The sequence below is a fragment of the Rouxiella sp. T17 genome (assembly GCF_036663475.1).
Classification (GTDB): domain Bacteria; phylum Pseudomonadota; class Gammaproteobacteria; order Enterobacterales; family Enterobacteriaceae; genus Rouxiella.
Window position 1 is genome coordinate 57,298 of the sequence record NZ_JAWUEA010000013.1, and the last position, 57,671, is coordinate 114,968.

Below are 57,671 nucleotides of genomic sequence, written 5' to 3' on the forward strand. Positions count from 1 at the left end.
TGCGGATGTGCATGATTAGCAGAGGCAAACAGATCAACCTTTTCGCCCGCTTCGATACGTTGACGCAGCAAACCGGCCGGGCCAAAATCGCTCTGCACTCTGATTCCGCTTTGTTGCTGAAAACTTTCCATCAGCGTTTGCCAAACGGGCCGCAGACTGCCTGCGGCCAGCACCTTAAGTTCGGTCATCAGGCTTTTGGCTCCGCGACGGCGGTTTTAGGCACCGGCGACGCGACATAGTGGGTGCGATAAAAACGCTGATAATAGGCGTCGGCCTGTTTCTGCATATCCACGTCGGCGAACTTCTGCGGATAGAGCTTTTTCGCCATCCACAGCTCGCCAATCGCGAGTGCTTCAGGCATTGGATAGCCCCACGCCTTGGCGTATTCTGGCATCAGATAGACGCGATGATTTTTTACCGCGTCGATAACCTGCCATTTCGGATCGTTTTCGATCTCATTCACTACGCTCGGGTAACGATCCTGAACGAAAATCACCTGCGGATCCCACGCGATCACCTGTTCAAGGCTCACCTGTTTAAAACCTTTAACTGTCGATTCGGCAACGTTCAGCGCGCCCGCGTGATTCATCATCAGGCCGGTATATTTTCCGGAACCGTAAGTGCTCAGGCCCGGATTGGCCATATAAACACGCACGCGCTGCTGCGCAGGCACGGATTGCAGGCGATCGCTGACCATTTTGCGTTGCGTAAAGGTGTAATCAATCAATTCGGCAGCCTGTTTCTGGCGATTCACCACTTCGCCAATCAGCTGAATGCCTGTCTTAAGCCCCTGATTATAAGCTTGTTCCTCGTCGGGCAGCTGCGGATTCATCTTGTCTTCCTGACCCGGTGGATCTTGACGCAGTGAAATCGCCACCACCGCAATGCCCGCCTGAGAAATCTGTTCAATCATCTCTTTCGGCGCGTAATTAGTGACAAACACCACCTGCGGATGCAGGGCAACAAGGCTTTCCAAATCGACATGGGTCAAATCGCCCAGCGCCGGCGTTTTCTGCAACTGAGGGGCTAAGCGGACGTAACCGTCGCCAAGCTGCTGTTTCCAATTCGCCAATATGCCAACAATTTTGCTGGTGGCATTGAGTTGAACCAATAGGTTAAGCGTCTGGTGTTGCAGCACGACAACGCGGTCAACCTGATCGGGAATGGTGACCTGACGGCCCAGCTGGTCAGTAATCTGGCGCGCGGCTAAAGAGGAGAAGGTAGGTAAACTCAGCGCAGCGCCCAGCACCAACCATTGAAAAAGCTTACCCTTGGCAAAAGATTTTTTCAGAAATGCGTTCACAGGAAAACCTCGTTATACGTTGTATTTTTCAGTATATAGCGATGTGCGCTTTCTGAACATCACAACGAAATTCCGTCTCGCACCTGTCTTTATTGTCCCCCCGTCATTATTGTCATATAGCCGTGTCATGTTAGCTTTTTTGAAAATAGAGGATAACGACGATGAAAACTGAAATTTCCGAACGTCTGCGCATTGCCAGCCAAATTACCTCTCAGGCGGCCGAATTGGCGTTGAGCTATTTTTCCCGCCGAAGCGAGATCGACGTCAGCAGCAAAAGAACGCAGGACTTTGTTTCCGAAGCCGACGTGGCGGTCGAAAACTTTATTCGCGAACAGCTTGGCCACTATTTTCCACATGATCCGATAATTGGTGAAGAGATGGGCGGCCAACTGAGTGACAGCGCCTGCTGGGTTATCGACCCTATCGACGGCACCTCAAACTTTCTACGCGGATCGCCGCTGTGGGGCGTATCGCTCGGATTGGTTGAAAGCCATCGTCCGGTGATTGGCGTGGTCGCGCTGCCGGTGCTCAACGAACTCTTTGCTGCAGAAAGTGGAAAGGGGATTTTCTTAAACGGCAAACCGTTTACCCGCGACGATTGCTTTGCCGACGTGCAGGTGCTCTCTCTGGGCGACAGCGCCGACGATCAGCTCGGTGAAGCCTCGGCATTTTATCGCGGCCTGCGCGAGGCCGAATGGTCGGTGCAATGCTATCACTGCACCACCATCGGCATGGTTTTCGCCGCCAAAGGGGTGATCGACGGCCATCTCCAGCGTCGCACCACGCTCTGGGACATTGCGGGCGGCGCGGTGCTCTGTCAGGAAGCCGGTTTGGAAACCGTTGTCAATTTCGGCACTCAGGGAATCCGCCATCTTTCCGTTGCCAGCGGCACGCCTGCATTAATGGCCGCCGTCAAACCGCTGTGGCCTGACTTATCGCCTCGTTAAATCATGTCGCCTCGTTAAATTTGGCTTGCCGCTCCGTGGTCTATAGTTAACAGCAAAGTTAACGTACGACCTTTGGAGCGCAATGCATGATAATCCTTCACCACCTTAATAATTCGCGTTCCCAACGTATTCTGTGGATGCTTGAAGAGCTACAGCTGCCTTACACTCTTGAGCGTTATCAACGAGATGAGAAAACCATGCTGGCACCCGCCGCGCTGAAAAAGATCCATCCGCTCGGGAAATCGCCGGTTTTGCAAGATGGCGATCTGATCATTGCCGAATCGGGTGCCATCATTGAATATTTGCAGGAAACCTACGACCCGCAGGGCACGCTGAAGCCGGAAGATACGCCGTCGCGTTTACAGTATCGCTATTGGTTGCACTATGCAGAAGGTTCGCTGATGCCGTTACTGGTGATGAAGCTGATTTTCGGAAAATTAGGCAAGCCGCCGGTTCCGTTACTGATTCGTCCGATTGCAGGCGCGATCGGCAAGGGCGTGCAGCAGCAGTTTCTTGATAAGCAGATAGCCACGCACGCCAGTTATTTGGAAGATTATCTCACTAAAAATGCCTGGTTCGCGGGCGATCACTTTAGCGCGGCGGATATCCAGATGAGTTTTCCTATCGAAGCGCTGGCCTCGCGTGGCCCTATCGAAAAATGTCCGCACCTCCAGCGCTGGTTGAAGACTATTCAGGCGCGACCGGCCTATCAGCAGGCGTTGAAACAGGGTGGCCCTTACCAGATCGGCCGCTAGAAACCATTAAGAAAGGGGTTCTTAAACGGGCCCCGCATCCCTCCCGAAAGTTATCTCAGCGCATCTTTTTAGTCGAAATGTCTCTAAATTGTACCGAAATCCGAAAAACATCGTTAACACAGTTGAAAGCAGAGCATTAATAGCTGGATAATCGTTTGCTTAGCCGTATCCACGACTTATAAAAACCGCCGTACGCGATGAGAGTTAAGCGTTTGCCCTGGCTTTATGCCGATGATTTTCGATATTTTGATAACGAAAATCGACTGCATTTATCCTTTAGCCGGGTAGGGAAGCGAACGAAAAGAAACGATTTCATAATGACCACGCAGGCATTTCAGTAGCATTTTCAGAGGACTCCACCATGTCTCAACCACAGTCTCAAGCGGGCGGCAGCGTGACGCCTAAAGGATCGCTTGATGCTTTCTTCTCGATAAGCGCGCGCGGCAGCAATGTGCGACAAGAGATCATTGCCGGTCTCACCACCTTTTTGGCGATGGTCTATTCGGTCATCGTTGTGCCTGCCATGTTGGGCAAAGCCGGATTTTCGCCGTCGGCAGTGTTTGTCGCCACTTGTCTGGTTGCCGGATTCGGCTCCCTGCTGATGGGCCTGTGGGCCAACCTGCCGCTGGCTATCGGCTGTGCGATTTCATTAACCGCGTTCACCGCCTTTAGTCTGGTTATCGGCCAGCATATCAGCGTGCCGGTGGCGTTGGGCGCGGTATTCCTGATGGGCGTGCTGTTTACAGTGATTTCGGTTACCGGCATTCGCTCGTGGATTTTACGCAATCTGCCAACCGGCGTGGCGCACGGCACCGGCATCGGTATCGGGCTGTTTTTGCTGCTGGTGGCGGCCAATGGCGTGGGTCTGGTCATCAAGAATCCGCTCGACGGTTTGCCAGTCACGTTAGGAGCTTTCACCTCGTTTCCGGTCGTCATGACCTTACTGGGCTTGGCGGTGATTTTCGGACTCGAAAAGCTTCGAGTGCCGGGCGGCATTTTGCTGGTGATTATCGCTATTTCGATTGTCGGCTTGATTTTCGATCCGAATGTGAAGTATCACGGCCTGTTCGCTATGCCATCGCTCACCGATGCCAACGGTCATTCAGAATTCTTTAATCTGGATATCATGGGCGCGCTAAAAGGGGCCGTTTTGCCGAGCGTCTTGGCGCTGGTAATGACGGCCGTTTTTGACGCCACCGGCACCATTCGCGCAGTCGCGGGTCAGGCTAATTTGCTGAATAAAGAGGGGCAAATTATCAATGCGGGCAAGGCGTTAACGGCGGACTCGGTCAGCAGCATTTTTGCCGGACTGGTCGGCGCGGCGCCGGCGGCAGTTTACATCGAATCGGCAGCGGGCACGGCGGCGGGCGGTAAAACTGGCTTAACGGCCACCGTGGTCGGCGTGCTGTTCCTGCTGATGCTGTTCCTGTCGCCGCTGTCGTATTTAGTGCCAGCCTACGCGACGGCACCTGCGCTGATGTACGTCGGCCTATTGATGCTCAGTAATGTGACCAAGCTGGATTTCAGCGATTTCGTCGACGCCATGTCAGGCTTGCTGTGCGCGGTGTTTATCGTGCTGACCTGCAACATTGTTACCGGCATCATGCTGGGCTTCAGCTCACTGGTCGTCGGCCGCGTGTTCGCCGGCGAATGGCGCAAACTCAACCTCGGCACGGTAATCATCGCCGTCGCACTGGTCGCCTTCTACGCGGGCGGTTGGGCACTTTAAACTTTCATCGTGCCCTCGTTTTCACCCACGAGGGCATTTCTATTTTCCAAAAGCTCACAAACCTTTCTCTCGGCGCATTCATACCCCAACAAAAATTGTTAACAACCTTTACACTGCGAATTCAGAAATCTGCAATTTTTCTCCATCGTTAAAATGAATTACTATCAAAGCGTCGTGCAGGTCCCGCCTGCGTCCTGCTTCAAGCATTAACTAAAAAACAAGAGTCTAAGGAAAGCATGGAAATATTTTTTACCATTCTGATTTTGATTCTGGTGGTGTCGCTCTCCGGTGTCGTTACCAGGATGTTGCCGTTCCAGGTCCCACTTCCTCTTATGCAAATCGCCGTAGGTGCCTTGCTCGCCTGGCCGAACTTTGGTCTTCACGTCGACTTTGATCCCGAGCTGTTCCTGGTGCTGTTTATCCCGCCGCTGCTGTTTGCCGATGGCTGGAAAACGCCGATGCGCGAGTTTCTGCATAAAGGTCGCGAGATATTAGGTCTAGCTTTGGCGCTGGTGCTGGTGACCATCGTCGGGGTGGGGTATCTGATTTATATGATGGTGCCGAATGTTCCGCTGGTGGCGGCGTTTGCGCTGGCGGCCGTGCTCTCTCCGACCGATGCCGTGGCGCTTTCGGGTATCGTGGGCAAAGGCCGTATTCCGAAATCCATCATGGGAATTCTTGAGGGCGAAGCGTTGATGAACGACGCGTCGGGCCTGGTTTCCCTGAAATTTGCTATCGCCGTTGCCATGGGAACCATGGTGTTCACCGTTTCCGGCGCGACCGTAGAGTTTCTGAAAGTAGCGATTGGCGGCCTGCTGGCGGGTGTTGCCGTCACCTGGCTGTACAGTAAATCGCTGCGCATCATGAGCCGCTGGAGTGGTGATGATCCGGCGACGCAAATCGTCCTGCTGCTGCTGCTGCCTTTCGCCTCTTATCTGATTGCCGAACACATTGGCGTATCGGGTATTTTGGCCGCCGTGGCCGCCGGTATGACGATCAGTCAGTCGGGGATTATCCGCAACGCGCCGCTGGCAATGCGCCTGCGCGCCAACAGCGTTTGGGCGATGCTTGAGTTCGTGTTCAACGGCATGGTGTTTATCATGTTGGGGCTTCAGCTGCCGGGCATTCTCGAAAGCTCGCTGGATCAGGCGACCCATGATCCGAGCATCGTGACCTGGCACCTGTTCGCCGACGTCGGCATCATCTATTTTGCCCTGCTGTTGCTGCGTTTCGCCTGGCTGTGGCTGATGAAAAACTTCAGCACTCGCCTGTTGAAAAAGCGTCCGCTGATGTTTGGCGATTTCTCGACTCGCGAACTGTGGATCGCCTCTTTCGCCGGCGTGCGCGGGGCGATTACGCTGGCCGGTGTGCTGTCGATTCCGCTGTTTCTGGCCGATGGCACGGCGTTCCCGTCGCGCTATCAGCTGGTGTTCCTCGCCGCCGGGGTGATTTTGTTCTCGCTGATTGCCGGCGTGGTGGCGTTGCCGTTCCTGCTGCGCGGGGTGAAAGTCGATAAATCCTCCTATCGCGAAGAGGAGCGCATGGCGCGTTCCGTCTCGGCGGAAGTGGCTATCGAAAGTCTGCACAAGATGGAAGAGCGTCTGGCGGCCGATGCCGAAGAGAATATCGACGAGCAAACGTTGAAAGAGATCAGCTCGCGCGTGGTGGGGACTTTGCGTCGACGCACTGTCGACAAGGATGATATCGAAAACGCATTGATGCTTGAAAATCTGGAGCGACGTTTTCGTTTGACGGCGTTACGCGCCGAGCGTGGCGAGCTTTATCACCTTCGCGCCACGCAGCGGATCAGTAACGAAACGCTGCAAAAGCTGCTGCACGATCTCGATTTGCTCGAAGCATTGCTGGTCGAAAAAGAAGTCTGATAGCTTGATTATCAAATGAAAAAGCCCGCTGCGAACACCTCAGTTCGCGAGCGGGCTTTTTTTTGCCTTGATGAAATTAGTGAATAATCTGCGCCAGGAATTCGCGGGTACGCGCGGATTTAGGATTGGCAAAGAACTCTTCCGGCGGCGCCTGTTCAACGATTTCGCCGCGATCCATAAAGATAACTCTGTCGGCCACGGTGCGGGCAAAGCCCATCTCGTGCGTCACGCACAGCATGGTCATGCCTTCATCGGCCAGACCAATCATGGTATCCAGCACTTCTTTGACCATCTCCGGGTCCAGCGCCGAGGTCGGCTCATCGAACAGCATGATTTTCGGTTTCATGCACAGGGAACGGGCGATCGCCACGCGCTGCTGCTGACCGCCGGAAAGCTGCCCCGGAAACTTGTGCGCGTGCTCGGCAATGCGCACGCGTTGCAGATATTTCATCGCCAGCTCTTCGGCCTCTTTCTTCGGCATCTTGCGCACCCAGCAAGGCGCGAGCGTGCAGTTCTGCAACACGGTCAGATGCGGGAAAAGATTAAAGTGCTGGAACACCATGCCGACTTCGGTACGAATGCGCTCAATGTTGCGCAGGTCGTCGTTAAGCTCGGTGCCATCGACCACAATGCGGCCCTGCTGGTGCTCTTCGAGATGGTTGATGCAGCGAATGGTCGTCGATTTACCGGAACCGGAAGGCCCGCACAATACAATACGTTCGCCGGACGTAACGTTCAGGTTGATGCCTTTCAACACGTGGAACTGTCCGTACCATTTGTTGACGTCTTCCAGCGTGATCATCATTTTTTTAGCTTCAATGACGTTATGGTCTGTCATGTTATACCTCAGTGTGCAGAGTGCCCGGTGTGAAAGCGTTTTTCCAAATGCTGGCTATAACGCGACATGCTAAAACAGAAAATCCAGTAAACGGCGGCGGCGAAGACATAGCCTTCGGTCGACATGCCGAGCCATTCGGGTGCGACCGTCGCCTGCTGTACGCTGCTGAAAAAGTCCATCAGGCCGATGATGATGACCAGACTGGTGTCTTTAAACAGCGCGATAATGGTGTTGACCAATCCGGGGATCACCATCTTCAGCGCCTGCGGCAGAATGACTAACATCTGCGTGCGCCAATAGCCCAGCGCCAGCGACTGCGCGGCCTCGGTTTGTCCTTTCGGCAGGGCCTGTAATCCGCCACGCACCACTTCGGCCACGTAAGCTGACTGGAACAGCACCACGCCGACCAGCGCGCGGACCAGCTTGTCGATGCTGGTGCCTTCGCTCATAAACAGCGGCAGCATTACCGAGGACATAAACAGCACGGTAATCAGCGGCACGCCGCGCCAGAACTCGATGAAAATCACTGACAGCACGCGCACAATCGGCAGCTGCGAACGCCGCGCCAGCGCCAGCAAAATGCCCAGCGGCAGCGCACCGGCGATACCGACGGCGGCAATGACCAGCGTCAGCGTCAGGCCGCCCCATTGATAGGTTTCGACGCGCACCAGCCCGAAATAGCCGCCGTAAAGCATGAACCAGGTAAACACCGGAAATGCGACGGCCCAGCAGGCGATGTACAGACCACGGCGCGGCATCGCCGACAGGAACATCGGCACCAGCGACAGCAGCCCGACGATCAGCGTGGTATTAATGCGCCAGCGCTGGTCGATAGGGTAGAGCCCATACATAAACTGGCCGAAACGCGCGTGGATAAACACCCAGCACGCGCCTTCTTTCGTACAGTCGGCACGCGTGGTTCCGACCCAGTTGGCCTGAAAAATTACCCAGTTCAGCAGCGGCGGAACCAGCTCCCACAGCAGCCAGACGAAAAACAGGGTCAGCAGGCTGTTAAACCAGCTGGAGAACAGATTTTTACGCGCCCACAGCACGGCGCGACTGATTGGCGTACCGGCCTTGGCGCCCCTGACGGATTGCGGAAGAGTGGTCATCGTCATTCGTTTCCCTTAGCGCTCGACCAACGCGATGCGTCGGTTGTAAATATTCATCAGGAACGAGATCACCAAACTGATAATCAGGTAAACCGACATGGTGATGGCGATGGTTTCGATGGCCTGTCCGGTCTGGTTCAGCACCGTACCCGCAAACAGCGACACCATATCCGGATAGCCGATCGCCGCCGCGAGGGACGAATTTTTGACGATGTTGAGATACTGGCTGGTCAGCGGCGGAATAATCACCCGCATCGCCTGCGGCAAGATAACCTGACGCAGCGTGACCGGATTCGGCAGGCCCAGCGAACGCGCGGCTTCATGCTGGCCATGCGACACCGACTGAATGCCCGAACGAATCACTTCCGCGATAAAAGTCGAGGTGTAGACCGACAATGCCAGCGTCAGCGCGCCGAGTTCCGGAATCAGCACCATGCCGCCGCCAAAGTTGAAGCCGCGCAGTTTTGGAATATCCCAGTGCAGCGCCGGTCCGAAAATCAGCTGGGCGATCGCCGGAAACAGCACCAGCATCAGCAGGCACCACGGCCAGATACGCCACACCAGCCCGGTATGAATCTGGCGGAAATGGTTGTAGCGTTTCAGGAACAGAATACCGCCGACGGCCAGCAGCAGGCCAATCACGGCCGGCCAGAAGCCCGCCGCCATCTCTGGCGAAGGCAGATACAATCCGCGATTGCTGGCAAATACCGTATCAAAGGCGTTCAGACTTTGACGCGGGCCGGGCAGGTTGCGCAGCACGGCAAAATACCAGAAGAAGATTTGCAGCAGCGGCGGAATATTACGAAAGGTTTCGACGTAAACGGTACAGAGTTTGCGAATCAGCCAGTTGTCGGAAAGGCGTCCCAACCCCACGACAAAGCCGAGAAAAGAGGCAAAAACGATACACAGCGCTGAAACCAGCAAGGTATTGAGCAGGCCAATCAGGAAGACGCGCGCGTAGGTGTCGCCTTCTTCGTAACTGATAAGGTGTTGGACGATGCCAAATCCGGCACCGCGATTAAGAAAATCAAAGCCCGAGGTGATCCCTCGCGTCGTTAAATTGGTAATGGTGTTGTGGAGCAGGTAGCCCAAAAAAGCGAACAGCAGCACGACCGCTAAAATTTGGTACAACCAGGCACGAACCGCAGGATTCCGCAGTGAAAATGCGACTTTTTGGGTTGGGCGTTGCGACATAGGACAGCCTCAGTATGCGGTAATTCGGGTGTTACAGGTCTTGTTGGAAGCAGCACGCCGCGTTTAAACGGCGTGCTGCTGTCCGGCAGTCAATAACAAGCTGGCTGGAATTAACGAACTGGCGGTGCGTACTGAATGCCGCCCTGATTCCACAGCGCATTCTGACCACGTTTGATTTTCAGCGGGCTGCCTTCACCGACGTTACGATCAAAGCTCTCACCATAGTTACCGACCTGCTTAACGATTTTCACCACGAAATCGTTCGGCAGTTTCAGGTCTTCGCCATATTTACCGGTTTTACCCAGCAGGTTTGCCATGTCTGGCGTGGTCGGATTAGCGGCCATCGCATCGACGTTCTTGGAGGTCACGCCCATCTCTTCGGCATTCAGCATGGCGAACAGTGACCAGCGCACGATTTCCAGCCAGTCTTCGTCACCACGACGTACCACAGGGCCCAGCGGCTCTTTGGAGATAACTTCCGGCAATACGATGTAGTCGTCAGGCTTGCTCAGAGACTGGCGCAGGGCGTAGAGCTGGGACTGGTCGGAAGAGAGGGTGTCGCAACGGCCCGATTCCAGCGCTTTGGCGCTGTCGCTCGAACGGTCGAAAGTCACCGGCGTGAAGGACATTTTGTTGGCCTTGAAGTAGTCGGCCACGTTCAGCTCGGTATCTGTACCGGCCTGCAGACAAACGGTTGCGCCGTCGAGCTCTTTGGCGCTTTTCAGGTCAGCTTTCTTGTGGGTCAGGAAGCCGATACCGTCGTAATAGTTTACGCCCGCGAAGATCATGCCCATGCCGCCATCGCGAGACGAGGTCCAGGTAGTGTTACGAGAGAGGATGTCGACTTCGCCGGACTGCAACGCAGTAAAGCGCTCTTTCGCTGTCAGCTGAGTGTATTTCACTTTGGTCGCGTCGCCGAACACGGCGGCGGCCACTGCACGACACACGTCAACGTCGAGACCGGTGGTGTTGCCTTTGTCATCTTTGGAGGAGAAGCCCGGCAATCCGTCGCTGATACCACATTTGATAAAGCCGTTTTTCTTGATGGTATCGAGGGTGGTGCCTGCGTGAGCCTGACCGGCCAAGGTGACAAAACTTGCAGCGGCAATCAGCGTTGAGAGCATTATTTTTTTCATAAATCGTCCTGTGAGGCGAGAGCGAAAATTATTATTTTGTGAGTGCCGGAGCACCCTGTCTGTTTATGGGGCAAAGCCCTCAGCTCTGAATCGTGCGAGCAAAACGGCTAAAGCAAAGGGAGTGCCAACATTGAAAAGTCTTAGTAATCAAGTACCGGCAGGGTATTGACCAGTAACATTGATACTAATAAGGAGATTTATTGACCTAATTTGGGGCGTTGTAAATGGCTTTGCTGCAAAATGGTGCGCAATGTTCCAATATTTCGCGATCTGGTAAGCATTTAGCGTGAAAATGATAACATCCGGTAATATTTTGAAGAGAAATGTAGTGATGATGTGTAGAAAGGCTGTTTTGTTGAAGGATCGCGAGACATTTCGAGAAATTTCTACACGTTGTGCAAAGAAAGGGCGACATTACGGAGAGAAAGAATAGGGAGGGGATAGAAACAAAAAACCCGGCAGCGAGGCCGGGTTTAGGTAAGCGGTGAGCTTTAAATGACTACATTATAGATAAAGCGAAGGCGCGCCTTCAGGGCGAGTCTTGAAGCGACGGTGCAACCAAAGATACTGCTCGGGCGCACGCATAATCTCTTTCTCGACCACGCGATTCATATAGGCGGCGGCGGCTAACTCATCGTCAATCGGATAATTTTTCAGTTCGGGCTGAATCACCAGCTCGTAGCCTGCGCCTTTGTCTTTACGCACCAGCACCACGGAAACCAGCGCCGGTTTAGCCAGACGCGCCAGCATAAAGGTGCCGCTGGTGGTCGCAGCCTGATCGACGGCAAACAGCGGGGCAAAAACGCTGCCGCGCGGGCCGTAATCCTGATCGGGCGCGAACCACACGGCTTCGCCACGTTTCAGGGCGTGAACCATGCCGCGCAGGTCTTTGCGGTCGAGCATCGCCTTGTTGGAGCGCATACGGCCCCAAGTCTGCACGAATTCCATCACTTTATTATTGTGCGGACGATACATCGCCATCATTGGCTGACACAGGCCCATCGCGCGGCCGCCCAGTTCCAGCGACATAAAGTGTACGCCGATAATCAGCACGCCCTGATTGTTCTGCTGCGCCATTTTCAAGTTGTTAAGGCCGCTGACGTCAAACCAGCGTTTAACGCGGGCATCTGACCAGAACCACGCCATTCCCGTTTCCAAAAGGCCCATGCCGAGCGATTCGAAATTACTGACTATCTTGTGCTCGAGCAGGTCGCTGTCCATATCGGGGAAGCAGAGCTGTAGATTACGGCGAGTAATGGAAACGCGGCGTTTGAGAAAACGCATTGAGGTGCGGCCAAGCCACACACCGAGGCGATACAGCACCGGATAAGGCAGCTGCACCAGCAAAAACAGCACGCCCAAGCCAAACCAGGTAAACCAGTAGCGTGGGTGCAAAAATGATTTTTTAAAACGTTGAGTTGGAGCAGTCATGTCATTTCAATCATCAATATGAGTGAATTTGCGTAACGCGCAGGTGAAAGCTTGATCGCGATACATGCTTGGTTTGCCAATATTCGGACTACCGATTTAGGTATAAGTTGTGCGAAAGCGCTATTTTCCGACAATGTTTACGAATATCTACAATAAAAGGCGGGGATCGCGGGGCTAAAAGGCTTTCCGTAGGCGATTGGCGGAGCGAATTCGACTCTTGTTAATGATTATATCACGATCGCCAACCCTTACAGAGAGAGGATTCATCCTAATAGTGCAAAGTTTACGCACCTATTATGTCCATTTGTAAAACGCTAACAGCAGGGAGAGTTAACTAATTCGCCTTTTTATGCGCTTAAATGTAAAAAAGTTGTCTGATGGGTAAGCATCGCGGATCGTAAGTGTAAATTTATCGTAAGTTAGATTTTTTTAGGATATTTCATGCTGTTAGTTCTCCATGCTATGGCTGATATTCAATAACAAGAGCCGCATAGCCGCGCATTTATAAAAGGACAACACCATGAAAAAGACTACATTAGCCGTAATTTTTGCCGTACTGGCCAGCAACGCTGCTTTAGCAACTGCACACGCCGAAGGCCCGATGGATCACCATAAGCCGCAAGAGCGCGTCGTGATTGTGAAGAAGCCGGTTCACCACGTGGTTCATCACCCTAAACCGCGTCATCACGCACCAAAGCGTGAAGTTATCATCAAGCACGAGCCTGTTCGTCACGGTTAATCGCTAACAAAGATTAACCTGCAAAATCAAAGGCAAGTCGGCAACGGCTTGCTTTTTTGCCTCAAAAGTTTTGATATTAATAATTTGTTTTTAAAGCTTCAGCGCGTACAGCCTTTTTCGGGCAATGTCCCAAGGTAGTCTTCTTCCTGCATTTTCCATTACGTTATACGCTATCTCAGCTTTAGCGCCCGTAATAACGCGGTTGATTATTAACTCTTCGACGATCCAGATTGTTCCTTTTACTGCTATGCCTTCCAACGTTGCCAATTCACGTAATGCTTTATCCCCTGTTAATAAAGAACACTTCTCTTGCTTGGCTAAAGCCAGTGCAAAACAATCATTGCGGCTGGGGCCAATCACTTTGTGCGCTAACGTCTGCGCATAGGCCATAGTGTGCGGAGAAAGCTCGCCTAATACGAACCCCTTTGTTAGCAAATCAGCGTGATATTCCTCTAGCTCTTCATAAAACAAGATATCCGGAATTTTAAAGAGATGAGGTAATGAGGGCAGTAAATGCAGGAGTCCGCCTTCCTCTAAATCGATAATGACGTTTGCATCACTAATAAGAATCAGCATTTGAGGATTCTAATTTGCGTGACCGATGAAAGTTGATGACTGACATCCCAAGCAGCTCGGCAGCTTTCGACTCGGAAAGGATTCCCTCGCCTAAACCACGATAAACAAGCTGCTTAAAAGTGGTGGTTTTTTCGATAGGATAAGGTTCCCCAGGCTCCATGTTTCGCCATTGATGGGCCGAAAAAAGCAGGAACATCTCTTTACGCTTGGCAGGAGAGATAATCCCCAAATCAGTCGCACGATAGACGCAGGCCATCATGCTTAATCCATAATCCATTTTTAACAGGTACAGTTCTTTGGGTTCTAGATGCTTGCGAGAATTCCCCAAAATTCTGCGCACGGAATTCTGTGGGAAAAGAAACGCACCAGCGAAGCGATTACAGGCTTTTTCTTCCTCTAAAGAGGCAGACAGTTTACCTTCCAATAACAGATGACCGAGCTCATGGGCCAAGGTAAAACGCTGTCGATCGCCCGGCCATTTTGAAGAAATAACGATGATAGGCGTGGTACCAATAGAGGCCTGTAAACCGTCGAATTTACTTGTGGTATCGACGTCAGTGACAATAACCAATATGCCTTTGCTTTCTAGCACATCGATAATGCTCACTATAGGCTGGCTTCCAAGCTCCCACTGACTGCGAACCTGATCGGCGACCTCTTCCAACTGCTGATAATCGTCGATAACATCAAACGATAAAGTGGGAGTAATGCATTTTTGCACCGGAAAATTTGGCCAAAGATCGGTAAGTTCCATCCAGCGCTCAGCCTGCTCAAGCACATCGGCTTTGATGCGACGCAGTAGTTTAGGTGAAGCAGTACTGTGCTTTCGATATTCAATTTTATCGAGTTCGTATTTGGCAGGCCGAAAAAAATATTCGCTTCGGACATTCAGTGCACGAGAGATTTTTATCAGCACGCCGGAACTGGGCATACTTTGGTTATGTTCGTACTTTTTAATCATGTTGGCGCTTACGCCTGCTTGAAACGCCAGCTCTTTCATCGTTAGGCCAACCGCCGAACGCGCACGTTTTAAACGTTCACCAAACATATTGATCCCATGAGGCTTATGAATATTGGTTTATAAAAACTTAATTTTAATAGAATCTGTAAACCAAATTATGCGCTTGGGGAAAGGGATTGGCAAAGCATTAACGCCTGTTTTTCAGCCAAAGAAAAAGGCGCCCTATCTTGCGATAGAGGCGCCTTTTTTCAATACATCAACTGATTAGTATCAGTTCATGCCGTATTTTTTCAATTTCTTACGCAGAGTACCGCGGTTGATACCCATCATCAGGGCTGCACGAGTCTGGTTGCCACGGGTGTACTGCATCACCATGTCCAGCAGTGGCTGTTCAACTTCTGCCAATACCAGCTCATACAGGTCATTGACGTCTTGACCGTTCAGTTGAGCAAAATAGCCCTTAAGTGCTTGTTTTACCGAGTCACGCAGGGGTTTTTGGGTTACCTGATCCTGAGAATTAACGGTAGAAACGGTCAGTACATCAGAATTCACGCGTTGTTCGAACATAGTTCTGTCAGCTCTTTTTTGTTACGCAAGATTTTCGAAATATGCTTCCAACGCCTCCAGCTGTTCGCTGGCATCCTCTATGGCGTTGAAGGAGCGCCGAAACTGGTCATTCGGGGCATGTTCCTGTAAATACCAGGAGACGTGCTTACGGGCGATACGGAATCCCTTGCCTTGACCATAAAAGTCGTGCAGTTCCCGTACGTGCCCTATCATCAAGCGCTGTACTTCCCCAAGTGGTGGCGGCGGTAACAGCTCCCCTGTGTCCAGATAATGCTGGATTTCCCGGAAGATCCAGGGTCTCCCCTGAGCGGCACGGCCTATCATCAGAGCATCAGCTCCAGTGTAGTCGAGCACCGCCCTGGCTTTATGCGGGTCAGTTATGTCGCCATTCGCGATAATCGGAATGCCGACACTCTGCTTAACTGTCCGAATACTGTTGTACTCTGCTTCTCCATTGAAGAGGCAGGCACGGGTTCGGCCATGAATCGTCAGGGCCTGAATACCACAGTCTTCAGCCAATTGGGCAATTTGTACACAATTCCGGTTTTCCGGATCCCAACCAGTACGAATTTTCAACGTGACTGGCACATCTACTGCATTAACCACAGACTTTAGAATCTGTTCAACCAGATCCGGGTACTGAAGCAACGCAGAGCCTGCCAGTTTGCGGTTCACTTTCTTGGCTGGGCAACCCATATTGATGTCAATGATCTGAGCCCCTGCCTCCACGTTAATACGGGCGGCGGCGGCCATATCGTCAGGGTCACAACCGGCAATCTGCACGGCGCGTATTCCTGATTCATCACTATGTACCATGCGCAAACGCGACTTATCCGTACGCCACACCTCTGGATTAGAGGAGAGCATTTCGGATACTGCCATTCCAGCCCCCATTGAATGACATAAGGCACGAAACGGTCGGTCTGTAATACCGGCCATTGGGGCGGCAATCAGGCAATTTGTTAGCTGGTGGTGTCCAATGCGCATACTAGGAAAGACCATACTTGAAGTCCGCAAGGGCGCGTATATTACGCATTTTTTACGGGATATGAAAGGCCAAACTTTAACCAATTGCTCAATAAAAAGCAGCTTTACGTCAGCTTAACGTCGCTAAATGATAAATTACTTATAACTAACAAAGGGTTAACCGTTAACGCTCAAATTGTGCGCTTGAATAATTTAGTGACTTAACGCTGATTAAGCGCGATATAACAGCGTAATCTAAGGTGAAAATTGCTGTTTTAAGGAGCAATAACCGCGTTTTTTCCGTGACGGAACTCGCACTTTTACCAAAAACTGACCCTTTGGCGGCATGACTTCAAGGCAAAAAGTCGGGGAAAAAGGCGATGAAAGCGTGGGGCTAACAAAAAAGGGGAACACTGTTCCCCTTGTTACGTTAGAAAGGCAGCTTAGGCTTTTTGACGCCTGTGATGCGACACCATTCTTCTTTCTCGGCGACTGGGTCGAGCGTGAAGGTGTCGGCATAGGCTTCGACCACGCTGGCAGACTGGCTCGCCAGAATGCCAGACAGGCCGAGAGAGCCGCCTGCAACCGGCAGCACGCTGATGAGCGGTGCCAGCTCGCGCAACGGGCCTGCAAGGATGTTGGCGACCACCACGTCGGCAGAGAGGTTGTCGGGCTGGTCTTTTGGCAGATAGAGCGACAGACGCTCTGACACGCCGTTACGCTCGGCGTTGTCGCGGCTGGCAAGAATCGCCTGCGGGTCGATGTCGATGCCGATAGCTTTTGCCGCGCCCAGCTTCAGCGCGGCGATGGCCAGAATGCCGGAGCCGCAGCCGAAATCGATTACGGTTTTGCCGTCGAGATCCAGTCCGTCGAGCCATTGCAGGCACATCGCCGTCGTCGGGTGCGTGCCCGTACCAAAGGCCAGGCCCGGGTCGAGCATCACGTTGACCGCCGTCGGGTCCGGCACGTCGCGCCAGCTCGGGCAAATCCACAAACGCTCGCCGAAACGCATCGGGTGGAAGTTATCCATCCATTCGCGTTCCCAGTCTTTGTCTTCGAGCTGCTCAATCTTATGGGCAAAACCTTTGCCCAGCAGCGGCTCGTTTTCCAGAATCGCGACCACTTCCTGCATGTCGGTTTCGGCGTCATAAAGGCCGATAGCGTCCGTGTCGCCCCACAGCAGCGTTTCGCCCGGCTGTGGCTCGAATACCGGATTGTCGTGGGTATCGAGGAAGGTCACGGAGACCGCGCCGCTTTCGATTAGCGCGTCGCTCAGGGTTTCTGCATCCTGCGCGTTGGTATTGATTTTCAGTTGGATCCAGGGCATCGCCATTCTCTTCTAACAATTTGTTTTGGCTGACGTTTCAAGACGAAGTCAGCGCGTTGGCACGGCGGTACTCTCCAAACCTGTTGCCGAGATAAAAGGCCAGCAGGGAGAGCAGCAGTGACGGAACAATAGGGTGTAAACCGGCAATGTGCAGGTCGATTGTGGCTAACAGGGTATAACAAACCGCGCCGACGATCATTGACGACAATGCACCCGCCGCGTTGGCCCGCTCCCAATAAAGACCCAGCACCAGCGGCCACAGGAACACGGCTTCAAGGCCGCCAAAGGCCAGCAGGTTAAGCCAGATAAGCATCTCCGGCGGTCGCCACGCGGCCAGAACCACCAGCAGGCCGAGCACCAGCGTCGCTAAACTCGAAAAGCGTTTCAGCAGGCGCTCGTTGGTGAGCTGGGCCGGTCGCACACCCAAATAAAGGTCTTTAACGATCGTAGCCGAAGACTGCAACAGCTGGGCGTTAATCGTCGACATAATCGCGGCCATCGGCGCAGCAAGGAAGATTCCGGCGGCCCACGGCGGCAGTACGGTGATCATCAGCGTCGGGATAACCTGATCCGGCACCTTGAGATCCGGCAGAATAGCCCGACCCAGCGCGCCCGAAAGATGCATGCCGAACATCAGGATTGCCACCACCAGCGTGCCGAGCACGATGCCGCGATGCACGGCCTTGCTGTCGCGATAGGAGATGCAGCGCACGGCGGTGTGCGGCAGGCCAATCACGCCGAAGCAGACCAAAATCCAGAACGAGGCCATAAACGGTAGCGACAGCACGTTATCCGCGCCCTGCACCGACACCAGTTTCGGGTCGATGTGCTGGAGTTTATCCACCGCGCTGTGCAAGCCGCCGGCGGTATGAATCACCGCGACCAGCAGCAAAACGGTGCCCAGCAGCATAACCAGACCCTGCATCGCGTCGTTGAGCACGCTGGCACGAAAACCGCCAAACGAGGTGTAGAGCGCGATACTGACGCCAAAAATCAGCAGCCCCGTATCGTACGGAATGCCGGCGGCGGTTTCGAGCAGCCGCGCGCCGCCGATAAATTGCACGGTCATCGCGCCGAGGAAGGCGACCAGCAGGCTCAGGCTCGCCAGCCAGACCAGCAGGCGGCTTTTGTAGCGCGCATACAGCATGTCGTTGAGCGTCACCGCATTGTAACGGCGCGCTAAAATGGCGAACTTTTTGCCCAGCACGCCGAGCGACAACCAGACGGCGGGCAGCTGGATCATCGCCAGCAACACCCAGCCAAGGCCGTATTTATAGGCCGCGCCCGGTCCGCCGATAAACGAGCTGGCGCTGATGTAGGTGGCGGTCAGCGTCATGGCCAGCACGAAGCCGCCCATCGAGCGATTGCCGAGGAAATATTCGGTCAGGAAGCTGCCTTGCTGACGACGGGTGTAGGCGAAAACCGACAGGCCAAACACCAGCAGCAAATAGGCGAGCAGGGGGAGCAGAACTTCAGTCTGCATGAGTATCCTCCAGCGGAATATCACGATAAATCACCCGTACCATCACCCAGCTCAGCAGCACAAAAATCAGCGGAACCAGCAGGCACGACATTTCAAACCAGTGGGGAAGGCCGGTAATGCCTTGAGCATCATTCGGCAGGTAGGCGGCGAGTGACCAGGCAACAAGGTAGGCGACAGTCAGGCCAAAAGCCCAGCGCGCCTCGCGGTTAGCCTGTAGAAAGCGTTTATCCACTTTTAACCTCAAAACGAAAAAAGGCCGGAATATCCGGCCTTTATTAAGCTCATTTTATGCGTGGACGAACTAGTCCTGCAAGCCGAGCTTCTTCTCCAGATAGTGGATGTTGGTGCCACCGTTCTGGAAGTTTTCGTCGTTCATGATGCGCAGCTGCAAATCAACGTTGGTTTTGATGCCATCGATGATCAGTTCAGCCAGGGCGTTTTTCATGCGCGAAATAGCCACGTCACGGTTTTCGCCGTAAGTGATCAGTTTGCCTATCATGGAATCGTAGTACGGAGGCACAGTGTAGCCCGCGTAAATGTGCGATTCCCAACGCACGCCAAAACCACCAGGCGCGTGGAAGCGCGTGATTTTGCCCGGGCTTGGCAGGAAGGTATTCGGGTCTTCGGCGTTGATACGACACTCAACCGCGTGGCCTTGAATACGCACTTCATCCTGCTTGATAGACAAAGGCTGGCCTGCGGCGATGCGCAGCTGCTCTTTGATCAAATCAACGCCGGTGATCATCTCGGTAACCGGATGCTCAACCTGAATACGGGTGTTCATTTCGATGAAATAGAACTCGCCGTTTTCATACAGGAACTCGAAAGTACCTGCGCCACGGTAGCCGATGTCAACACAGGCTTTTGAACAACGCTCGCCGATGTAGCGACGCATTTCGGCAGTGATGCCTGGTGCTGGCGCTTCTTCGACAACTTTCTGGTGGCGGCGCTGCATGGAGCAGTCACGTTCGGCCAGATAGATAGCGTTACCCTGACCGTCGGCCAATACCTGAATCTCGATATGGCGTGGGTTTTCCAGGTATTTTTCCATGTAAACCATGTCGTTGTTGAAAGCCGCTTTGGCTTCCGCACGGGTCATGTTGATGGACTGTTCAAGGTCTTTTTCTGCACGAACAACGCGCATACCACGACCGCCGCCGCCGCCAGACGCTTTGATGATAACCGGATAACCGATGCGCTTACCGAAAGCGCGGTTCTTATCCATGTCATCGGTCAAAGGACCGTCGGAGCCCGGTACGCAAGGTACGCCCGCTTTTTTCATCGCGTTGATAGCAGAAACTTTGTCGCCCATCAGGCGAATCGTTTCGGCGCGCGGACCGATGAAAATAAAGCCGGAACGCTCAACCTGCTCGGCAAAGTCGGCGTTTTCGGACAGGAAGCCGTATCCCGGGTGGATCGCCACGGCGCCGGTGATTTCGGCAGCAGAGATGATCGCAGGGATATTCAGGTAGCTTTTAACTGAAGGCGCAGGGCCGATACAGACGGTTTCGTCTGCCAGCAGCACGTGTTTCAGGTCGCGGTCGGCAGTAGAGTGCACGGCAACGGTTTTGATGCCTAATTCTTTACAGGCACGCAAAATGCGCAGGGCAATCTCGCCGCGGTTAGCGATTACAATTTTATCCATGGTGCGCCTCGTTATTCGATGACGACCAGCGGCTCGTCGAACTCAACCGGTTGGCCGCTTTCAATCAGAATGGCTTTCACCACGCCAGATTTGTCAGCTTCGATCTGGTTCATCATTTTCATTGCTTCAACGATGCACAGGGTGTCGCCTGCGTTAACCTTTTGACCGATCTCGATGAATGCTTTGGCATCCGGGCTTGGAGTGCGGTAGAAGGTGCCAACCATTGGTGAGCGAACGATGTGTCCACTGATGGCAGCAGGTGCAGCGGCTTCAACTGGCGCAGGCGCAACGGCGGCAGCCAGTGGCTGCTGTGGAGCTGGCATGGCGTAAGCCTGTTGCATCATCGGGAAAGCTTGTTGCGGTGCTGCGCGGCTGATGCGTACTGATTCTTCACCTTCAGAAATTTCCAGCTCGGAAATGCCTGACTCTTCAACCAGTTCGATCAGTTTTTTGATTTTACGAATATCCATGAGTTGATTCCGTACTCTTATGCGAAGTAATTAATTGGATTTTGACAAGCGGTTAACCGCTGCCTGTAAAGCAAAATGGTAGCCATCTGCGCCAAGGCCACAGATAACGCCCACCGCGATATCGGAAAGATATGAATGGTGTCTGAAGGCTTCGCGGGCATGAACGTTGGACAGGTGGATCTCGATAAACGGGATCTGGACGGCCAACAGTGCATCGCGAAGCGCCACGCTGGTATGGGTAAAGGCTGCGGGATTGATCAGAATGAAATCGGTGTTTCCCCGTGCCTGATGGATCCTGTCAATCAGGAGGTGCTCTGCGTTCGATTGCAGATGGCTTAACGCAACGTCTGCTGCGGCGGCCTGCTGTTCCAAACCTTTAACAATATCGTCTAGCGTGGTACTTCCGTAGGTTTCTGGCTCACGCGTGCCCAGCAAATTCAGGTTGGGACCGTTGAGAAGCAAAATGTCAAACTTATGCGCCATTGTGAGCCTATCTCCTGCGATTAGTACGAGGTCGAAGAAAATACATTGATGACGCCAATTTGTCACCCTTTTCGTGCCAAATCAACCCAGACTTTTCTTAGGATGGGCTGCATTATAACCATATCGTGGCAATTCGCCGCCAAATACTGGCCTTATCAGCGAAGATAATCAACCCCCAGTTTGAAACTGGGGGTTACGAGCGAAAGGCAATTTTAGGAAAATGGCGCGTACGGCGGGGCGAAAAAAGGGATCAGCGAAACCACTGTCGGAACTTCTTGTAGCGAAGTGCCAGCAAGATCGCTGCAATTAGCGCATAAATGAACGGTTGAGGCGAATAGGTCTTTACCGACCACAAATAGTGAATCGGCGCGAGGATCGCGACAAGATAGATAGCATTATGAATTAGCTGCCATTTTCGACCCAGTTTTCGCTGCGCCCACATTGGCGAGGTTGAGGCCAGCACCAGCAGGATTATCCAACTGATGATCCCGAGCGTTAAGTAAGGGCGTGAAATCAGCTCGCTGCCCAGCAGGCTGATGTTGTTGATACCCAACTCGAGGAACGAGTAACTCAGCAAGTGCAGCGTCGCCCAGGCAAAACACCACAAACCAATCAGACGGCGCACGCGGATCAGCAGCGGCTGCTTGCCGTAGCGAATAACCGGCGTGACCAGCAGCGTGGCCAGCAGCAGTTTCAGCGTCATTCTGCCGGTAAAATGCTGAATATCTTTCGCCGGATCGGCGCTAAACCATCCTTGGTTAATAGAAAGAATAATCCACAGGAACGGCAGAAAGGCCGCCAGATGGATAACCACTTTGAGCCATTTAATCTGTTTCAGCGATAAACGCGGTATCTTCATCTGTTCTCCCGCAGTGAATTTTTCTTCTTTATAGAATTAACGTTTTTTATAAGTTGAACGCATGAATTAATAGTTGGTGCGTAAATCCAGACCGCGATAGAGATGGCCGACCTCTTTCTCATAGCCGTTATAGAGCAGCGTCGGCTGGCGTTTGACGTCGAGAATACCGCCGGAACCGATAAAACGCTCCGTCGCCTGCGACCAGCGCGGGTGATTGACGTGCGGATTCACGTTGGCATAAAAACCGTATTCGTCGGAGGCAATCTGATTCCAGGTCGTCGGCGGCTGATCTTTGACCAGCTTGATGTGGACGATAGATTTAATGCCCTTAAAGCCATACTTCCACGGCACGGTCAGGCGGATTGGCGCGCCGTTTTGTGGCGGCATACTTTTGCCATATACGCCGACTGAAAGCAGCGTCAGCGGATTCATCGCCTCGTCGAGACGCAGCCCTTCGACGTACGGATAATTTAATCCGCCGCCGATAAAGCGGTCTTTCTGGCCGGGCATATGTTCCGGATCGTAAAGCGTGGTGAAGGCCACGAAACGCGCGTCGCTGTTCGGCTCAACCAGTTTTAGCAGCGCGGAGAGCGGGAAACCAATCCACGGCACCACCATTGACCAGGCTTCGACGCAGCGCATGCGATAGATTCGCTGCTCCAGCGGGAAACGCTTGAGAATGTCGTCCATGTCCAGCGTCATCGGCTTTCCGACTTCGCCGTCGATAGTGATTTTCCAGGGCGAGGTCGGAAGCTGGCCTGCGTTGGCGGCAGGATCGGCTTTATCTAACCCGAACTCGTAAAAATTGTTGTAACCCGAGACTTTATCTTCAGGCGTCAATGTTAAATCGTTTTGGTACATTGCCGGTTTGGTAAAATCGAGCGGCTTGCCTGCGGGCGCTTTTGGACGATCGTTACCTTTAAACCATGACAACACATCGGCCTGCGACGTGGCAGGGATCGCCAGCGACGCGGCGCCGAGGCCCAGCGCCTGCAGCACTTTTCTACGGTCGTAGAAGATACTTTCCGGCGTGACATCTGCTTCGGTCAACACTCTTTTCTTACTCATGACAAGGCTCCGGGAATGGCTCAATCGCTGATACATAAGAAATCTGAATTAATTAAACAGCGTGTTGCTATGCTAAAAAGCATATACGCTACATACAATTCGAATAAACTGAGTAAGGCACAGGGATGCGATTTACTACCAGATTATACGCGATGATTTCAATGCTGGTCGCGCTCACCATCTTTTTGATGCTGGTGGGCGTAACGTTTAGCTTTGTTTTTCTGAATAAACAGAACGCCGAACAGCATTTACGCGCGCTGTCGACCTCCGTCGATCAAAGCCTGCTGACGAGCCCGCCGTCGTCCCTGAAGAATTGGATGCCGCTGGTGATGAACCAGCTGGATATCAGCCGCGTGCAGGTGATTACTCACCACGGCCCTCTTTATAGTCACGATAATCAGCAAAATACCGGCAGTGCGTGGGATAGCCACTTCCCCGACTTTATCACCCAAAATCTCCCTCTGCTACACCATCCTGATCTCAGCCTGAGCGTGGTGTATCTCGATCCTGTCAGTAATTATGCCCGCTCGCTGCGCACCACGGTGTACATCAGTCTCGCTATTGTGCTTATCCTGCTCGCCTCGCTGGTGAGTTTTCGCTGGCTGCGGCTGCAAACGCTGGGCTTCGAGCGGCTAGAAGAGCGGGCGCTGCGCATTCTGCGCGGTGAGCGCGACAATCTCCCGCTCGGCGATGTCAATGAGTGGCCACACAACGCCAGCGCGGCCATCGACAAGCTGCTGATCGACTTGGGTGAGGCGCGCGAACAGCGCAGCCGCGTCGATACTTTAATCCGCGCCTTCGCCCAGCAAGATGCCAAAACCGGCCTCAGCAATCGGCTGTTTTTTGATAATCAGCTGACCACCGAGCTGGAAGAAGAGGGCGCGTACGGCATTCTGATGCTGATTCGCCTGCCTGATTTCGACACCCTGCGTGATACTCACGGCCAGACGCCGGTGAAAGAGTTGATGTCTTCCATCGTCAATCTGCTGTCGACGTTTGTGATGCGCTATCCGTCGGCGTTGCTGGCGCGCTATTACCACAGCGATTTCGCCGTGTTGCTGCCGCACAGCACCTTGAAAGAGGCCGAAGTCATGGCGGCGCAGCTGGTCAACGCCGTCGGCGTGCTGCCTACTTCTTCTATTATTGATCGCGATGCCCTGCTCTATATCGGCATGAGCTCCTATCGTTTCGGCCAGACGGTAGAAGAAGTAATGGATTTTGCCGAGCAGGCGACGCGTCACGCGGCGTTTCAGGGCAGCAACAGCTGGTCGGTTTATGACAGCAGCGTGCCTGAAAAAGGCCGGGGCAGCGTGCGTTGGCGTACATTGCTCGAAGATACGCTGGCGCGCGGCGGGCCGCGACTCTATCAAAAACCGGCGATGAACACCGACGGCGCGCTGGACCATCGTGAAGTGCAGCGCCGCATCTTTGACGGCACCCGCGAGCTGCTGGCAGCCGAGTTTATTCCGCTGGTGACGCAGTTTGGCATGTCTCAAAGCTTTGATAGGCGAATGATTAGTCAGATTATTCCGTTACTGGCCCGCTGGCCGGACGAGACGCTGGCTTTCCACCTTACCGTTGATTCATTATTGCAGCGCTCGTTTGTTCGCTGGTTAAGAGATGTGCTACTTCAGTGCGAAAAAACGCAGAGAAATCGAATTCTTATTGAACTTGCAGAGGCGGATCTCTGTCAACATACCGACCGCCTTCGCCCCGCGCTGAGATTGTTGCAGGGTCTGGGTTGCAGGCTGGCCGTTTCACAGGCCGGACTGACGGTGGTCAGCACCTCTTATTTGAAATCGTTCCAGATTGAGCGGGTAAAACTTCACCCCGGATTGGTGCGCGACATCGATAAGCGGGTTGAAAATCAGCTGTTTGTGCAAAGTCTGGTGAGCGCGTGCAAAGGGACCAACGCCAAGGTTTACGCCTCGGGTGTACGCAGTCTGGATGAGTGGCTGGCCCTGCTGGAGAGCGGAATTCACGGCGGTCAGGGCGATTTTTTTGCCACGCCGCAAGTGGTTGACCCAGTCAGTAAAAAATATTCACACAACCACGGGGTTTAAACTGATCCGAACGGGGGAATTTAACGTAGAATGGCGCAGCCCTGCCATTTGCACCTTAGGGGTCACCCTGTTTCAGCGCCTTTTCACCTCCGCTTGCGCTGTGTAATTTCAGGTAAAGTGTAAGAATTTATGTGCGATGTCCGTGACTTAGCGTGTGCCTGCGTGAGATAACCTGAGCTTGTAGTTCAGATTTCCATCGCAGCGTATTAAATCACCCGTCTAAGTGACAGACGTCGCTGACAATTTTCACGTAAGCAGAACGTTTTTGCGCCTTGTCGCTGCTTCGCGTGGTTGGTAAAGTAGGCGGATTTTATTTTTCGCCCCCAGCTTGCAGGATTATCCTTTCGTTATGTTTAAGAAATTTCGCGGCATGTTTTCCAACGACTTGTCCATCGACCTGGGTACTGCCAATACCCTTATTTATGTAAAAGGACAAGGCATCGTGCTGAATGAGCCATCAGTTGTGGCTATTCGTCAGGATCGTGCTGGTTCACCTAAAAGCGTTGCGGCCGTCGGCCATGATGCTAAACAGATGCTTGGTCGTACTCCAGGCAACATTGCAGCGATTCGTCCAATGAAAGACGGCGTTATTGCCGACTTCTTCGTGACCGAAAAAATGCTGCAGCACTTCATTAAACAGGTTCACAGCAACAGCTTTATGCGCCCAAGCCCGCGCGTATTGGTGTGTGTGCCCGTCGGCGCGACTCAGGTCGAACGCCGCGCTATCCGCGAATCTGCACAGGGTGCGGGCGCGCGTGAAGTTTTCCTGATTGAAGAACCGATGGCCGCAGCAATCGGCGCAGGCCTGCCTGTTTCCGAAGCAACCGGCTCAATGGTTGTCGATATCGGTGGTGGTACGACCGAAGTGGCCGTTATCTCCCTGAACGGCGTGGTTTACTCCTCTTCCGTGCGTATCGGCGGTGACCGCTTCGACGAAGCCATCATTAATTATGTGCGTCGTAACTACGGCTCACTGATTGGTGAAGCGACCGCAGAGCGTATCAAACACGGAATCGGTTCCGCTTACCCGGGCGATGAAGTGCACGAAATCGAAGTGCGCGGCCGTAATCTGGCTGAAGGTGTTCCACGTGGTTTCACCTTGAATTCCAACGAAATTCTGGAAGCGCTGCAAGAGCCGCTGACGGGCATCGTGAGCGCCGTGATGGTGGCTCTGGAACAGTGTCCACCAGAGCTTGCGTCCGATATCTCCGAGCGCGGCATGGTGCTGACCGGCGGTGGCGCATTGCTGCGTAACCTCGATCGCCTGCTGATGGAAGAGACCGGTATTCCGGTTGTGGTCGCAGAAGATCCACTAACCTGCGTCGCACGCGGCGGGGGTAAAGCGCTGGAAATGATCGACATGCACGGCGGCGACCTCTTCAGCGAAGACTAATCTTTATTTAGCTCATCGCTGTTTCAAAGGTTCGTAAAACCTGTATGCCCGCGTCTGTAAAGTTGCAGCGGTTCGCCCGATGCGGCTTTATCGACAACGGAAATAGTGAAGACTAGCCTGCCGCGGAAAGGGGCTGCCTCAAGGGGTTCAGCCAGCAGTGTCTAGATTTGAGTGTCTGAACGGATTATGACGCTACGCCTGGATCCCGATGGGGTTCAGGCACGTTTTCCGATCCTGTTCGTCTGCACCCTTTTATACCTGCTACCATTCCTGTTAGGGTATTGTTTCGCTCAGATCGGCTGAAATTTCCCGTTGCCGAGGAACTCGCATATTTTATGAAGCCTATTTTTAGCAGAGGTCCGTCTCTGCAGTTGCGACTTTTTTTGGCTATTCTTACGGCCATCGTCCTGATTTTTGCCGACAGTAAAGTAGGTACGTTCGTCAAGATCCGCACCTATATGGATACTGCCGTCAGTCCTTTCTATTTCTTGTCCAACGCGCCAAGAGAGTTTCTGGATAACGTCTCCCAGACCTTCGCCTCACGCCAACAGCTCGAACTCGAAAACCGCGCGCTGCGTCAGGAATTGCTGCTGAAAAACAGCGATCTGCTGCTGCTGGGTCAATTCAAGCAGGAAAACGCCCGTCTTCGCGAACTCTTAGGTTCGCCGCTGCGTCAGGATGAGCACAAGATGGTGGCGCAGGTGCTGTCGACCAGCAACGATCCGTATAGCGATCAAGTAGTTATCGATAAAGGCAGCAACAGCGGCGTTTACGTTGGTCAGCCGATTATCAGCGACAAAGGCGTGGTAGGACAGGTGATTGCCGTTGCGGCCGTGACCAGCCGCGTGCTACTTATCTGCGACGCTTCCCACGCGATTCCGATTCAGGTGCTGCGCAATGATATCCGCGTGATTGCCGCCGGTAGCGGCTGCGCCGATGATTTGCAGCTTGAGCATTTGCCGGCCAATACCGATATTCGCGTTGGCGACGTACTGGTGACTTCCGGCCTTGGCGGACGTTTCCCTGAAGGTTATCCGGTTGCCGTGGTCTCTTCCGTCAAGGTCGATAACCAGCGCGCGTACACGGTGATTCAGGCGCGTCCAACCGCCGGTCTGCAACGTCTGCGTTATCTGCTACTGCTGTGGGGCGCAGATCGCAACGGCGACGCGCCAATGCCGCCGGACGAAGTGCATCGCATTGCCAACGAACGTCTGATGCAAATGATGCCGCAGGTCTTGCCGCCGCCGAACCAGATGGGTCCACCTGCGCCGGTGCCTGCCGCTGCGGCCAGCACCACGGCCGCGCCTGCGACGACGCCAACCGCTGGTAAAAGACCATGAACGGCTATCGCAGCCACGGACGCTGGATAATTTGGCTATCCTTTGTGGTAGCCATGCTGCTTCAGGTGATGCCGTGGCCCGATCAAATCTACATGTTCCGCCCCTCGTGGCTGATGCTTATCCTCATTTACTGGGTGATGGCGCTGCCGCACAGGGTTAACGTCGGCACGGGTTTTCTGGTCGGCTTTATCATGGATTTGATTTTGGGATCCACGCTCGGCGTGCGCGCGATGGCGTTGGCTATCACGGCGTATCTGGTGGCGTTCAAATTCCAGCTATTCCGCAATATGGCGTTATGGCAGCAGGCGTTAATCGTCATGCTGCTGTCGATGGCGGTTAACGTGATGGTTTTCTGGGCTGAATTCCTGGTGGTTAATATTTCGTTTCGGCCGCAAATTTTCTGGAGCAGCGTCGTTGACGGCGTGCTCTGGCCTTGGCTGTTCCTGTTGATGCGTAAAATCCGTCGACAGTTTGCCGTACAATAAGGGCGTTATGACTTTACTTTATCTGGCATCGGGTTCGCCGCGTCGTCGTGAGTTGCTCACGATGCTGGAACTGCCCTTCGAACGCCTCTCTACCGACGTGGCCGAACAGCGCCAACCCGACGAAGCGCCTGCCGATTACGTTCAGCGTTTAGCGCTGGACAAGGCGCGCGCGGGTGTCGCCGTTGCGCCGCAGGACTTGCCGGTATTGGGCGCAGACACTATTGTGGTACTCGATGGCCGCGTCATGGAAAAACCCGCCGATATTCAGCACGCTGCCGAAATGCTGGCGGCGCTTTCCGGACGGCAGCATCAGGTGATGACCGCGGTTGCTTTCGCCGATGCAGAACATCACCTTTCGACGCTCGTGGTGACCGACGTCACCTTCCGCAGCCTGTCGTCCGAGGATATTCAGCACTATATTTCCAGCGGCGAGCCGATGGATAAAGCGGGAGCATACGGAATTCAAGGAAAGGGCGGTTGTTTCGTCCGTGAGATCCGCGGCAGTTACTATGCAGTAGTGGGGCTTCCGCTAGTGGAAACTCAGGAACTGTACAGTGATTTTGTTGCACAACGCGTTCTTAGGAGAAAGCATGACGGCTGAATTACTGGTCAATGTGACCCCATCGGAAACACGGGTGGCATACATCGACGGTGGCATCTTGCAAGAGATCCACGTAGAGCGGGAAGCAAAGCGCGGTATCGCCGGGAATATCTACAAAGGCCGCGTAAGCCGCGTGCTGCCCGGCATGCAGGCCGCGTTTGTTGATATTGGTCTCGAAAAAGCCGCTTTCCTGCACGCTTCCGACATCATGCCGCACACCGAGTGCGTTGCGCGTGAAGAGCAAAAAAAGTTTAACGTCCGCGATATCGTCGAGCTGGTCCATCAGGGACAAGATTTAATGGTGCAGGTGGTGAAAGATCCTCTTGGCACCAAAGGCGCGCGTCTCACTACCGACATCACTCTGCCTTCCCGTTATCTGGTATTTATGCCGGGCGCGTCGCACGTCGGCGTGTCACAACGTATTGAAAGCGAAGCCGAGCGCGATCGCCTTAAACGCATCGTTTCCGCCTATTGCGACGAGCAGGGCGGCTACATTATTCGTACCGCCGCCGAAGGCGTCCGTGAAGAAGAGCTGGCGCAGGACGCCGCCTATCTGAAACGCCTCTGGACCAAGGTGATGGAGCGCAAACGCCGTAATATCACCAAGTGCAAACTCTATGGCGAGTTAGCGCTTGCTCACCGCGTGCTCCGCGATTTTACAGGTCAGGAGCTAAACCGCATTCGCGTCGACTCGCGTCTGACCTATGAATTACTGATCGAATTTACCAGCGAATACATGCCCGAGCTGACCGACAAGCTTGAGCATTACAGCGGCAAACAGCCTATTTTCGACCTGTTCGACGTCGAAAACGAGATCCAGCGCGCGCTGGAACGCAAGGTCGAGCTGAAGTCTGGCGGCTATCTGATCATCGATCAAACCGAAGCCATGACCACCATCGATATCAACACCGGCGCGTTTGTGGGGCATCGCAATCTCGAAGAAACCATCTTCAATACCAATACCGAAGCCACGCAGGCCATCGCCCGCCAGCTGCGGCTGCGCAATCTAGGCGGCATCATCATCATCGACTTTATCGATATGTCGAATGACGATCACCGCCGTCGCGTGCTGCACTCGCTCGAACAGGCGCTGTCGAAAGATCGCGTGAAAACCGGCATTCACGGCTTCTCCGCGCTCGGTCTGGTCGAAATGACCCGCAAAAGAACCCGTGAAAGCGTGGAACATGTTCTATGCAGCGATTGTCCAACCTGTCATGGCCGCGGGACGGTTAAAACCGTTGAAACCGTGTGCTACGAAATCCTGCGCGAAATCGTTCGCGTGCATCACGCCTATGACGCCGACCGATTCCTGGTCTACGCTTCTGTGGCCGTGGGCGACGCGTTGAAAGGCGAAGAGTCGCACGCGCTGGCGGAAGTCGAAATATTCGTCGGAAAACAGGTCAAAGTGCAGATTGAGCCGCTCTACAGTCAGGAGCAGTTCGACGTCGTCATGATGTAATTCCCAGAATTGACTGGTTAATCTGGAGCAGTTTTTAACGTAGGATCCTCTTGCGTAGTCGATTATTGCGCGAAAAATCAAGACAAGGAGAGAAGTGTGAGGCGACTACCGGGGATACTGCTAACCAGCTTTGCAACGATTATCGTGATCGTGGCGCTGGCGATCAGTGGGTTACGTTTGGCCCTGCCTCAGCTCGATCGTATCAAACAGCCCTTAGTCGATAAAATCCAGTCAATGACCGGCGTGCCTGTCAGCCTGTCGCAAATTCACGGCAGTTGGCAAACCTTTGGTCCGACGCTTGAAATCAGAAATCTGGCGCTGACTTTGCCAGACTCCTCCTCAAAAGTTGAACGCGTGACGCTGGCGCTCGACGTCTGGCAGTCGCTGCTGCATCTGCGCTGGCAGTTCCGTAATCTGACTTTCTACAATCTTCAGCTCGATTTGAACTCCACGCTCGGCGGCGGCAGCGATAAAGGTAAAAACATCGGCGCCAATCGTATCAGCGATATTTTCCTGCGTCAGGTCGACCATTTTGACCTGCGCAATAGCCGCATCAGCTTCCTCACGCCTTCCGGCCCGCGCGCCGAATTTGATATCCAGCAGATGACCTGGCTCAACTCGCCGAATCGCCATCGCGCGGAGGGGCAGCTGGGGCTGTCGAGCTTTAACGGCCAGCACGGCGTAGTACAGGTGCGAATGGACCTCAACGACGACGAAGGCCTGCTCAACGACGGGAAAATTTATCTTCAGGCTGACGGCATCGACATGAAGCCGTGGTTCAGCCGCTGGTTGCGCAGTAATACCGGTCTCGAAAGCGCCAATTTCAGCCTCGCCGCCTGGCTCACCGTGCGCGACGGGCAGGTGTTCGCGGGCGACGTGCATGTCAGAGAAGGTGAGGCCGTGTGGCACACCGATGACCAGCCGCACCGCCTCGACGTCGAAAATCTTACCCTGCACGGCAATCGACAGGGCAACGGCTGGCAGGTTGGTACCTCTGAATTAAATCTGAAAACCGACGGCGAAGCCTGGCCGAAAGGCGGACTCACCGCGCTTTATCTGCCAGAAAACGGCACCACCACCAACGGCCAGTTCCTCGGACCCGATCAGCAGGAGCAGCTGCGCCTGCGCGGCAGCAACATTCAGCTCGAACGCATCGGGCCGATTATTCCGACCATCTCCTTCATGACGCCCGCGCTGCTCGAGCGCTGGAAAGATCTGAAGCCGACCGGCACGATTGACAAGCTGGCGCTGGATATCCCGCTCAAACAGCCCGAGCAGACCCGCTTTAATCTCAAATGGCATAACCTGCGATGGGAACGCTGGAAACTGCTGCCCGGCGTGAATAACTTTAGCGGCACGCTGACCGGCAGCGTTCCGCGCGGGCAGATGAAAATCGATTTGGACGACAGCCTGCTGCCTTATGGCGAAATGTTCCGCGCGCCGCTGGATATCAGTCAGGCCAGCGGCACCTTTGATTGGCGTTACAACGACAAAGGTTGGTCGCTGTGGTCGCAAGATGTCAGTGTTAAAGCCAACGGCCTGTGGGCGACGGGTGGATTCTCCTACGACCAGCCGGAACAGGGCCAGCCATGGTTGAAAATTCTGTCGGGTATTCGTCTCTATGACGCCGGTCAGGCGTGGCGTTATTTCCCCGAGCCGCTGATGGGCAAGCATCTGGTCGATTATCTCAGCTCGGCAATTCAGGCCGGACAGGTCGATAACGCGACGCTGAGCTTTAACGGCAATCCGCACAACTTCCCGTTTAAGCATAATGAAGGACAGTTCCAGGTTTGGGTGCCGCTGCGACATTCAACCTTCCAGTTCCAGCCGGGCTGGCCTGCGTTGACCGATTTGGCTATCGACCTTAACTTCCTGAATGACGGCCTGTTTATGAACGCGCCGCACACCAGGCTTGGCAATGTGTCGGGCAATAATATCGTGGCCAACATTCCTGACTATTTGAAGCAGAAACTGTTGATAGACGCCGACATTGCAGGCGCGGGCAAAGATATCGGCAGCTATTTCATGGATACGCCGCTGAAGAAATCGCTGGGTGCCGCGCTGCAACAGCTGCAGATTGGCGGCGATGTTAGTGGGCGCTTACATCTTGATATTCCCTTGAACGGCCAGCAGGTGCGCGCCACGGGCGGCGTGAATCTCAAGAATAACAGCCTGTTTATCAAGCCGCTTGAAAGCACCATCGAAAACCTTAATGGGCAGTTCAGCTTTGATAACGGCAACCTGAACAGTAACCAGATGACCGGTAAATGGTTTGGTCAGCCGCTGAACGTGAACTTTAAAACGCTGGAAATGGCTGATAAATATAGTATTAACGTCGGCTTGGACGGCAATTGGCAACCCGCGAAACTGCCGGGCCTGCCGAAGGCGATCGCCGAGAAGATTTCAGGCAGCGCCAACTGGAAGAGTAACGTCGATATTCTGCTGCCCAATAAGGGCACGCCGAACTACAAAGTCACGGCCAACGCGGATCTCAGGAATGTGAGCAGTCACTTACCTAATCCACTGAACAAAACGGCGGGCAAGGCGTTGCCGCTCAGCGTTAACGTTCAGGGCGACCTGCACAGCTTTAATCTTAACGGCGTGCTGGCGGGCAAAGATCGTTTCAACAGCCGCTGGCTATTAGGCAAGCAGCTGACGCTGGACCGCGCCGCGTGGGAAGTCAACGCCTCGAAAACGCCGCCATTGCCGCCAACCAGCAGCCTGACGCTGCACCTTCCGGCGCTGGACGGCGAAAACTGGCTCGGCCTGCTCTCCCCTGACAGCGCGACGCAGACGCAAAACAGTAAAACCGTCGGTTTCGGCTTCCCGCACCAGATTACCGTGACCACGCCGCGCCTGACGCTGGCGGGTCAAGGATGGAACGACCTGACACTTAGCTCGACGCAAAATGACAACGGCACGCAGGTCGTCGCCAAAGGCAAAGAGATTGACGGCACGCTGGACATGAACACCCGTGGCCCGTGGCTGGCAAATCTGCGCTATCTTTACTTTAACCCGCAGTTTACGCCGCTCGACAAGGCCGCCACGACGGAGAGCAGCGGACAAAATCCGTTTGGCAGCAGCCAGATTTCCTTTGCTGGCTGGCCCGCGCTGAACGTGCGCTGCGCCGCCTGCTGGTTCCTGGGGCAGAGTTTCCGCAAGGTTAACGCCGACTTTATCCCTCAGGGCAACCAGCTGGCGTTGAGAAATGGCCTGATCGACACGGGCGAAGGTCGTCTCGACGTGCAGGGCGACTGGAAACAGGGCAATCAGAGTAGTAACAGTACCGGCCTGCGCGGCACGCTGAGCGGCAAAGATGTTGACCGCGCCACCTCTTTCCTTGGCGTGAGCACGCCGCTGAAAGGCGCGCCGTTTAAAATTAATTTCGATTTGCATTGGAAAGACGTGCCGTGGAAGCCGGATGCCAAAACGCTTAACGGCACGATGAACACCGATTTCGGCAAGGGTGAAATTGTGGACATGGGCGGCGGCCGCGCGGGTCAGCTGCTGCGTCTGGTCAGCTTCGATGCCCTGCTGCGCAAGCTTCAGCTCGATTTCAGAGACACCTTCGGCGATGGCTTCTATTTTGACTCCATCAAGTCGACAGAGTGGATCAAAGACGGCGTAGTGCACACCAACGACCTGCTGGTTGACGGACTGGCCGCCGACATCGCTATTAATGGCAGCGTCAATCTGGTCAATCAGCGGCTCGATCTCGAGGCAGTTATTGCGCCCGAAATTTCCGCCACGGTGGGTGTCGCGACCGCGTTTGTGATCAATCCGATTGTCGGCGCCGCCGTGTTTGCCGCCAGTAAAGCGCTGGCACCGCTGTGGAATAAAATTTCGCTGATTCGCTACCAGATTGACGGCACTATCGCTCAGCCGACGGTGCATGAAATTTTACGTCAGTCCAAGGCAGACAAAAAAGCCAACGCCGTGCCCGCCCCTTAAGCGGGTGGCACAGTGTTGAGCTACGTCATACTGTGTTACGCTGTATGTTGACTTTACATGACCAAAGAGAGCGAAGAAATTATGAGTCTGGACCTTGTAAGTGAGCGGTTACTCGCAGCCAATAATCTGAGTCAGCAAGACTTGTTTTCAGTTTTGGGCCAATTAGCCGAGCGCCGTCTCGATTATGCCGATCTCTTTTTCCAGTCCAGCTTTCACGAAGCCTGGGTCATTGAAGACAGTATTATCAAAGACGGCTCGTACAATATCGATCAGGGTGTCGGAATCCGTGCCGTCAGCGGCGAGAAAACCGGTTTCGCCTACGCCGACCAAATTACGCTCAATGCGCTAAATCAAAGCGCGCTCGCGGCGCGAAGCATCGTGCGCGATCAGGGTAACGGCAAAGTTCACACGCTGGGGGCTATCAGCCACTCTGCGCTCTATTCGCTGGCCGATCCGCTGCAAAGCATGCCGCGCGAAGAGAAAATCGCTTTACTGCATCGCGTCGACAAAGCCGCACGCGCCGCCGATACGCGCGTGCAGGAAGTCTCTGCGAGCCTGACCGGCGTGTACGAAAATGTGCTGGTTGCGGCCACCGATGGCACGCTGGCGGCCGATATTCGCCCGCTGGTACGTTTGTCAGTGAGCGTGCTGGTCGAACAGGACGGACGTCGTGAACGCGGTGGCAGCGGCGGCGGCGGACGTTTTGGCTATGAATATTTCCTTGAAACCGAAGACGGCGAAGTGCGTGCCGATGCCTATGCCCGCGAAGCGGTGCGCATGGCGCTGGTCAACCTCGACGCTATCGCCGCGCCGGCCGGCATGATGCCCGTAGTATTGGGCGCAGGCTGGCCGGGCGTGTTGCTGCATGAAGCCGTCGGACACGGCCTCGAAGGTGACTTTAACCGTCGCGGCACCTCCGTATTTAGCGGTCAGATGGGCAAGCTGGTGGCTTCCGAGCTGTGTACTGTCGTCGACGATGGCACAATGCAAGGTCGTCGCGGTTCAATCTCGATTGACGATGAAGGCGTGGCGGGTCAGTACAATGTGCTGATCGAAAATGGCGTGCTGAAAGGCTACATGCAGGACAAGCTCAACGCGCGCCTGATGGGCGTGCCGCCAACCGGTAACGGCCGCCGCGAATCTTACGCGCACCTGCCGATGCCGCGCATGACCAACACATATCTGCTGGGCGGACAGTCAACGCCGGAAGAGATTATCAGCAGCGTCGAGTACGGCCTTTATGCGCCTAACTTTGGCGGCGGACAGGTTGACATCACCTCCGGCAAGTTCGTCTTCTCGACCTCAGAAGCTTACCTGATCGAAAAAGGTCGCATCACCAAGGCGGTGAAAGGCGCGACGCTGATTGGCTCAGGAATCGAAGCGATGCAGCAAATCTCGATGGTCGGTAACGATCTGGCGCTGGACAAAGGCGTGGGCGTCTGTGGCAAAGAAGGCCAAAGCGTTCCGGTCGGCGTCGGTCAACCTACGCTGAAACTAGATTCTCTAACCGTCGGCGGTACAGGTTAAAATAATCTTTTACCTGGTTATCTAACTTATCTCGGACTGACAGCGAGTAAACAAACGGGGGCTATTTAGCGCCCGTTTCTGTTTTGCGATGCTTGCGATAGACCTTGCTGACTTCTTTGAAATAGTCGGTAAGGTAATTAATGCACACCTGCACTTTTAGCGGCAGCTTATCTTTCTCGGTATGCAGCGCATAAACGGGGCGGGGCGCTGACTGATAATTGCCAAATAATATTTCCACTTCCCCCGAATTAATCTCATCGATAATCCACATCATCGGAATATAGGCGATACCGACGCCAGATTTCAGCCAGCGGATCATGGTTTGCGAATCATTGGTGACGAAACGGCCCTGCGGATGAATGCGGATGGTTTGACCTTCGGGTGACACCAAATCAAATTCGCTGTCGGGGCGCACGCTGTATTCCAGCCAGGTAAAGTTCACCATGTCGGCAGGCGCTTCGGGTTTGCCGTGGCGCAGCAGGTAGGTTTTCGCCGCGCAGACTACCATCGGCATCGAGCCGAGATGTTTGGAGAACAGGCTCGAATCCTGCAAATTACCGACTCGAATGACGATATCCAATCCGTCGGCAATCAGGTCTGGCGCTGGACTTCCGGTAACCAGATTCACCATCAGGCCCGGATATTCGTGGAGCATCTTGGCGGTCATGGCAGCAAGAACATTTTGTGCCATTGTCGAGGAGCTACCAATGCGTAATGTACCGGTTGGTGTGTTATTAAACGCGTATAATTGCTCGTGGACTTCATGCACGCTGTGCAGCATTTTATGGCAGCCCTGATAGTAAATCTTCCCCGCTTCGGTGAGGCCAAGACTGCGCGTGCTTCTGTTTAACAATTTGATTTGTAATTCATTTTCAAGCTTGCTGATACTTTGGCTAATGGCGGAAACGCTCATTTGAAGGCGCGGCGCGGCGGCCGTATACGACCCGCTTTCCACCACCTGAGCAAAAATTGACATGCGTTTTAATCGGTCCATTGTTAAGTCCAGCTTAAAAGTGATTGTGATCACAGAATGTTGATAACTTGATAATAAGCAGGCTAATATAGTTGTCCAGACAAAATAGTGTCTAGATAAAAGCCTCAAGTTCGGATGCAGTGAATCAGTTATCTTACCTCTGCCGACTTTTCTGGCAATCCAACGTTATCCTTTACTGCATGCTTTAGAGATAATTCTCTCGAAGTGTGCCGGTTTTGTCGAAAATTTCGAATCATGTTCGCGCGGTAATGTTAAAATTAATGAACAATATAGGGGCTGCTGTGCGTCACTACCTTTGTGGTACGAGTTTAAGGAACTATCAATGAGTTTGCTTCCGGTAATGGTGATTTTCGGATTGTCGTTTCCCCCGGTGTTTTTTGAAATACTTTTGGCGTTGGCCGTGTTCTTTATACTGCGTCGAATTTTAACCCCTACCGGGATCTATGATTTTGTCTGGCATCCGGCTTTGTTTAATACGGCATTGTATTGCTGTCTCTTCTATCTAATATCCTGCATTTTCGTCTGAGGCTGTCGTGAAAAACTTATCAATAAAAATAATACGTTACGCAATAACGTTTATCATTGTGATCCTGGCCGCCATCGCGATTTTCCGTGCCTGGGTGTTCTATACCGAATCACCGTGGACGCGTGATGCGAAATTTACCGCCGACGTAGTGGCGATGTCTCCCGACGTCAGCGGACTGGTAACCGAGGTGCCGATACGCGATAACCAGCTGGTTGCCAAAGGCGACGTGCTGTTCAAGATTGACCAGCCGCGCTATCAGGTTGCGCTTGATGAAGCCAATGCCGACGTTGCCTATTACGAAGCGCTGGCCGACGAGAAAAAGCGTGAAGCCAATCGCCGTGTAAAATTGGGTACGCAGGCGATGTCGATTGAAGCCATCGAACAGGCGACCAGTGACTTGAAAACCACGCAGCACCAGTTAGCCAAAGCCAAAGCCGTTGCCGCCGCCGCCGCGCTGGATTTGCAACGTACCGTCGTGATTGCACCTGCCGATGGCTGGATAACCAACCTCACCGTGCATCCGGGCGACTTTATTACTCGCGGTGAAACGACCGTGGCGCTGGTTAAACAGCATACCTTCTACGTGCTGGCCTATATGGAAGAGACCAAGCTGGCCCGCGTGCGTAAAGGCGATCGCGTAGAAATCACGCCGCTTGGCAGCAACCGTATTCTGCACGGCACCGTCGACAGTGTCGCCGCTGCGGTAACCAACAGCAGCAGCACCGCCGCAAGCAACGGTTTGGCGACCATCGACAGTAACCTCGAGTGGGTTCGTCTGGCGCAGCGCGTTCCGGTTAAAATTACCCTCGACGATATGGATGAAAACCACCCGTACTCGGCAGGGACCACGGCAACAGTGGTCGTCGCCGGTGAGCACGATCGCGTCGAGCAAAGCTCCTGGTTCACTAAATTCCTGCACCGTATGCGCGAGTTTGGTTAAGAGAAAATGATAAATGATTAGCCCATCTCTCCTGCGCATGCGTTTTGCCTGCAAGCTCACCTTTGCCATTCTGGGGGCGCTGGTATTTGGGTTTTACCTACAGCTGGAAACCCCGCGCTGGTCGGCCATGACGGCCGCCATCGTGGCCGGTGGACCCGCAATGGTCGCCGGTGGTGAACCCTTTGCAGGCGCAATTCGCCATCGCGGCATTCTTCGCGTTATCGGCACCTTTATCGGCTGTATCGCCGCTATCACGATTATTATGGCTACCGCGCGCGCGCCGGCAGTGATGCTGCTGCTGTGCTGCCTGTGGGCCGGATTCTGCACTTGGTGGTCCTCCATCGTTCGCGTTGAAAATTCCTATGCCTTTGGTTTGGCTGGGTATACCGCGCTGATTATCGTCGTGCTTTCTTCTACTAATCTCACCGAAGCGCCGCAGTTTGCCGTCGAGCGCTGTAGCGAAATCGTGGTCGGGATCTGCGCGGCTATCGTAGCTGACCTGCTTTTCTCCCCGCGATCGATCAAGAAAGACATCGACAGAGCGGTCGATCAATTAATGCTGGACCAGTTCAACCTGATCAAAATCAGCGTGAATCAGGTCGAGAAAGAGGAGATGGACAAGGCCTGGAACACGCTGGTGAAAAGCACCACGGCCATCAACGGTATGCGCGGCAGCCTGATGATGGAATCGTCGCGCTGGCAGCGGGTCAATCGGCGACTCAAGGCGTTGCATAGCCTGTCGCTGAGCATGATTACCCAAGCCTGTGAAACCTACATCATTATGCAGACGACGCCCGAGCTGGTGCCGCAAGAAATCAAGGATTTGGTTAACGAGCCGGTCGAAAATCTGACCGACGTGCGCCACATCATGAAGCGCCTGCGTCAGGTCGCGACCACTATTCCAGCCGACACCATTGCCCAGCCGCTTTATGCCTGGATAGGCACCGGCACGCGCGCGCTGCTCATGGTAAAAGGCGTTCACACTAATAGCAGCATTAGCAGCACCGAAAGCAGCGTGTTGAGCAACGAGGTGGTGGTCAAACCGGCCTCCGCCGAGATGCATCACGCGCTCATCAACGGCCTGCGTACCTTTGTTTCCAGCGCGGCGGGTTGCCTGCTGTGGCTGTGGACCGGCTGGACCTCCGGCTCGGGCTGCATCGTTATTATTGCCGTGATTACCTCGCTGGCGATGCGCACGCCGAACCCGCGCATGATGGCGCTGGACTTTATGATAGGCATGCTGGCCGCCATTCCCATTGGCTCGATGCTTTACATGGTCATCATGCCGTGGACCCAGCAAAGTCTGTTCCTGCTCTGCCTGTCGCTTGGGATCTTCATCTTTATCTGCGGCATCGAAGTACAAAAACGTCGCCTCGGGATTTTGGGTCTGCTGGTCGGCTGCATTAATATTCTGGTCTTGAGCAACCCGATGACCTTCGACGTGATGACCTTCCTCGATAACGCCACCGGTCAGGCGATTGGCTGTGTGATCGCGCTGGTGGTATTGTCGCTAATTCGTGACAAGTCACGAGACAAGACGGGCCGTACCTTGCTGAATCGCTTTGTCAGCAGCGCGGTATCGGCCTTGACCACCAAGGCTTATCGTCGTCGTGAAAATCACCTGCCTGCGCTTTATCATCAGTTGAACCAGCTGTTAGTGCTGTTCCCGAATGACATCGGCAAATACCGTTTAGCGTTGCAGCTGATTATTGCCCATCAGCGTTTAAAACTGGCGGAAGTGCCGGTCAACGACGAGCTGTCGGCGTTCCATAAAAAGATCCGCCACACCGCCGACCGCGTGGTCTCTTCGCAACGTGAAGGCAAGCGCGAATATTATTACCAGCGCCTGCTGAGCGAAATGAGCGAATATCAGCAGAAGCTGGTGGAATACGACGCCCCGCCAAAAGTCACCGAACCCGTCAGACGGCTTTGCGACTTACTGCACAACTATCAGCGGGCATTTTTGCAATAACCGTTGATAATGATATAAATCCTGACGGCCCTAAATGGGGCCGTTTTTTTATTTTAAATAAAAGCTAATTTATGGATTTTTAAAATCATCTAATTGTGATTTCTTTAAAATACATTTAATTATTATATTTTTTTAAAAGTTAAATTCCCTAGTGCTGGTCAGCGTTCTTTTAAAAGTATTAATTTTAATGAATCTGTCTGTTTTATGAATCCTGCTTAGTTTATGGGAAATCCCACGGGATGTTTTTATTGTGGAGAAACCTTAAACTTCTGTGCGACTAAGGTCAACAAAAAAGAAGACAATATGATCGCAAAAGTGAATGCATTATAAATTTATATATTTATTGATTCTTTATCATTTATATCCATATGATTTAATAGTGTCCTAGTAAGAAATAGGAAGGTATACTGCGTTTTTTGCATAACGGCCGATATTAATTTATTTGGTTTATATTTTTTTGAATAAATAGGCAGATGTTATGGGTGAAATGTATAGATGAAAGTGTCCAGCGTTGAACGAAAAATTAATATTATCAATAACATCGAGTATATATTAAGAAGCAGAGGCGAAACCAAGGCTTCTTTTTCTCAACGTACCGGTGTTACGAGAGCAACGCTATATAAAATATTAGACGGCAAAGTCAGTAACGTTCAACACACCACGGTTACCCGTATTGCTGACTTCTTTGGGGTAAATTGCGAAATTATTGAAAATAGCAGCTTGGAGAACCTTGAGAAATCAGAAAGAGAAATCTCTATTGAAGGTGACAAGAACCCGGCAGCGATACCGATTATTCCTCAATCTGAAATACTTGCCTGTTTAGATAAAAGAGTCGGTTTGATGGTCACTCAGTATCCTGTTACCTGGTTTTTTGGTGACGTGTCTAATATGCTTGCCCTAAAAATTGAAAAAGAGTTTGGTTATGGATTTTCAATCGGAGATTTATTGATATTCCGGCGCTATTCGAAAGTTGAAAAGAAACAAATGATGCTTTGGTATTCCCCTCCCGATCGCTTTTCTCTGACAAATTATCTGGATGGCAGCAACACACTCCATCATGCTGATGCTCTATTTTTAGGAACGGTAGTTGAAGAAAGGATGCATCTTTAGAAAAACTTTAAAAGTGTTTAAGGATAAACAGCATGGAAAGTAACACGAAATATAAACTACTTGGTTTTAATCGTAATGATGAAATTTCAGCAAATGTAATGGTTTTATCAACTGGAAAACATATAAACCTAAAACTAAAAGAGCTTGATAACAGCGAAATTTCAGAGGACTTTAATAGACATGAACTTAAAGCCCTTTACCACCGATTATACAGTGATAGCCAAACAATCACCTCTTATGAGTTGGGCGATAGACACGAACGTTCATGGTACGCCTATTTGATTATTACTCTTTTTCTGTCGGTAATTTGTATCCTTTGTACAGTAAGCGGCGTTAAGCCTATTCGCCTCGCAGGGGTTGATTTCGTCGTGCCAACAGGCATTTTTTTCTATCCTCTGACTTTTATTCTTATCGATATACTTAATGAATTTTATGGTTTAAGGATGGCAAGGAGAACCATTTTACTCTCTTTTATTGCCAACCTCATTTTCGTCACGGGGTTATGGGCAACAAGCCTCATGCCCGCGCTTGCCGAATGGGGATTAGAAAGTGCATATAAAGAGTTTGTTAATAGCATCGTTTCCGTTCTTATAGCTTCTTCCGCCTCCTATCTTGTTTCCGAAAATGTTAACTCCTGGTTGTTGTGCAAAATAAAAGAGTTAACCAATTCCCGCTATCTTTTCATTCGAGTCATTACCAGTACCGTCGTAGCGTCCGTCATTGACAGCATCCTGTTTTGTACTTTAGCGTTTTATAATGTGTTAAGTTTCGAAATCATCAAAACCATGATTTTCTCTCAGTTCGTTATAAAGCTTGCCTATTCTATTTTAGGTGTTGGTCCAATCTATGCAACGCGCAAGCTTTTTCGTGTCTATATAAACAAAGAAAATTTGGCTAATTAAAAGGATTTGTTATGCAGAATGAAAATGGATTAACCTTGTTGGGTGCTAAAACAGAGTATTTCCAGCATTACGACAGTTCACTACTGGAATCATTGCCGAGAGCAAAGAGTCGACAGCAGATTAATATCGATAGTAAGTCCCTTCCTTTCACAGGCTTCGATTTATGGACCGGATTTGAGCTGTCCTGGCTTAATGCGAAAGGTAAACCAAGGGTTGGTATTGCTGAATTCATCATACCTGCCACCAGCTCTAACCTGATTGAATCCAAATCGTTCAAGCTTTATCTCAATAGCTTTAATCAAACTAATTTTGTTGACGTGGATGACGTTGCCGCTCGACTCAAGCAAGACCTTTCTCACGCCGCAGACGGAGAGGTTAGCGTTAAACTTTATGCCGATCTCGATGCTTATCCGAAAGATATTGCCTCGCTACCCGGAGAAAATATAGATCATCTGGATATCACGGTTGCAGACTATATTTTTAAACCCGAGGTTTTAACGGATTCGACTAATGAAAATAATGTGAAAGAAACGCTTTCGTCCAACCTATTGAAATCTAATTGTCTGGTAACCCATCAGCCCGACTGGGGAAGTGTGGTGATTACTTATGAAGGCAGGCAAATAGATCGCGAAAAGCTGCTGCGTTATATCATTTCATTTAGAAACCATAATGAATTCCACGAGCAGTGCGTCGAGCGGATTTATTGTGATATCAAACATTACTGCCGACCGGACAAGCTTAGCGTTTTGGCTCGATATACTCGTCGCGGAGGGTTGGATATCAACCCGTTTAGAAGTGATTTTGAGTTACAGCCGTCAGTTAAGCGTCTGATTCGCCAATAACGAGTTCTTCAACAACAAGTTCTTCAACGACAAGTTCCTCAACTACGAGTGCGCCAATAATTCCTGGTGTGTTTAATAAGCATTAAAGCAATAAAAAAGCTGGCGCCTGTTAAGCGCCAGCCATTAATTATTATCAGTTAAAGCTCATGAGCTATTACGAATAAACTTTGCTGGTTTTCACGGTCGCGACGTCATCTTCCGGCTCGTCCTCATCTTGAGGAATGGTCAGTTTTTCATGACCCGAAGCCACGCCCCAGTAATAGCAGACTAGCGTAACGACAATCAGCAGCACCATGTCGGTCGGGCTGGAGATCGCGTTGATGCCGCCGTAAGTACCGAGATAAGAGAGCGCCAACACCAGCACGTAATAAACCACCAGCCAGAGCGAACTCTTGAAATCGCGGGCGAAGTGCTGATCCTTTTTAGCAAACAGCACGTAAGCCAGCCAGGCGAGAAGCAGGATCGGAATCAGCAAAATGTTGACCGACCAGCCGCTCCAGTAAATCAGCAGGCTACTGGCGATAAAGGCCAGCGGACTCAGCAGACCAAATACCGGCAGCTTAAACGGACGTTTCAAGCCCGGCAGACGCGCACGCAGCACGCCCGCATTAACCGGACCCGGCAGATAGGTAAATACCGTCGCCGACGTCACCGCGCCAATCAATCCGCCCCAAACCTGAAACTCTGAAGGCAGCGTCCAGGCAATCGCCAGAACCAGCGACAGCCACAACGCGCCGCGCGGCACGCCTGATTTCGGGTCAACCTTGGCGAAAACGTTAAACAGATGACCGTTTTTAGCCCACGCAAACAGCACGCGAGACGCACCCGCCAGATAGATATTCCCAGTGCCCGCCGGAGAGATGACGGCATCGATCAGGATCAGGTTAATCAGCCAGGTAATGCCCAGACTGCGCGCCAAATCGGCATACGGCGACTGGAAAATTGCTTTCAATCCGACCCAGCCATTGGTGTTCAGCAGGTCCGTTGGCACGGCACCCATAAACGCAAACTGCAGCAGAATATAGACCGCAAAGCTGATGGCAATGGCGAGAATAATGGCGATAGGAATGTTGCGCTGCGGATTTTTCGCCTCACTGGCGAAGTCCACCGCCTGACGGAATCCGAGGTAGGCAAACACGATACCCGCGCCGGTCAGTGAGGAGAACACGCCGTGCGCGCCGCCCGGATTCGTGCCCGGAACGGAGAGGTTAGCGCCGTGGAAATAGCCGAACAGCGTGACAATGACCATCAATGGCACGATAAATTTAAAGGTAGTAATAATGGTGTTAATGCGGCCAAAGAAGCTGACGCTCCAATAGTTCAGCAGGAAAAACGCCACCAGCAACACAATCTGCATCACGAAGCCAAGCGTGGTCGGGCTGCTGTCGGTATGGCCGAGCGCAGGCCACCAATACATCGCGTATTGACGAACGGCTTCGACTTCAACTCCCGCCGTGCTGGTATACGCCAGCAATGAACTGACACCGATGACAAATCCCACCACGTTGCCGTGCGTGTATTGCGGATAACGCACGAATCCGCCCGCGCGCGGAATGGCGGCGGCGAGCTCGGCAAACACTAAACCAATCAGTAAAACCATGACGGCGCCCAACAACCACGCCCATCCTGTTAATCCCCCTGCATAGCCAGAACTGGTCAACGCTGCGTATAGCCAACCGGAGCCAATCATGGAGCCGACGCCAAGAAGGGTCAAATCCACCAGGCCTAATTTTTTTTTCAATGTCCCCTGAGTCATAGCAGTCCTCTTTAGGGTTTTTTAGGAAAATGACAGAAACCATCTCTGTTAACGTTTTTGAACTCGGCACTGCTCTTCCTTTCTCAATACCTGAAACGTATCAGCAGGAAGCGTGCCAGACTGCCAAATTTGAGGGTAAAAGGTATTAATAGGCCGCAAATGGAGTGGCTGCGCATTATTTGCGTGCTATTTGATAACTCCATTGCACCGATAAAGTGCGCAGGCTTGAAGGAAGAAATAGCAGTAATCAAGGGAAAAGCAGCAGGAAAGGCAGGCGTTAAGCTTTCTGAAAAGCACAGGCGGCGGGCAGGTTTGGGCTATGGGCAGAGGATTAATGGCTATACTTAACCATTAATTAACTTTGAAAAAGCTTTCAAAAAGCCTTGGAAAAGAGCCCATAAATTTATCGCCCCAGACGGCGCACCTCACAGGAGGAAGAGCGATTATGTCAGACCAGCAACGTGGTTCTTTAGAAACGATTAAAAACCTGTCCACTCATCCGCTGTTTAAAACCGGTTATTTCGTCGCGGGTGAATGGCAAACCGCGGCACAAACCTTTGACGTCGAAAATCCGGCGACGGGTGAAGTGGTCGCAAAAGTCGCGCGTGCAGGGCAGGCCGAAACGGAAGCCGCCATCAAAGCCGCTAGTCAGGCTTTTCCAGAATGGCGTAAGAAAACCGGCAAAGCGCGCTCTGAAATTTTGCACCGCTGGTATGAGTTAATGCTGGAGAATAAACAGTTCCTCGGCGAGCTAATGGTTGCCGAGCAGGGCAAACCGTTAAAAGAAGCGCTGGGCGAAGTCGACTACGCCGCCAGTTTTTTACAATGGTTTGGTGAAGAGGCCAAACGCGCCAACGGCGAGATTATTCCGCCGGTGAAAGCGGGCTCGCGTATTTTGGCTACCCGCGAACCGGTGGGCGTTGTGGCGGCGATTACCCCATGGAATTTCCCGCTGGCGATGCTGACGCGCAAACTAGGTCCGGCGTTGGCGGCAGGCTGCACCGGGCTGATCAAACCCGCGAATAATACGCCGCTGTCGGCCTTTGCCCTGCTTGAGCTGGCAAAACAGGCCGGTGTGCCAGACGGCGTGCTTAACGGCGTAGCCGGTGACACCTCGGCAATCAGCGATGCCATTATGGCAAGCAGCGCCGTGCGCAAAATCTCCTTTACCGGTTCCACCGAAGTGGGCAAAACGCTGGTGCGCAACAGTGCCGACACCATGAAAAAAGTCTCGATGGAACTTGGCGGCAACGCGCCGTATATCGTTTTTGACGATGCCGATCTCGACGCCGCGATTGAAGGCGTGCTGGCCTGTAAATTCCGTAACTCTGGGCAGGTTTGCGTTTCTATTAACCGAATTTATGTGCAGGACGGCGTTTACGACACCTTTGTGAATCGCCTTGCCGAGAAGGTCAGCCAGCTTAAGGTCGGCAACGGCATGGAGGAGGGGGTAATCGTCGGACCGTTGATTAATATTAAAGGTCTTGAAAAAGTCGAAGAACACGTAAAAGATGCGCTTGAGCACGGCGGCAAACTGTTGACCGGCGGCGAACGTCATCAACTGGGTGGAAACTTCTTCCAGCCAACCGTGATTGCCGACGCCAACGATCAAATGAAAGTCGCTGCCGAAGAGACTTTCGGTCCGCTGGCGGCCTGTTTTCGTTTCAAAACCGAAGAAGAAGCTATCGAGCGCGCCAACGCCACCGAATTTGGACTGGCCGCCTATTTCTATTCGCAAAACCTGCAACGCGTTTTCCGCGTCGCCGATGCAATCGAAAGCGGCATGATTGGCATTAACGAATGTGCATTATCGACTGAAGTTGCGCCGTTTGGCGGCGTAAAAGAGTCCGGCTTGGGTCGCGAGGGTTCCGTGCTGGGTCTCGAAGAGTATTTGCAGGTGAAAACACTGCATCTGGGCAATTTGTAATTAAACCGATTTCAAAACTAGACCAACGAGTATGAACGATGAAAGCAGGAACAACGTGGGGTAAAATTTACTTGCTGGTGGCGGGAGTGGCCATTTTGCTAAGCGGCAGCGCGACGGCAAAGATGCATTTTTTTTCTTCTTCGCAGGAAAATGTCGCTGGCGTGCAGGGCAACATCTCACAGCTGACGGCGGAAAAAAACGTTGTCAGTTATTTGCAGCAGCATCACCAGTTGCCCAACTATTTTGTCACTAAAAAGCAGGCGCGCGCAGCCGGATGGGATGCCCGCTCGGGTAATCTGTGTCAGGTTTTGCCGGACAAGGCTATCGGCGGCGATCGTTTTTCAAATCGTGAACACAGTCTGCCTGCTGCCTCAGGCCGCGTGTGGCGTGAAGCCGATATCAATTATCACTGCGGAAGACGCGGTGCGGATCGCGTACTATTTGCCAATGATGGCCTGATTTACATCAGCCGTGATCACTACAAGCACGTTGTTCGGGTGGAGTAGAACATATGAAAAAAGTGGTTTTCGATTTTAATCACATCCCCGACCTGCCCGCTTTCTACGCCGATTTTGCGCGGCAGTTTGCACTTGGTGAAGAGTTTGGTGCCAATTTGGATGCGCTCTGGGACGTCGTCACCGGCGGCATTGCATTACCGATCGAAATTGATTTCACCCATTTTAATGCGGCGCGAAAACGCAAATTCGGATCGTTGGTGTTACTGTTTGAAGAAGCCGAAGAAGAGTTGGAAGATGAGTTGCGCTTTAACATAATCGAAAAAACCCCTGCCAAAAAAGCCTAAGCATCTTTAAAAGGGTTTTCGAGTTATAGCGAGTTATAGCGAGGGATCCAATAATTCAGTAATTGGAGCTGTAGCAGGGCGGCAAGGCCCGGTGAGCTGACATTAGGTCAGCGATTCGGGCGAGCGCGCAGCTACAGCTTCAAGAACGACGGTTACTGCTGCTCTTCAGCGAGTTCGCGGAGATACTGGAAAATTTGGCGATAGGCTTTCGGCGGCTTATTGGCGGCTTTCTCTTTCTGCGCATTACGGATCAGCGCACGGAGCTGCTGACGGTCGGCGTGAGGGTAGAGAGCCAGCACGGATGGCACGGCGTCATCGCCTTCTTCCACAAGGCGATCGCGCAGCACTTCCAGCTTGTGGAACAGCGAAACCTGCTGGTTGTGGCGGTTTTTCAGCTTGTCGAGTGCGGTTTGAATCGGTTCGATATCGCGGGAACGCAGCATCTTGCCAATTAATTGCAGCTGGCGACGACGGCCTTCTTTCTTGATTTTTTGCGCTAAATTGATGGCGGCGCGCAGGTCTTCATCGAGCTGAAGTTTGTCGAGGGAGTTTTGACCCAGCTCGACCATCTCGGCACCGAGCTCTTTCAGTGCTTCGGCATCACGTTTAATTTCACTCTTGCTGACCCAGATGATCTCTTCATCTTCGGCGTTGTTCTCTTCTGGAACATCGTCGAGCCAGTCTTCTATTTTCTTAGTCATTAGGGATCCTTAAAATTCTTGGCCGCATTATCGCACGGTTGGCAACAAAAGACCCAGTCGGAATGCGAAATTGTACTAAGTCTCTGTTAGACTCTGAAGAATCTATAAGTAATTATCTCCAACTTTTTACTTAACACCTTATTGAAAAAAGAAGGGCGGGCTGATGAACGTAACCACTCAAGTGGCAGAGCAACGTAAAACGCTGGAACAAGCCGTAGCGCAAGCTCTGGAGTTAGCGAAAGCTGGTTCTGACGGCGCGGAAGTGGCGGTCAGTAAAACCACCGGAATTGGGATAAGTACCCGCTTTGGTGAAGTCGAAAACGTTGAATTCAACAGCGACGGCGCGTTGGGCATTACCGTTTATTATCAACAGCGTAAAGGCAGCGCGTCCTCTACGGACCTCAGTCCCGACGCCATTGCCCGCACCGTGCAGGCCGCGCTGGATATCGCCCGTTACACTTCGCCGGATCCTTACGCTGGCGTAGCCGATGAAGAGATGCTGGCCTACGACGCGCCCGATCTCGATCTTTTCCACCCCACCGAGCTCGACGCCGATCGCGGTATCGAGCTGGCGGCGCGTGCCGAACAGGCCGCGTTGGCGGTGGATAAACGCATCACCAATACCGAAGGCGGCAGCTTCAACAGCCATTACGGAATTCGCGTTTTCGGTAACAGCCACGGCATGCTGCAAAGCTACTGTTCGACGCGCCACTCGATTTCGGCCTCTGTCATTGCCGAAGCGGCGGGCGATATGGAGCGCGATTACGCCTATACCATCGCTCGTTCGTTTGATGAATTGAAAAGCCCGGAGTGGGTGGGTGCAGAGTGCGCACGCCGCACGCTGTCTCGACTTTCGCCGCGAAAATTGCCAACCATGAAAGCGCCGGTGATGTTTGCCGCCGAGGTCGCCACCGGCCTGTTTGGCCATTTGGTGGGCGCGATTAGCGGGGGCAGCATCTACCGTAAATCATCTTATCTGCTTGATAGCATGGGCAAACAGATCTTGCCTGAATGGATCACTATCGAAGAGCATCCGCACCTGCTGAAAGGCTTGGCTTCAACGCCATTCGATAGCGAAGGCGTGCGTACTAAACGTCGCGATATCGTGAAAGATGGCGTGCTGCAAACCTGGCTGATGACCTGCTACTCGGCGCGCAAGCTGGGCCTGCAAACGACTGGCCACGCGGGCGGCATCCACAACTGGCGCATCGCGGGTCAGGGCGACGATTTCGAGGCAATGTTGCGCAAGCTGGACAAAGGGTTGCTGGTGACCGAATTAATGGGTCAGGCAGTGAGCGGCATTACGGGCGACTATTCGCGCGGCGCGGCCGGTTTTTGGGTCGAAAATGGCGAAATTCAGTATCCAGTAAGCGAAATCACTATTGCGGGCAATTTGAAAGATATGCTGCGCAACATGGTCAGCATCGGTAGCGATATCGAAACTCGCAGCAACATTCAGTGCGGCTCGATTATCCTGCCTGAAATGAAAATCGCTGGCGAATAACCTGCATTAACCCTTCCAAAACTCTTCCAACAGCGGCGGGCCTCCGTCGCTGCTTTATTCACGTTACCCTTTCGACTCCTCCGTCTTTTCTATCCCCCTGAAAATTCTTTACAAAAATCTGATGCCACTTTCCGCCTGTTACCACTATGTTAAACATAGCCCCACTAAGTCTATTGATATTTTTTCTGAAAGCATAAGCACGGGCATTACCCGATAAATCAAAAATAATTGGAAGGTGTGAGCATGCGTAAACAGATGATTGCATTAGCAACGGTTGCCCTGCTGGGCTGGAGTGCCCAATCGTTGGCCGCTGATTTAGAAACGGACATGGATACTCTGTCGGATAATTACAGCAAGATTTTGAAAACCGATGACAAGGCTGAATTCCTGCAAGGGTTGGGCAAAATGCGCGAAGCCGCCGAAGACGCTAAAAAATCTAAACCGCCGAAATTCGCCTCGAAACCCGATAACAGCCCCGAGATTCAAGATTTTCATAAAGGCTTAGACACGCTGATTAGCCAGATAGATAAAGCGTCAGGTTACGCCAAGTCCGGCAATATGGACGACGCTAAAAAAGAGGCCGAAGGCTTCAAAGCGACTCGCAACGAAAATCATAAGAAGTTCAAATAAAAGCGTACAAACGCCGTCCTCCTCCTTAATCTGGAGGAGGTTTTTCTTTCTCATCCCCGTCATTTTCTCTTCCAAACCGCTGTTTTCCAGTCTTCCATGCCATTCAAACCCATTTTTGCGAGCCTGATCCGCTTGGTCTGCGCCATTTCCACTTTGAACTGGAAAAATACCGGCTACACACCGCGATGCCATGGGCGTAGGGTAACAACAGATGAAAGAGGGCTGTAAAAGAGTGGCCCGCGCAGTAAAAACAAAAATGAAATCGCATCTGTAAAAGGGGCAGAGCTAATCGTTATGAACAATGCACTGGATTTGGAAGATGCGCCAGAAAGAACCGCACAGCTGTTGGCTGATATTCAAAAGATGTTAAACGCCGAAGATATTTATACCAACGACGTGCAGCAGCAAATGTTGGCTTCTCATGTTAAGGCGATGGTTCTGCGATCTATTACGGGCGAGCCGCTGCCGGAGGTCGATAAAGAACTGTTTGATGAAATATCGGCACACTCGATGAAAATGGCCGAACAGGTAGTCGATATTGTGGGAAATTTACCCATTGAAGAGGCCTATTTATTATCGGTGCATTTTGAAGTGGCGAAAGATAATAACGCCTGATCAAAAGCGGCAACCTATTTAATCATCAACTCTTTGAATGGCTGCTTTTTAATTAAAAATCTATTCGGTAAAGCATTTAAATAACGGGTCAATTAATCAATTCATTCTTTGTTATCACCTCGAATCTGGAGAGTTTAATCATGGGACAAGTCATCGTAGTTATTGGCGACCGTTTAGGTAAAGGCCAGAAAGTTGCCGCTGGCGTAGAAGCGGCGGGCGGTAAAGCCATTGTTATTCCTGGCGTAGCGGCAGATATGAAGCTCGGCGATGTCATGAAAGCGGAAGAGGCCAGTTTGGGGATCTCCTTCTGTGGCAGCGGCGGCGCGGGCGCCATTACGGCACAGAATAAATATAAGTACAAAGCCAAACACGGCATGCGTTCCATTGATGAAGGCGTGACGGCAATTAATGAAGGCTGCACGGTGCTCGGTTTCGGTTTTATGGATAAAGAAGAGCTGGGCCAGAAGCTGGTAGAAGCGTATATCAAGAAATATGGCCAGCCGTAATGAAGCAGCAAATAACGTCGACAGTCAGAGTTGAAGGAAAAGGCGAAACCAGGGCGGCGGCTTTTTCTTCTGCACTCAGTCAGGTACAGAAAACCGTTCTTAAATCGACGGAGAATATATTACTGCGAATCGAGCCGCAGGACGTCAAGGTTATTACTGCCGAAGAGAAGATTACCAGAGAAAAGTTCTTATTCTTTTTTCTGGCCAGGGAGAGGAAAAGTTATTACGTCGTGCTGGATATTATCGTCAACATGAGCGTGATTAATACCGAACAGGTCATATTCACCAAGAAATGAATATTCACTCAAAATTCATGGCTATCGAATGAAAATCTGAGTTTTCGAATGAATATAAAATTATAAGGATAACCTGATGTTTTTAATTATCTTGTTCAAATCACTGATTATCGGCGGACTCGTGGGGGTCGGCGTTGGAGCAGGCGCTGCCCGTATGTTTCACGCACCCACCGTACAGGGGATGGGGGCTTTCCGAACGCTGGGCGAGCTGAACTCCTGTGAAGGCGATCCCGCTTCGCATTTCTCCTTCGGACTCGGCTTCTTCTTCAACGCCTGGGCGTCATCCGTCGCGGCAGGTTCATTCACTCAGGACGTCGACCACCGCATTATTCCCAACTGGGCCGCCGCCGTGCTGATGATGAAAAACCGCAACGTCGCCGAAACCCTGCATGACCCGCGCAAGATGGCGATCGCCGGTGGCATCATCGGCATGATTGTCGTGGCGTTTCTGAATACCACCGCGTCGGCGGTTCCGCCCGCCTTGCAGGTGACGGCGATTAAAGTGCTGGTGCCCGCGGCCAACATGCTGGTCAACACCGTAATGCCCGTGATTTTCTGGCTGGCAGCGATTGATGCCGGCCGTCGTTCGGGCTTTTGGGGCACCATTTTTGGCGGCCTCGCGCAGATGATTATGGGCAACGCCGTGCCGGGATTAGTGCTGGGGATCCTGATTGGCAAAGGCGTCGAAGAGGGCGGCTGGAACCACGTCACCAAAGTCATGATGGCGGCAATTATCGCGCTGTTTGTGTTGAGCGGCTTCTTCCGCGGCTTCGACGTCAAACTGTTGCAGTCTTTCATGCTGGACGTTCCGACGTGGCTGAACGGCATCCATAACTCTCTCAGCGGCAAATAAGGGGACATAAAAATGGAAGAACAAGCCAAAACGGGTTTCTGGTACGCCGAATGGTCGTTTCCGATTTTCGTTGGATTACTCTCTTCGGGCGTCTTCGCGGGCACGCACATGTATTACCTCTACGGTATCGGCGCGTTTAACGAGGTGGCTTTCGTTTCGATGCTGCGTTCAGGCATGGATACCGGCGTGTATGGCGCGGTCGCCGCCTTCGGCGCCAGCTTCCTGTTTGCCCGCATCATCGAAGGTTCGCTGGTCGGCATTCTGGATATCGGCGGCGCGATCCAAACTGGCATCGGCCTTGGCGTTCCGGCGCTGCTGCTCGGCGCAGGCATTATCTTCCCGGTCGCCAACTTTGCCGCCTCGCTGGTCACGGGTTTGGTTCTGGGGTTAGCGGTCGGTTACATCATTGTTTTAGCGCGTAAATTTACCATTAATCAGGGAAATTCGACCTACGGCGCAGACGTCATGATGGGCGCGGGTAACACCACCGGTCGCTTTCTTGGGCCGCTGATTATTCTGTCGGCAATGGCGGCGTCGATTCCTATCGGCCTCGGATCACTGCTCGGCGCGCTGCTGTTTTATATCTGGAAAAAGCCGCTGACCGGCGGTGCAATTCTGGGCGCGATGATCCTCGGCGCGATCTTCCCGATTTCGCTTTAGACATTTGTTCGAAAACAAAATGTTTGAAAACAGAGAATTCGAAAACAGAGTCTTCGAAAATCAAGCTGAAAGGAGAGTAGGCGGATGTATGATCTGATCCTCAGACAGGCAAAAACGGCCGACGGCAAGCTGATCGATCTCGCGATCCAAGGCGGCAAACTGGCGGTAGTCGGCCAGCTTGTCGCCGAGGCCAGCGCGACGCAGGCCTACGATCTGCACGGTAAATATTGGGTTAGCGCGGGCTGGATTGACTCGCACGTTCACTGTTACGCCAAATCGCCTATCTATCACGACGAACCTGATTTAGTCGGCGTCGCGAGTGGCGTGACGACCGTGGTGGACGCTGGCAGCACGGGCGCCAACGACGTGGACGATTTTTATCGCATCACTCGCGCGGCCAAAACCAACGTGCTGGCGTTGCTGAACATTGCCCGCACGGGCATCGTGACGCAAAACGAGCTGGCCGATCTAACCCAGATAGACAAGCTCGGCGTGCAGCAGGCGATTGCCCGTAATCCAAACTTTATCATCGGCTTAAAAGCGAGAATGAGCAGCAGCGTGGTGGGTGCAAACGGCATCACGCCGCTGCGGATTGCCAAAGAGATGCAGCAGGAAAATGGCAATCTGCCGCTGATGGTACACATCGGCAACAATCCGCCGAATCTCGATGAAATCGCCGATCTGCTGGCCTCCGGCGACATTATTACCCACTGCTACAACGGCAAACCGAACCGGATTTTAACGCCCGAAGGCCAGCTGCGCGACTCTATAAACCGCGCGCTGAGCCGCGGCGTGAAGCTCGACGTCGGCCACGGCTCGGCCAGCTTTAGCTTCGCGGTGGCCGAAATGGCGATTAAACAGGGCATTATTCCGCACACTATCAGCTCCGATATTTACTGCCGCAATCGTCTGGCCGGACCCGTCCACAGCCTCGCAACGGTGATGTCAAAATTCTTCAGCATCGGGCTCACGTTGTCGCAAGTGATTGATTGCGTTACCCGTCACGCCGCCGACGCGCTGCGTCTGCCGGAAAAAGGCCGTCTTGAAGTCGGCGCCGATGCCGATCTCACGCTGTTTACCGTCCAGCAATCGCCGCAGGTTTTTGTCGATTCGGAAGGCCTGTCGGTTGAGGGCGAGCAAATTCTGGTGCCACTGGCGGCCATCGTCGGCGGTGAGCCGCTACTTACCGAAGAAGGGAAGTCCACAAATGTCTTCAAACTTTAATGTTTCAAAGCCTGATGTTTCAAAGCCTGATGTTTCAATCAATAAAAAATATGATTTAAAACAGGTGATTAACGCATCGGGACGCATGACGATTCTGGGTGTCTCAACCCCACGCGCCGACGTCGTCGAGGCCGTTAATACCGGCTTGAATCAGTTCTTCGAGATGAAGGATTTAGTCAATAAAACCGGTGCCTACATTGCCAATCTGCTTAACGTTGAAAGCGCAGTGGTGGTCTCCTGCGCTTCGGCGGGCATCGCGCAATCGGTCGCAGCGGTGATCATTAAAGATGACGCCTGGCTGCTGGAGAATTTACACGCCGCGCCGCTGACCGTGCCCGACGAAATCGTGCTACCGAAAGGCCACAACGTAAACTATGGCGCGCCGGTCGCGACGATGATTTTGATGGGCGGCGGCAAAGTCAGAGAAGCCGGTTACGCCAATGAATGTTCTGCCGCGCAGCTGGCGGCGGCGATAACCCCGCGCACGGCGGCGATCCTTTACATCAAATCTCACCACTCGGTGCAAAAAAGTATGCTGTCGGTGGCCGAGGCGGCGCAGGTGGCGCGTGAACATCGGCTGCCCTTGATTGTCGATGCGGCGGCGGAAGAGGACCTGACCTGCTATTACCAGATGGGCGCGGATTTAGTAATTTATAGCGGCGCGAAGGCGATTGAAGGCCCGTCCAGCGGGCTGGTGCTGGGCAAAAAACAGTACGTTGACTGGGTGAAATTGCAGTCCAACGGCATTGGTCGCGCGATGAAAGTCGGCAAAGAGGGCATTCTGGGCCTGACGCAGGCGATCGAAAGTTACCTTACCCAGCCAAAAACCACGGGGCAGGAGTTGGTCGACAAGATGACGCCGTTTATCGCGCGACTCAATGAAATCAACGGCGTAGCGGCGCACATTGTCTGGGACAGCGCCGGTCGTGACATCGCCCGCGCTGAAATTACCTTTGATGAAGCTACGTTAGGCTGGAAAACCAAAGCCATCGTCGATGCGATGAAAGAGGGCGAGATCGCGATCTATTTCCGTGGCTATCGCGCCAACGAAGGCAAAATTGATGTCGACGTGCGCAGCGTGACGCCTGCCCAGCTGGAGACGGTCGCCGACTGTTTTAACGCGCTGTTTAGCCAATAAGAGAGTGAAAGCCATGAAAAATAATGACAAAAGCAGCGGAGAGAAAGCATGAAGCTGAGCCCTAATTTTTATCGCGATCGCGTGTGTCTCAACGTGTTGGCCGGTTCGAAAGAGAATGCCCGCGACATTTATGCCGCCGCCGAAGGTCACGTGCTGGTTGGCGTGCTGTCAAAAAACTATGCCGATGTGCCGAGCGCCGTTGACGATATGAAAGCCTACGCGGCGCTAATCGAAAATGCGTTGTCCGTCGGGCTGGGCGCGGGCGATCCGCGTCAGTCGTTAATGGTCAGCGAGATTGCTCGTCAGGTTCAGCCACAGCACGTTAATCAGGTCTTTACCGGCGTTGGCACCAGCCGTGCTTTACTCGGACAAAACGAAAGCGTCGTTAACGGCCTGATTTCGCCTACCGGTAAAGTCGGCTGGGTCAAAATTTCGACCGGACCGTTAAGCTCGGCGGCGAGTGACGGCATTGTTCCTATCGACACGGCCATCGCGTTACTGAAAGACATGGGCGGCAGTTCGGTAAAATATTTCCCGATGGGCGGCCTGAAAACGCGTGAAGAGTTCGCCTGCGTGGCGCGCGCCTGTGCCGAACAGGCGTTCTGGCTGGAACCGACCGGCGGCATCGATTTAGAAAATTTCGAACCGATTATGGAAATCGCGCTCGAGGCGGGGGTCAGCAAAATCATTCCCCACATCTACAGCTCGATTATCGACAGCGCGAGCGGCAACACGCGGCCTGAAGATGTCAAAACATTGCTGGCGAGCGTTAAAAAGCTTTTAGGATAATCACGTCGCGGCCTCTTCCGATGCAACGGCTTCATCAGTTTTGGAATAGGGCGCGCAAATCATTAGCTTGTCAGCCGATTTGCTTTGCATTAAAAACGTAACGTGTCCTAAATGGCCAACATGCCCTGAAAACAGAAGGATTATCGTGAGATTTCCCTATCAGAGATTGGCAATATTGTTCGATGCGCTACAGACGGAAACCTTGCCGCAGGATGAGCTGGCAAAACGTCTGGACGTTTCGACGCGCACCGTGCGCGCAGATATCACCGTGCTGAACGAAATCATGCAGCAGTATGGCGCGCACTTTGTGCATAATCGTGGCAGCGGCTATCAGCTGAAAATCGACGATATTGCGCTGTTTTCCCTGATCCAGCAGCCCGTGCGGCCCACCAATCCCACGCCGCGATCCGCCGCCGAGCGCGTTAATCGCCTGCTGATTCGTTTTCTGACTTCTGCCTATTCGTTAAAGCTCGAAGACTTGGCCGACGAATGGTTTATCAGCCGGGGCACGTTGCAAAATGATATGCCCGAAGTGCGCGAACATTTGGCGCGCTATCATCTTGATATTGAAACTAAACCGCGTTACGGCATGAAGCTGTATGGCGCAGAGCTGTCGATTCGCGCCTGTCTCACCGACCTGCTGTTCCAGCTTAATCCCGACGATCCCAGCCGTTCTTTCCTGAAAGCAGAAAG

55 protein-coding genes (2 of these 55 only partly in view) are annotated in these 57,671 nt (G+C 52.8%); 33 read left to right on the forward strand and 22 right to left on the reverse strand.

Translation table 11 applies throughout. The annotated features are described in order from the left end of the window. Both SC206_RS04385 and SC206_RS04390 read right to left on the reverse strand, forming a co-directional pair. Nucleotides 1-188: the 5' end (the start) of a substrate-binding domain-containing protein gene (locus SC206_RS04385; RefSeq protein ID WP_332734553.1), read on the reverse strand. It extends 562 nt beyond the left edge of the window; 188 of the gene's 750 nt are visible here — the first part of the coding sequence; the start codon lies at nt 186-188; its stop codon lies beyond the left edge, outside the window. Beyond that, on the reverse strand, nt 188-1,249 hold the full coding sequence (locus SC206_RS04390) for an ABC transporter substrate-binding protein (RefSeq protein WP_332734663.1): 1,062 nt from the start codon (nt 1,247-1,249) through the stop codon (nt 188-190). Before SC206_RS04390 ends, SC206_RS04385 begins: the two co-directional genes overlap by 1 nt. Nucleotides 1,250-1,464: 215 nt before the next feature. On the opposite strand from SC206_RS04390, the gene SC206_RS04395 reads away from it, so the two are divergent. The 4 genes from SC206_RS04395 to SC206_RS04410 all read left to right on the forward strand — a co-directional run bounded on the left by SC206_RS04395 (nt 1,465) and on the right by SC206_RS04410 (nt 6,617). Then, nucleotides 1,465-2,250, forward strand: coding sequence for an inositol monophosphatase family protein (locus SC206_RS04395; protein ID WP_332734555.1), 786 nt, complete (start codon nt 1,465-1,467; stop codon nt 2,248-2,250). Between the two features lie 86 nt (nt 2,251-2,336). Next, nucleotides 2,337-3,005, forward strand: coding sequence for a glutathione S-transferase family protein (locus SC206_RS04400; protein ID WP_332734557.1), 669 nt, complete (start codon nt 2,337-2,339; stop codon nt 3,003-3,005). A 361-nt stretch (nt 3,006-3,366) separates the two neighbouring features. Then, nucleotides 3,367-4,734: an NCS2 family permease gene (locus SC206_RS04405; RefSeq protein WP_332734559.1), complete on the forward strand. Its 1,368-nt coding sequence runs from the start codon at nt 3,367-3,369 to the stop codon at nt 4,732-4,734. Nucleotides 4,735-4,970: 236 nt separating this feature from the next. Beyond that, entirely contained in the window at nt 4,971-6,617 is a 1,647-nt protein-coding gene (locus tag SC206_RS04410) for a Na+/H+ antiporter (RefSeq protein WP_332734561.1), read from the forward strand. A 76-nt stretch (nt 6,618-6,693) separates the two neighbouring features. Here the strand turns inward: SC206_RS04410 and SC206_RS04415 are convergent, their stop codons facing one another. From SC206_RS04415 to lpxP, 5 genes are all read right to left on the reverse strand, one after another. After that, complete coding sequence (locus SC206_RS04415) at nt 6,694-7,455, reverse strand: amino acid ABC transporter ATP-binding protein (protein WP_332734563.1); 762 nt, start codon at nt 7,453-7,455, stop codon at nt 6,694-6,696. Between the two features lie 8 nt (nt 7,456-7,463). Then, complete coding sequence (locus tag SC206_RS04420; RefSeq protein ID WP_332734565.1) at nt 7,464-8,573, reverse strand: amino acid ABC transporter permease; 1,110 nt, start codon at nt 8,571-8,573, stop codon at nt 7,464-7,466. 9 nt (nt 8,574-8,582) lie between these two features. Further along, complete coding sequence (locus tag SC206_RS04425) at nt 8,583-9,761, reverse strand: amino acid ABC transporter permease (RefSeq protein WP_332734567.1); 1,179 nt, start codon at nt 9,759-9,761, stop codon at nt 8,583-8,585. Between the two features lie 110 nt (nt 9,762-9,871). Continuing rightward, the gene (locus tag SC206_RS04430) at nt 9,872-10,897 is read right to left on the reverse strand and encodes an amino acid ABC transporter substrate-binding protein (protein ID WP_332734569.1); all 1,026 of its coding nucleotides are present in this window, start codon (nt 10,895-10,897) and stop codon (nt 9,872-9,874) included. 504 nt (nt 10,898-11,401) lie between these two features. Further along, nucleotides 11,402-12,328, reverse strand: coding sequence for a kdo(2)-lipid IV(A) palmitoleoyltransferase (lpxP, locus tag SC206_RS04435; protein ID WP_332734571.1), 927 nt, complete (start codon nt 12,326-12,328; stop codon nt 11,402-11,404). 520 nt (nt 12,329-12,848) lie between these two features. Here lpxP and SC206_RS04440 point away from each other — a divergent pair. After that, the gene (locus tag SC206_RS04440; protein WP_332734573.1) at nt 12,849-13,067 is read left to right on the forward strand and encodes a hypothetical protein; all 219 of its coding nucleotides are present in this window, start codon (nt 12,849-12,851) and stop codon (nt 13,065-13,067) included. Nucleotides 13,068-13,157: 90 nt separating this feature from the next. Here the strand turns inward: SC206_RS04440 and SC206_RS04445 are convergent, their stop codons facing one another. The 12 genes from SC206_RS04445 to msrP all read right to left on the reverse strand — a co-directional run bounded on the left by SC206_RS04445 (nt 13,158) and on the right by msrP (nt 23,472). Then, nucleotides 13,158-13,643, reverse strand: a complete 486-nt coding sequence (locus SC206_RS04445; RefSeq protein ID WP_332734575.1) for a DUF3368 domain-containing protein — start codon at nt 13,641-13,643, stop codon at nt 13,158-13,160. Further along, the gene (locus SC206_RS04450) at nt 13,627-14,691 is read right to left on the reverse strand and encodes a helix-turn-helix domain-containing protein (RefSeq protein ID WP_332734577.1); all 1,065 of its coding nucleotides are present in this window, start codon (nt 14,689-14,691) and stop codon (nt 13,627-13,629) included. The genes SC206_RS04445 and SC206_RS04450 overlap by 17 nt, the downstream gene beginning before the upstream one ends. Before the next feature lie 183 nt (nt 14,692-14,874). Then, nucleotides 14,875-15,171, reverse strand: a complete 297-nt coding sequence (gene fis, locus SC206_RS04455) for a DNA-binding transcriptional regulator Fis (protein WP_004097144.1) — start codon at nt 15,169-15,171, stop codon at nt 14,875-14,877. A gap of 21 nt (nt 15,172-15,192) precedes the next feature. After that, a complete protein-coding gene (gene dusB / locus SC206_RS04460; protein WP_332734580.1) occupies nt 15,193-16,158 on the reverse strand; it encodes a tRNA dihydrouridine synthase DusB in 966 nt (321 codons plus the stop codon). A gap of 409 nt (nt 16,159-16,567) precedes the next feature. Continuing rightward, entirely contained in the window at nt 16,568-17,464 is an 897-nt protein-coding gene (gene prmA, locus SC206_RS04465) for a 50S ribosomal protein L11 methyltransferase (protein ID WP_332734582.1), read from the reverse strand. A gap of 37 nt (nt 17,465-17,501) precedes the next feature. After that, a complete protein-coding gene (panF, locus tag SC206_RS04470) occupies nt 17,502-18,947 on the reverse strand; it encodes a sodium/pantothenate symporter (RefSeq protein WP_332734584.1) in 1,446 nt (481 codons plus the stop codon). Continuing rightward, nucleotides 18,937-19,179, reverse strand: coding sequence for a YhdT family protein (locus SC206_RS04475; protein WP_332734586.1), 243 nt, complete (start codon nt 19,177-19,179; stop codon nt 18,937-18,939). Before SC206_RS04475 ends, panF begins: the two co-directional genes overlap by 11 nt. Before the next feature lie 69 nt (nt 19,180-19,248). Further along, the gene (gene accC, locus SC206_RS04480) at nt 19,249-20,592 is read right to left on the reverse strand and encodes an acetyl-CoA carboxylase biotin carboxylase subunit (RefSeq protein WP_332734589.1); all 1,344 of its coding nucleotides are present in this window, start codon (nt 20,590-20,592) and stop codon (nt 19,249-19,251) included. An 11-nt stretch (nt 20,593-20,603) separates the two neighbouring features. Then, entirely contained in the window at nt 20,604-21,062 is a 459-nt protein-coding gene (accB, locus tag SC206_RS04485; protein WP_332734591.1) for an acetyl-CoA carboxylase biotin carboxyl carrier protein, read from the reverse strand. A 30-nt stretch (nt 21,063-21,092) separates the two neighbouring features. Next, nucleotides 21,093-21,545: a type II 3-dehydroquinate dehydratase gene (gene aroQ, locus SC206_RS04490; RefSeq protein ID WP_332734593.1), complete on the reverse strand. Its 453-nt coding sequence runs from the start codon at nt 21,543-21,545 to the stop codon at nt 21,093-21,095. 250 nt (nt 21,546-21,795) lie between these two features. Beyond that, the gene (msrQ, locus tag SC206_RS04495; protein WP_332734595.1) at nt 21,796-22,404 is read right to left on the reverse strand and encodes a protein-methionine-sulfoxide reductase heme-binding subunit MsrQ; all 609 of its coding nucleotides are present in this window, start codon (nt 22,402-22,404) and stop codon (nt 21,796-21,798) included. 66 nt (nt 22,405-22,470) lie between these two features. After that, nucleotides 22,471-23,472, reverse strand: coding sequence for a protein-methionine-sulfoxide reductase catalytic subunit MsrP (gene msrP / locus SC206_RS04500; RefSeq protein WP_332734597.1), 1,002 nt, complete (start codon nt 23,470-23,472; stop codon nt 22,471-22,473). A 125-nt stretch (nt 23,473-23,597) separates the two neighbouring features. Here msrP and csrD point away from each other — a divergent pair, with 125 nt between their 5' ends. From csrD to tldD, 8 genes are all read left to right on the forward strand, one after another. Further along, nucleotides 23,598-25,535, forward strand: coding sequence for an RNase E specificity factor CsrD (csrD, locus tag SC206_RS04505; protein WP_332734599.1), 1,938 nt, complete (start codon nt 23,598-23,600; stop codon nt 25,533-25,535). A 349-nt stretch (nt 25,536-25,884) separates the two neighbouring features. Beyond that, the gene (gene mreB / locus SC206_RS04510; RefSeq protein ID WP_332734601.1) at nt 25,885-26,928 is read left to right on the forward strand and encodes a rod shape-determining protein MreB; all 1,044 of its coding nucleotides are present in this window, start codon (nt 25,885-25,887) and stop codon (nt 26,926-26,928) included. Nucleotides 26,929-27,263: 335 nt separating this feature from the next. Beyond that, nucleotides 27,264-28,268 carry a rod shape-determining protein MreC gene (mreC, locus tag SC206_RS04515; RefSeq protein WP_332734603.1) on the forward strand — a complete coding sequence of 335 codons (1,005 nt, stop codon included), beginning with the start codon at nt 27,264-27,266 and terminating at the stop codon, nt 28,266-28,268. Next, nucleotides 28,265-28,753, forward strand: coding sequence for a rod shape-determining protein MreD (gene mreD / locus SC206_RS04520; protein WP_332734605.1), 489 nt, complete (start codon nt 28,265-28,267; stop codon nt 28,751-28,753). Before mreC ends, mreD begins: the two co-directional genes overlap by 4 nt. A 7-nt stretch (nt 28,754-28,760) precedes the next feature. Next, the gene (locus SC206_RS04525; protein WP_332734607.1) at nt 28,761-29,354 is read left to right on the forward strand and encodes a Maf family protein; all 594 of its coding nucleotides are present in this window, start codon (nt 28,761-28,763) and stop codon (nt 29,352-29,354) included. Continuing rightward, entirely contained in the window at nt 29,344-30,813 is a 1,470-nt protein-coding gene (gene rng, locus SC206_RS04530) for a ribonuclease G (RefSeq protein WP_332734609.1), read from the forward strand. The genes SC206_RS04525 and rng overlap by 11 nt, the downstream gene beginning before the upstream one ends. 96 nt (nt 30,814-30,909) lie before the next feature. Continuing rightward, on the forward strand, nt 30,910-34,764 hold the full coding sequence (gene yhdP / locus SC206_RS04535) for an AsmA2 domain-containing protein YhdP (protein ID WP_332734611.1): 3,855 nt from the start codon (nt 30,910-30,912) through the stop codon (nt 34,762-34,764). An 81-nt stretch (nt 34,765-34,845) separates the two neighbouring features. After that, nucleotides 34,846-36,291: a metalloprotease TldD gene (tldD, locus tag SC206_RS04540; protein WP_332734613.1), complete on the forward strand. Its 1,446-nt coding sequence runs from the start codon at nt 34,846-34,848 to the stop codon at nt 36,289-36,291. Between the two features lie 61 nt (nt 36,292-36,352). On the opposite strand, the gene aaeR is transcribed toward tldD, so the two are convergent. Next, nucleotides 36,353-37,285 (reverse strand): HTH-type transcriptional activator AaeR, encoded by a 933-nt coding sequence (gene aaeR / locus SC206_RS04545; RefSeq protein ID WP_332734615.1) that lies wholly within the window; start codon nt 37,283-37,285, stop codon nt 36,353-36,355. 322 nt (nt 37,286-37,607) lie between these two features. Here aaeR and aaeX point away from each other — a divergent pair, with 322 nt between their 5' ends. The 6 genes from aaeX (at nt 37,608) to queF (ending at nt 43,577) form a co-directional block, all read left to right on the forward strand. After that, on the forward strand, nt 37,608-37,811 hold the full coding sequence (gene aaeX, locus SC206_RS04550) for a p-hydroxybenzoic acid efflux pump operon protein AaeX (RefSeq protein WP_017490723.1): 204 nt from the start codon (nt 37,608-37,610) through the stop codon (nt 37,809-37,811). A gap of 7 nt (nt 37,812-37,818) precedes the next feature. Next, nucleotides 37,819-38,751: a p-hydroxybenzoic acid efflux pump subunit AaeA gene (aaeA, locus tag SC206_RS04555; RefSeq protein WP_332734618.1), complete on the forward strand. Its 933-nt coding sequence runs from the start codon at nt 37,819-37,821 to the stop codon at nt 38,749-38,751. A gap of 13 nt (nt 38,752-38,764) precedes the next feature. Next, nucleotides 38,765-40,723, forward strand: coding sequence for a p-hydroxybenzoic acid efflux pump subunit AaeB (gene aaeB / locus SC206_RS04560; protein WP_332734620.1), 1,959 nt, complete (start codon nt 38,765-38,767; stop codon nt 40,721-40,723). Between the two features lie 495 nt (nt 40,724-41,218). After that, nucleotides 41,219-41,833, forward strand: coding sequence for a helix-turn-helix domain-containing protein (locus SC206_RS04565; protein ID WP_332734622.1), 615 nt, complete (start codon nt 41,219-41,221; stop codon nt 41,831-41,833). Nucleotides 41,834-41,865: 32 nt separating this feature from the next. After that, the gene (locus tag SC206_RS04570; RefSeq protein WP_332734624.1) at nt 41,866-42,735 is read left to right on the forward strand and encodes a queuosine precursor transporter; all 870 of its coding nucleotides are present in this window, start codon (nt 41,866-41,868) and stop codon (nt 42,733-42,735) included. 11 nt (nt 42,736-42,746) lie between these two features. Continuing rightward, complete coding sequence (gene queF, locus SC206_RS04575; protein ID WP_332734626.1) at nt 42,747-43,577, forward strand: NADPH-dependent 7-cyano-7-deazaguanine reductase QueF; 831 nt, start codon at nt 42,747-42,749, stop codon at nt 43,575-43,577. 154 nt (nt 43,578-43,731) lie between these two features. On the opposite strand, the gene SC206_RS04580 is transcribed toward queF, so the two are convergent. Next, nucleotides 43,732-45,333 (reverse strand): APC family permease, encoded by a 1,602-nt coding sequence (locus SC206_RS04580; protein WP_332734629.1) that lies wholly within the window; start codon nt 45,331-45,333, stop codon nt 43,732-43,734. Nucleotides 45,334-45,778: 445 nt separating this feature from the next. Between SC206_RS04580 and SC206_RS04585 the strand changes: the two genes are divergently transcribed. From SC206_RS04585 to SC206_RS04595, 3 genes are read left to right on the forward strand one after another with little or no spacing between them, the layout of a single operon-like run. Then, nucleotides 45,779-47,260, forward strand: coding sequence for an NAD-dependent succinate-semialdehyde dehydrogenase (locus SC206_RS04585; RefSeq protein ID WP_332734631.1), 1,482 nt, complete (start codon nt 45,779-45,781; stop codon nt 47,258-47,260). A 38-nt stretch (nt 47,261-47,298) separates the two neighbouring features. After that, entirely contained in the window at nt 47,299-47,766 is a 468-nt protein-coding gene (locus SC206_RS04590; RefSeq protein ID WP_332734633.1) for a ribonuclease domain-containing protein, read from the forward strand. 5 nt (nt 47,767-47,771) lie between these two features. Next, complete coding sequence (locus SC206_RS04595; protein ID WP_332734635.1) at nt 47,772-48,062, forward strand: barstar family protein; 291 nt, start codon at nt 47,772-47,774, stop codon at nt 48,060-48,062. 152 nt (nt 48,063-48,214) lie between these two features. Here the strand turns inward: SC206_RS04595 and yjgA are convergent, their stop codons facing one another. Next, nucleotides 48,215-48,763: a ribosome biogenesis factor YjgA gene (gene yjgA / locus SC206_RS04600; RefSeq protein WP_332734637.1), complete on the reverse strand. Its 549-nt coding sequence runs from the start codon at nt 48,761-48,763 to the stop codon at nt 48,215-48,217. Nucleotides 48,764-48,926: 163 nt separating this feature from the next. Between yjgA and pmbA the strand changes: the two genes are divergently transcribed. The 11 genes from pmbA to SC206_RS04655 all read left to right on the forward strand — a co-directional run. After that, nucleotides 48,927-50,267 carry a metalloprotease PmbA gene (gene pmbA / locus SC206_RS04605; protein ID WP_332734640.1) on the forward strand — a complete coding sequence of 447 codons (1,341 nt, stop codon included), beginning with the start codon at nt 48,927-48,929 and terminating at the stop codon, nt 50,265-50,267. Nucleotides 50,268-50,510: 243 nt separating this feature from the next. Next, nucleotides 50,511-50,897, forward strand: coding sequence for a cytochrome b562 (gene cybC, locus SC206_RS04610; protein ID WP_332734642.1), 387 nt, complete (start codon nt 50,511-50,513; stop codon nt 50,895-50,897). A 294-nt stretch (nt 50,898-51,191) separates the two neighbouring features. After that, entirely contained in the window at nt 51,192-51,512 is a 321-nt protein-coding gene (locus SC206_RS04615) for a PRD domain-containing protein (RefSeq protein WP_332734644.1), read from the forward strand. A 140-nt stretch (nt 51,513-51,652) separates the two neighbouring features. Further along, a complete protein-coding gene (locus tag SC206_RS04620) occupies nt 51,653-52,018 on the forward strand; it encodes a glycine-rich SFCGS family protein (protein WP_332734645.1) in 366 nt (121 codons plus the stop codon). Continuing rightward, entirely contained in the window at nt 52,018-52,314 is a 297-nt protein-coding gene (locus SC206_RS04625) for a DUF4312 family protein (RefSeq protein WP_332734647.1), read from the forward strand. The genes SC206_RS04620 and SC206_RS04625 overlap by 1 nt, the downstream gene beginning before the upstream one ends. A 76-nt stretch (nt 52,315-52,390) precedes the next feature. Then, nucleotides 52,391-53,167, forward strand: a complete 777-nt coding sequence (locus SC206_RS04630) for a DUF4311 domain-containing protein (RefSeq protein ID WP_332734649.1) — start codon at nt 52,391-52,393, stop codon at nt 53,165-53,167. 12 nt (nt 53,168-53,179) lie between these two features. Beyond that, nucleotides 53,180-53,827 (forward strand): DUF4310 family protein, encoded by a 648-nt coding sequence (locus SC206_RS04635; RefSeq protein WP_332734651.1) that lies wholly within the window; start codon nt 53,180-53,182, stop codon nt 53,825-53,827. Nucleotides 53,828-53,911: 84 nt separating this feature from the next. Then, nucleotides 53,912-55,051 (forward strand): amidohydrolase/deacetylase family metallohydrolase, encoded by a 1,140-nt coding sequence (locus tag SC206_RS04640; RefSeq protein WP_332734654.1) that lies wholly within the window; start codon nt 53,912-53,914, stop codon nt 55,049-55,051. Further along, nucleotides 55,035-56,189 (forward strand): DgaE family pyridoxal phosphate-dependent ammonia lyase, encoded by a 1,155-nt coding sequence (locus tag SC206_RS04645; protein WP_332734656.1) that lies wholly within the window; start codon nt 55,035-55,037, stop codon nt 56,187-56,189. Before SC206_RS04640 ends, SC206_RS04645 begins: the two co-directional genes overlap by 17 nt. Before the next feature lie 48 nt (nt 56,190-56,237). Further along, entirely contained in the window at nt 56,238-56,978 is a 741-nt protein-coding gene (gene dagF, locus SC206_RS04650) for a 2-dehydro-3-deoxy-phosphogluconate aldolase (protein WP_332734658.1), read from the forward strand. 145 nt (nt 56,979-57,123) lie between these two features. Continuing rightward, on the forward strand, nt 57,124-57,671 hold the start of the coding sequence (locus SC206_RS04655) for a BglG family transcription antiterminator (RefSeq protein ID WP_332734660.1). It continues 1,366 nt past the right edge of the window; the window shows 548 of its 1,914 coding nt (coding positions 1-548); the start codon lies at nt 57,124-57,126; its stop codon lies beyond the right edge, outside the window.

What these genes read in the sequence shown, in the direction of transcription:
- pmbA (WP_332734640.1), top strand. Translation starts at nt 48,927, where the DNA reads ATGAACGTAACCACTCAAGTGGCAGAGCAACGTAAAACGCTGGAACAA.
- SC206_RS04585 (WP_332734631.1), top strand. Translation starts at nt 45,779, where the DNA reads ATGTCAGACCAGCAACGTGGTTCTTTAGAAACGATTAAAAACCTGTCC.
- mreC (WP_332734603.1), top strand. Translation starts at nt 27,264, where the DNA reads ATGAAGCCTATTTTTAGCAGAGGTCCGTCTCTGCAGTTGCGACTTTTT.
- SC206_RS04420 (WP_332734565.1), bottom strand. Translation starts at nt 8,573, where the DNA reads ATGACGATGACCACTCTTCCGCAATCCGTCAGGGGCGCCAAGGCCGGT.
- SC206_RS04595 (WP_332734635.1), top strand. Translation starts at nt 47,772, where the DNA reads ATGAAAAAAGTGGTTTTCGATTTTAATCACATCCCCGACCTGCCCGCT.
- SC206_RS04620 (WP_332734645.1), top strand. Translation starts at nt 51,653, where the DNA reads ATGGGACAAGTCATCGTAGTTATTGGCGACCGTTTAGGTAAAGGCCAG.
- SC206_RS04525 (WP_332734607.1), top strand. Translation starts at nt 28,761, where the DNA reads ATGACTTTACTTTATCTGGCATCGGGTTCGCCGCGTCGTCGTGAGTTG.
- SC206_RS04415 (WP_332734563.1), bottom strand. Translation starts at nt 7,455, where the DNA reads ATGACAGACCATAACGTCATTGAAGCTAAAAAAATGATGATCACGCTG.
- aroQ (WP_332734593.1), bottom strand. Translation starts at nt 21,545, where the DNA reads ATGGCGCATAAGTTTGACATTTTGCTTCTCAACGGTCCCAACCTGAAT.
- lpxP (WP_332734571.1), bottom strand. Translation starts at nt 12,328, where the DNA reads ATGACTGCTCCAACTCAACGTTTTAAAAAATCATTTTTGCACCCACGC.
- SC206_RS04625 (WP_332734647.1), top strand. Translation starts at nt 52,018, where the DNA reads ATGAAGCAGCAAATAACGTCGACAGTCAGAGTTGAAGGAAAAGGCGAA.
- tldD (WP_332734613.1), top strand. Translation starts at nt 34,846, where the DNA reads ATGAGTCTGGACCTTGTAAGTGAGCGGTTACTCGCAGCCAATAATCTG.
- aaeX (WP_017490723.1), top strand. Translation starts at nt 37,608, where the DNA reads ATGAGTTTGCTTCCGGTAATGGTGATTTTCGGATTGTCGTTTCCCCCG.
- SC206_RS04640 (WP_332734654.1), top strand. Translation starts at nt 53,912, where the DNA reads ATGTATGATCTGATCCTCAGACAGGCAAAAACGGCCGACGGCAAGCTG.
- SC206_RS04440 (WP_332734573.1), top strand. Translation starts at nt 12,849, where the DNA reads ATGAAAAAGACTACATTAGCCGTAATTTTTGCCGTACTGGCCAGCAAC.
- msrP (WP_332734597.1), bottom strand. Translation starts at nt 23,472, where the DNA reads ATGAGTAAGAAAAGAGTGTTGACCGAAGCAGATGTCACGCCGGAAAGT.
- panF (WP_332734584.1), bottom strand. Translation starts at nt 18,947, where the DNA reads ATGCAGACTGAAGTTCTGCTCCCCCTGCTCGCCTATTTGCTGCTGGTG.
- accC (WP_332734589.1), bottom strand. Translation starts at nt 20,592, where the DNA reads ATGGATAAAATTGTAATCGCTAACCGCGGCGAGATTGCCCTGCGCATT.
- rng (WP_332734609.1), top strand. Translation starts at nt 29,344, where the DNA reads ATGACGGCTGAATTACTGGTCAATGTGACCCCATCGGAAACACGGGTG.
- SC206_RS04590 (WP_332734633.1), top strand. Translation starts at nt 47,299, where the DNA reads ATGAAAGCAGGAACAACGTGGGGTAAAATTTACTTGCTGGTGGCGGGA.
- SC206_RS04395 (WP_332734555.1), top strand. Translation starts at nt 1,465, where the DNA reads ATGAAAACTGAAATTTCCGAACGTCTGCGCATTGCCAGCCAAATTACC.
- SC206_RS04615 (WP_332734644.1), top strand. Translation starts at nt 51,192, where the DNA reads ATGAACAATGCACTGGATTTGGAAGATGCGCCAGAAAGAACCGCACAG.
- dusB (WP_332734580.1), bottom strand. Translation starts at nt 16,158, where the DNA reads ATGCGCATTGGACACCACCAGCTAACAAATTGCCTGATTGCCGCCCCA.
- prmA (WP_332734582.1), bottom strand. Translation starts at nt 17,464, where the DNA reads ATGCCCTGGATCCAACTGAAAATCAATACCAACGCGCAGGATGCAGAA.
- mreB (WP_332734601.1), top strand. Translation starts at nt 25,885, where the DNA reads ATGTTTAAGAAATTTCGCGGCATGTTTTCCAACGACTTGTCCATCGAC.
- SC206_RS04405 (WP_332734559.1), top strand. Translation starts at nt 3,367, where the DNA reads ATGTCTCAACCACAGTCTCAAGCGGGCGGCAGCGTGACGCCTAAAGGA.
- SC206_RS04430 (WP_332734569.1), bottom strand. Translation starts at nt 10,897, where the DNA reads ATGAAAAAAATAATGCTCTCAACGCTGATTGCCGCTGCAAGTTTTGTC.
- queF (WP_332734626.1), top strand. Translation starts at nt 42,747, where the DNA reads ATGCAGAATGAAAATGGATTAACCTTGTTGGGTGCTAAAACAGAGTAT.
- dagF (WP_332734658.1), top strand. Translation starts at nt 56,238, where the DNA reads ATGAAGCTGAGCCCTAATTTTTATCGCGATCGCGTGTGTCTCAACGTG.
- SC206_RS04450 (WP_332734577.1), bottom strand. Translation starts at nt 14,691, where the DNA reads ATGTTTGGTGAACGTTTAAAACGTGCGCGTTCGGCGGTTGGCCTAACG.
- SC206_RS04445 (WP_332734575.1), bottom strand. Translation starts at nt 13,643, where the DNA reads ATGCTGATTCTTATTAGTGATGCAAACGTCATTATCGATTTAGAGGAA.
- SC206_RS04570 (WP_332734624.1), top strand. Translation starts at nt 41,866, where the DNA reads ATGGAAAGTAACACGAAATATAAACTACTTGGTTTTAATCGTAATGAT.
- SC206_RS04630 (WP_332734649.1), top strand. Translation starts at nt 52,391, where the DNA reads ATGTTTTTAATTATCTTGTTCAAATCACTGATTATCGGCGGACTCGTG.
- SC206_RS04645 (WP_332734656.1), top strand. Translation starts at nt 55,035, where the DNA reads ATGTCTTCAAACTTTAATGTTTCAAAGCCTGATGTTTCAAAGCCTGAT.
- yjgA (WP_332734637.1), bottom strand. Translation starts at nt 48,763, where the DNA reads ATGACTAAGAAAATAGAAGACTGGCTCGACGATGTTCCAGAAGAGAAC.
- accB (WP_332734591.1), bottom strand. Translation starts at nt 21,062, where the DNA reads ATGGATATTCGTAAAATCAAAAAACTGATCGAACTGGTTGAAGAGTCA.
- SC206_RS04635 (WP_332734651.1), top strand. Translation starts at nt 53,180, where the DNA reads ATGGAAGAACAAGCCAAAACGGGTTTCTGGTACGCCGAATGGTCGTTT.
- csrD (WP_332734599.1), top strand. Translation starts at nt 23,598, where the DNA reads ATGCGATTTACTACCAGATTATACGCGATGATTTCAATGCTGGTCGCG.
- SC206_RS04425 (WP_332734567.1), bottom strand. Translation starts at nt 9,761, where the DNA reads ATGTCGCAACGCCCAACCCAAAAAGTCGCATTTTCACTGCGGAATCCT.
- SC206_RS04410 (WP_332734561.1), top strand. Translation starts at nt 4,971, where the DNA reads ATGGAAATATTTTTTACCATTCTGATTTTGATTCTGGTGGTGTCGCTC.
- SC206_RS04565 (WP_332734622.1), top strand. Translation starts at nt 41,219, where the DNA reads ATGAAAGTGTCCAGCGTTGAACGAAAAATTAATATTATCAATAACATC.
- SC206_RS04580 (WP_332734629.1), bottom strand. Translation starts at nt 45,333, where the DNA reads ATGACTCAGGGGACATTGAAAAAAAAATTAGGCCTGGTGGATTTGACC.
- SC206_RS04400 (WP_332734557.1), top strand. Translation starts at nt 2,337, where the DNA reads ATGATAATCCTTCACCACCTTAATAATTCGCGTTCCCAACGTATTCTG.
- aaeR (WP_332734615.1), bottom strand. Translation starts at nt 37,285, where the DNA reads ATGGACCGATTAAAACGCATGTCAATTTTTGCTCAGGTGGTGGAAAGC.
- mreD (WP_332734605.1), top strand. Translation starts at nt 28,265, where the DNA reads ATGAACGGCTATCGCAGCCACGGACGCTGGATAATTTGGCTATCCTTT.
- aaeB (WP_332734620.1), top strand. Translation starts at nt 38,765, where the DNA reads ATGATTAGCCCATCTCTCCTGCGCATGCGTTTTGCCTGCAAGCTCACC.
- fis (WP_004097144.1), bottom strand. Translation starts at nt 15,171, where the DNA reads ATGTTCGAACAACGCGTGAATTCTGATGTACTGACCGTTTCTACCGTT.
- msrQ (WP_332734595.1), bottom strand. Translation starts at nt 22,404, where the DNA reads ATGAAGATACCGCGTTTATCGCTGAAACAGATTAAATGGCTCAAAGTG.
- cybC (WP_332734642.1), top strand. Translation starts at nt 50,511, where the DNA reads ATGCGTAAACAGATGATTGCATTAGCAACGGTTGCCCTGCTGGGCTGG.